We start from the raw sequence: 55,843 nt of genomic DNA on the forward strand, positions 1-55,843 counted from the left end.
ACACGCTGTACGCCGGGCTGGCGGCGCACCCTGGCACGCAGGGCGTGGACTTCTCCAACCTGCGGCTGGCGGGCGGCGGCGGCGCTGCCATCCTGCCCTCGGTCTCTGCCCGCTGGCAGGCCATCACCGGCCAGTTCATCCGCGAAGGCTACGGCCTGAGCGAGACCAGTCCCGTTGTGGCCTTCAACCCCGCATCGGTCACGGCTTTCAGCGGCAGCACCGGCCTGCCCCTGCCTTCCACCGACGTGCTGCTGCTGGACGAGCAGGACCACCCCGTGCCTCTGGGCCAGCCTGGTGAGGTCTGCGTGAAAGGCCCCCAGGTCATGGGCGGCTACTGGCAGCAGCCCGAGGCCAACGCCGCAGCATTTACCCGCGACGGATACTTCCGCACCGGCGACATCGGCCAACTGGACGAGCGCGGCTTCCTCAAGATCGTGGACCGCAAGAAGGACATGGTCATCGTCTCAGGCTTCAACGTCTTTCCCAACGAAGTCGAAGCCGTGGCCACCGCCTGCCCCGGCGTGCTGGAATGCGCCTGCATCGGCGTGCCGGACGAGAAGACGGGCGAGGCGCTGCGGCTGTATGTGGTGCGCGCGGCGGGCACTGCGCCACCGGTGGATGCAGACCAGATCGCAGCACATTGCCGCGCCGCACTCACCCCCTACAAGGTGCCCCGGCAGATCGTGTTTGTAGAGGCCCTGCCCAAGTCCAGCGTTGGCAAGATCCTGCGCCGCGAGCTGCGCGACATGGTGTGAGCGCGGGCAGCGGTGGTTTCAGACGGTGGCGGGCTTGCGCAGATGAGAGATGCGAGCCACCTCAGTGCGTGTCTGTCATCAGCCACGCCGCTGCAGATCTCGAGCCCCATAGGCGCAGTAACCCGGCTTGGGGCTCTTCTTCTGCGGGTGCAGGCGGCAGGTCTCGGGTCGCTTGTCATACACCGTGCACAGCCGGGTCTTGGGGTCGAGAAAGTTGCAGTCCCCACTCGCCCGCCGCGCCATCGTGAAGACCGCGTTCTTGTGGTTGAAGTGGTCAATCAGCCGCGCCTTCTGCAGCCGCTTGGCAATGTGGCGAATCTCTTCATGCTCGGCCTCGAACGGGTCCACCAGTTCAAGCCGTACCAGGTCCGACAGCTGTACCTCCAGCGGCATCGTGCAGCAGTTGGCCGCGCAGCTGTCGCACAGGCCTGCGCGGTAGCGGGTCCAGGTGTCCAGGCGGTCTACGTCAACGATGGCGATGGGGGATCTCATGGCGTGGGCTTGGACAGTTGCAAGTCCAGCGGCTGCGCCTGCGCCGCCAGCGCATGCAACTCGTCGCCTGTGAGGCGGTAACGGATCCACTCGCTCTGCGGGCGGGCACCCAGGCTGTCATACAGCGCGATGGAAGGTGTATTCCAGTCCAGCACACTCCACTCGAAGCGCCCGCAGTCGTTGTCCACGGCGATGCGTGCGAGTTGCCTGAGCAGCGCCATGCCCGCGCCTTTGCCGCGGTGCTCTGGCGACACGTACAGGTCTTCCAGATACAGACCGTGGCGGCCCTGCCAGGTCGAATAGTTGAAGAAGTACACCGCGAAGCCCACGGGGGTATCGCCGTCCTCGCAGATCAGACCATGCACCTTGGGATTGGCGCAGAACAGCGTGCGGTGTACATGCGCGGGGGTGGCCAGCGCCTCCTGCTCAGCCTTCTCATAGATCGCCAGTTCCCGCACGAAGTGCAGGATCAGGTCGGTGTCGTCAATGGTGGCAGGGCGGATGGCGAGTTGGGTCATGCGAAGAAGCTCAGGCAAAGGGCACAAAGGCCACCCGAGGGTGGCCTTCCGAATACGCTGGCGGCGGCAGAGGGCAGCCGTGACGATCAAGTGATCGATCAGACGTCGATATTGCCCGCCCGCAAAGCGTTGGTTTCGATGAAATCCCGGCGTGGCTCGACTTCATCGCCCATCAGCATTGTGAACACGCGGTCGGCCTCGATCGCATCATCGATCTGCACGCGCAGCAGGCGGCGCACGTTGGGGTCCATCGTCGTTTCCCACAGCTGCTCGGGGTTCATCTCGCCCAGGCCCTTGTAGCGCTGGCGGCTGGTGGTGCGTTCGGCTTCGGCAATCAGCCACTTCATGGCCTGGCGGAAGTCGCTGACCTTTTCTTCCTTCTGCTTGTCGCCTTCGCCGCGCATCGCCTTGGCGCCTTCGGCCAGCAGGCCGCGAAAGGTTTCGGCGGCTTCGGCCAGGGCGGCGTAGTCGGCGCCGTGCACAAAGTCTTGCGTGATGACGCTGCTCTTGATATTGCCGTGGTGGCGGCGGCTGATGCGCAGCAGGGGCTTGTCGGTGCGGGCGTCGAATTCACCGGCCACTTCGGCGGGCGCGCCGGTGGTGTTCAACTCGCGCAGCTTGGCTTGCAGAGCCACGGCGCTGGCCTCGGCATCGGCCACGGTGTCGAGCTTCAGGCTCACGCCGTCGGCAATGGCGCGCAGGGCTTCAGCGTCCATGAAGTTGCCCAGGCGGGCGATGACGCTTTCAGCGATCTGGTGCTTGCGCGCCAGTTCGGCCAGGGTGTCGCCGGTCAGGGTTTGTGGGTTGGCGCCGCCGGTGGTCACGCTGGCGTGGTTCAGCGCAATGCGCAGCAAGAAGCCGTCGAGCGCGGGGGCGTCCTTCAGGTACAGCTCTTCCTTGCCCGCCTTGACCTTGTACAGCGGCGGCTGGGCGATGTAGATGTGGCCGCGCTCGACCAGCTCGGGCATCTGGCGGTAGAAGAAGGTCAGCAGCAGGGTGCGGATGTGGGCGCCGTCCACGTCGGCGTCGGTCATGATGATGATGCGGTGGTAGCGCAGCTTGGCCACATCAAAGTCGTCGCCGCCGGTGGTGCCGCCCGCCTTGCCGATGCCGGTGCCCAGGGCGGTGATCAGCGTGAGGATTTCGTTGCTGGTCAGCAGCTTTTCGTAGCGGGCTTTTTCCACGTTCAGGATCTTGCCGCGCAGGGGCAGGATGGCCTGGAACTTGCGGTCGCGGCCCTGCTTGGCAGAGCCGCCGGCGGAGTCGCCCTCGACGATGTAGATCTCGCACAGAGCGGGGTCTTTTTCCTGGCAGTCGGCCAGCTTGCCGGGCAGGCCCATGCCGTCGAGCACGCCCTTGCGGCGGGTCATTTCGCGGGCCTTGCGGGCGGCTTCCCGGGCCTTGGCGGCCTCGACGATCTTGCCACAGATGATCTTGGCGTCGTTGGGCTTTTCTTGCAGGTAGTCCGTCAGCAGCTTGCCCACGATGTCTTCCACCGGGGCGCGCACTTCGCTCGACACCAGCTTGTCCTTGGTCTGGCTGCTGAACTTGGGCTCGGGCACCTTCACGCTGAGCACGCAGCACAGGCCTTCGCGCATGTCATCGCCAGTGACTTCGACCTTGGCCTTCTTGGCCAGCTCGTTTTCTTCGATGTACTTGTTGATGACGCGGGTCATCGCGGCGCGCAGGCCGGTGAGGTGGGTGCCGCCGTCACGCTGGGGGATGTTGTTGGTGAAGCACAGCACTTGCTCGGTGTACGCGCTGTTCCACTGCATGGCCACTTCCACGCCGATGTGCGTGCCGGGGATGCCACCGTAGCTCTCGGCCGGGCGCTCGCCTGCGGCGTAGAACGAGGTGGGGTGCAGAACAGTCTTGCCCTTGTTGATGAATTCGACAAAGCCGCGCACGCCACCGGCGCCCGAGAAGTCGTCTTCCTTGCCGCTGCGCTCGTCCTTGAGACGAATGCGCACGCCGTTGTTCAGGAACGAAAGTTCGCGCAGGCGCTTGGCCAGGATCTCGTAGTGGAAGTCGTTGTTCTCTTTGAAGATCTCGGTGTCGGGCAAAAAGTGCACTTCAGTGCCGCGCTTTTCGGTCTCGCCGGTCACCTTCATGGGGCTGACTTCAAAGCCGTCCACGGTGGCCAGCAAGCGGTCTTGCACAAAGCCGCGCGCGAATTCGATCTGGTGCACTTTGCCTTCGCGGCGCACGGTCAGGCGCAGCCATTTGGACAGTGCGTTCACGCAGCTCACGCCCACGCCGTGCAGGCCGCCCGACACCTTGTAGCTGTTCTGGTTGAACTTGCCGCCCGCGTGCAGTTCGGTCAGGGCAATTTCTGCCGCCGAGCGTTTGGGCTCGTGCTTGTCGTCCATCTTCACGCCGGTGGGGATGCCACGGCCGTTGTCGGTCACGCTGATGGAGTTGTCGGTGTGGATGGTGACGACGATGTCATCGCAGTGGCCGGCCAGGGCTTCGTCGATGGAGTTGTCGACCACTTCGAACACCAGGTGGTGCAGGCCGGTGCCGTCACTGGTGTCGCCGATGTACATGCCAGGGCGCTTGCGCACGGCCTCCAGGCCTTCGAGGATGGTGATGGCGCCTTCGCCGTAGCTTTCGCTGGCGCCGGCCTGGTTGGTGTCGATCTTGTTGACGGTGGGCTCCACATGGCCGGAGACGCCGGAGGATTCGGGCTCGGAGGGAATGTTGTTGTCAACGGTCATGGTGGGCCTTGGGATCCGTGGAAACCGGGGTTTCCAATATGTTCAATGGTCAAATTGGGCGCAAGCGCATATTGAATATGCGCTTGCAGCTATCAATACAGTAGCGGTTGCGGTGTGGCGATGCAACTGTGAAGCAGGGCGGGTGTCACGCCGCCTCAGATGCGCATGGGCATCACGACGTACTTGAAGCTGTCGTTGTCGGGGATGGTCAGAAGCGCAGAGCTGTTGCCGTCCGAAAGCTCCACCTTCACCATGTCCTGGCCCATGTTGGCCAGGGCGTCGATGAGGTAGGTCACGTTGAAGCCGATCTCGATGGTGTCGCCACCGTAGTCGATGTCGAGCTCGTCCACGGCCTCTTCCTGCTCGGCGTTGTTGGACGCCACGCGCAGGGTGCCGGGCTCCAGGTTCAGGCGCACGCCCTTGAACTTGTCGCTGGTCATGATGGCCGTGCGCTGCAGGCTGGCCAGCAGCGGGGCGCGGCCCAGGGTGACGCTGTTCTTGTGGTTCTTGGGGATCACGCGGTTGTAGTCGGGGAACTTGCCCTCGACCAGCTTGGTGACGAACTCCATGCCGCCAAACGTGAACTTCGCCTGGTTGTTGGCGAACTGCATCTCGATGTGTGGCTGGTTCTCGCCGCCCGCGTCACTCAGCAGGCGCTGCAGTTCGATCACGGTCTTGCGCGGCAGGATGACTTCCTGCTTGGGCACTTCCACATCCAGCGTGGCGCTGGCAAAGGCCAGGCGGTGGCCGTCGGTGGCGACGAGGCTCAGTGTCTTGCCCTCGGCCACGAACAGGATGCCGTTGAGGTAGTAGCGGATGTCCTGCACCGCCATCGCAAACGACACTTGGCCGAGCAAGTCCTTGAGGGTCTTTTGCGGCACGGCGAACACGGGGCCAAAGGCGGCGGATTCCTGCACCAGCGGGAAGTCTTCAGCCGGCAGGCTTTGCAGCGTGAAGCGGCTCTTGCCGCCCTTGAGGATGAGCTTGGACTGGGCCGATTCGAGGCTCACGGTCTGGTCACCGGGCATGGTGCGCAGAATGTCGATGAGCTTGCGCGCGCCCACGGTGGTGGTGAAGTCGCCGGTGTCGCCGCCCAGTTCGGCGGTGGTGCGGATCTGGATTTCGAGGTCGCTGGTCGTCAGCTGCAGGGCATTGCCCGTCTTGCGGATCAGCACATTGGCCAGAATGGGCAGCGTGTGGCGGCGCTCGACGATGCCAGCCACGGACTGCAGAACCGCGAGAACCTTGTCTTGTGTTGCCTTCAGGACGATCATGTCATCAACCTCTTGTGGATTTTCTAAACCGGTGCGTCGGCAGCGGCACGGGTGGTGCCCCCCCTGCTGCCCAATCCGTCATTTTGCCCTGTAAGCGGCTGTTCACCTTCTTGGGGGCGCAATGAACAAGTTCTTACAGACACCAGCCTCAGGGAGCGCATGGGGCATCAGCCTTTCAGCGTCTGCTCCAGCACGTGCAGCTGCTGGTTCAGCTCGGTCAGCTGCTGGCGCTCGCCCGCAATCTTGCGCACGGCATGCAAAACGGTGGTGTGGTCGCGCCCGCCAAACAATTCTCCGATCTCGGGAAGGCTCTTTTGCGTCAGCTCCTTGGCCAGGTACATCGCAATCTGGCGCGGGCGGGCAATGCTGGCCGGGCGCTTCTTGCTGTACATGTCGGCGACCTTGATCTTGTAGTAGTCGGCCACCGTCTTCTGGATGTTTTCCACAGAAATCTGCCGGTTCTGGATGGACAGCAGATCACGCAGCGCCTCGCGGGCGAGCTGGATCGAAATCTCTTTCTGGTTGAAGCGCGAGTACGCCAGGATCTTGCGCAGCGCGCCTTCGAGCTCGCGCACGTTGGAGCGCACGTTCTTGGCCACGAAGAAGGCGACTTCTTCCGGCATCTCGGTGCCTTCGACGCGCGCCTTGTTGATCAGGATGGCCACGCGCATTTCGAGCTCGGGCGGCTCGATGGCGACCGTGAGGCCCGAGTCGAAGCGCGAGACCAGCCGCTCATGGATGTTGGCCAAGCCCTTGGGATAGGTGTCTGACGTCATCACGATGTGCGACTTCTTGGCCAGCAGGGCTTCGAACGCGTTGAAGAATTCTTCCTGCGTGCGGTCCTTGTTGGCGAAGAACTGCACATCGTCGATCAGCAGCAGGTCGAGCGAGTGGTAGCGCTCTTTGAATTCGTCAAAGGTGCGGCGCTGGTACGCCTTAACCACATCCGACACGAACTGCTCGGCGTGGATGTAGAGAACTTTGGCGTCGGGCTTGTCCTGCAGCAGGCGGTTGCCCACAGCGTGCACCAGGTGGGTCTTGCCCAGGCCCACGCCGCCATAGATGAACAGCGGGTTGTACAGGTGGCCGGGCATGCCCGCCACGTGCATGGCGGCCGAGCGCGCCATGCGGTTGGCCGTGCCTTCCACCAGCGTCTCGAACGTGAGGGCGGCGTTCAGCCGGTTGCGGAACGCGCCCGCCGTGGCGTCGTCACTGCTGCTGGAGGGCGCTTCGGCCGGTGCTGCGGGGCTGGCTGGTTCTTGCGCGGTGGGCCGCACGTAAGTACGGGCAACGGATTCGCGCTGAGCGAGCGCTAACTCCAGTGTGACTGGCTGGCCGTACAGGCCTTCAAGCAGCGCGGCAATGCGGCCTGCGTACTGGGCGCGGATCCAGTCGAGCTTGAAGCGGTTGCCCACGAGCAGCGTGACTTTGGAGAAGTCCTCGGCCACTTGGGCCACCAGGGGCTTGATCCAGGTGTTGAATTGTTGTTCTGGCAGGTCTTGTGCCAGTTGCTCAACGCAGGCTTGCCACAGGCCCTGACCGGCATCTGAGCCGGGCGAATTGATAGGGCTGCGGGTGGGTTCCTCGGTCATTTCTGGGGAATTCTTATTGTGGATAGGAGGAACGGGGTAAGGCGGTGGATTGTAGCTTGTCAAGGAGTTATCCACAATTTGAAGGCGGCTGTCATCCGGGGGAATCCGGGGTTGCCATGCGGGGAAGACGTGGCCTGAAAGGGGCGGGCGCTGCAGCCTCCGCGACCCGCTGGTAAAGGCCTGCCCATCGAAAGGCATTGCCAGTCGGCCACAAGCCTGCGATAATTTTGGGTTTCCCTGAATGTGTTCAGGGTGATTTGACCCGGCGCGCCGTTATTTCTGCCCCGTGGGTCTGCCTCCAGGCGATGTTTCATACATAGTGTGGGTGTGCAGATTGCAGGGGGTTCAAGAGCAGCAGTCCGGAACTGAACCTCAAGGAATAGCACCATGAAACGTACTTACCAGCCCTCCAAGACGCGCCGCGCGCGCACCCACGGTTTCCTCGTCCGCATGAAGACCCGCGGCGGCCGTGCCGTTATCAACGCACGCCGCGCCAAGGGCCGCAAGCGCCTGGCCGTCTAAGGCCGTTACGGTCTACGGCCTGCTCCCCGCCTGTTCCCGGTTTGTACCGCCAGGTTCCAAACGGGGCGCTTGCATGCACAGGCTAAAAACCCGGCCGCAGTTCCAGGCTGCCATGGCGGGAGGCACTGTCTCCCGCACGGCACATTTTGCGTTGCACCGTTTGGCACTGGATGCCAGCAGCACCGCAATGGCCAGCCAAGCAGCTACTGTTGCACCCACAGGGCCCGGCTCCTTGCCGCACACGCAAGGGCCGCAGGCCCTGTTTGTCGTTCCTGGCGTCTGGCTGGGTGCCATGGTGCCCAAGCGCTGGGCGCGCCGTGCCGTGACGCGCAACGCCATCAAGCGGCAGATCTACACCGTGGGCGCCACGTTCGAGGCGCGTTTGCCGCAGGCCGCCCATGTGGTGCGCCTGCGCTCGGCGTTTGATCGCAAGCAGTTCGTGAGCGCCACGTCCGACCAGCTCAAGCAGGCGGTACGCGCGGAGCTGCTGCAGCTGTTCGGATACGCCACCCGGCATTCGGGCGCAGCGGTTGCTGCGCCTGTGCCGCCGGTGGCAGGGCCGGTGACTGCCCCATGATGCAGCGCCTGCTGATCGGCGTGGTCAAAGGCTATCGGCTGTTTCTCAGCCCCTGGCTGGGTTCGGCCTGCCGCTTTGAGCCGACCTGCTCGGTCTATTCGCTGCAGGCGCTGGAGCAGCACGGCGCTGCAGCAGGCAGTTATCTGACGGTGCGCAGGCTGGTACGCTGCCACCCCTGGTGTGACGGGGGCCATGATCCGGTCCCGCAAGATCTGCCGCGCAGCCTGCGGCTTTTCTCCAGGCTCACCCCTTCCACCACTCCCCCATCCTCACCAAAGAAGTCTTCATGAACGACATTCGCCGCACCATCCTGTGGGTGATTTTTGGCTTTTCCATGGTTCTGCTGTGGGACAAGTGGCAGCTGCACAACGGCAACAAGGCCACCTTTTTCCCGACCACGCCCGCTGTGACAGCGCCTGCTGCTGCCGCAGGCGCGGCCTCCGGTGCGACCGGGGCCGCCAGCGTGCCAGCCACCAGCGTGCCCGCTGCTACAACGGTCGCGCAGGGCGCAGCAGCCGTGCCCGGTCAGCCCGCAGCAGCGGCTGCGCCTGCCAAACGCGAACGCATTGAGGTCAAGACCGACCTGTATCGCCTGGTGTTCGACAGCGAAGGCGGCTCGCTCACCCAGGCCGAGCTGCTCAAGCACGCCGACATGACCGACAAGGCCCGCAACTTCCTGTTGCTGGACGAGAGCGCCCAGCGTGTCTACGTGGCGCAGACGGGTCTGGTGGGCGGCACCTTCCCCACGCACAAGACCGCGATGACGGCCGTGCCCGGCCCGCGCGAACTCAAGGACGGTGAAGATTCCATCAGCATCCGCTTCGAGTCGCCGGACCAGGGTGGCGTGAAGCTGGTCAAGACCTGGACCATCAAGCGCGGCGCTTACGACATTGCCGTCAAGCACGACATCGTCAACACCGGCAGCGCCGCCGTGTCGCCCCAGCTGTACCTGCAACTGGTGCGTGACGGCAACAAACCTCCAGGCGAGTCGTCGTTCTACTCCACCTTCACCGGCCCAGCGGTCTACACCGAAGCCAAGAAGTACCAGAAGATCGAGTTCAAGGACATCGAAAGCGGCAAGATCGACATTCCCAAGGACTCTGCCAATGGCTATGCAGCCATGGTCCAGCATTACTTCGCCACTGCCTGGCTGCTGGCGGATGGTGTGCAGCGCGAGCCCTTCGTTCGCAAGGTGGACACCAACCTGTACTCGGTGGGCATGCTGACCTCCCTCGGCACCATCGAGCCCGGCGCCACCAAGACCGTCGACGCGCGCCTGTTCGCCGGTCCGCAGGTCGAGACCATGATGGAAAAGCTGTACCCCGGCCTGGAATTGGTCAAGGACTATGGCTGGCTGACTATCCTGTCCAAGCCGCTGTACTGGCTGCTCGACAACCTGCACAAGCTGCTGGGCAACTGGGGCTGGTCCATCGTGGCGCTGGTGCTGCTGCTGAAGATCGCTTTCTACTGGCTGAACGCCAAGGCCTATGCCAGCATGGCCAAGATGAAATCCATCAACCCCAAGATCATGGAGATGCGTGAGCGTCTGAAGGACAAGCCGCAGCAGATGCAGCAGGAGATGATGCGCATCTACCGCGAGGAAAAGGTCAACCCCATGGGTGGCTGCTTCCCCATCATGATCCAGATCCCCGTGTTCATTGCGCTGTACTGGGTGCTGCTGTCCAGCGTCGAGATGCGTAACGCGCCCTGGATCGGCTGGATCCACGACCTCTCCGCGCCGGACCCGTTCTTCATCCTGCCCCTGCTGATGACGGCCAGCTCGCTGCTGCAAACCGCGCTGAACCCCGCGCCGCCAGACCCGATGCAGGCCAAGATGATGTGGTTCATGCCGCTGATCTTCAGCGTGATGTTCTTCTTCTTCCCGGCTGGCCTGGTGCTGTACTGGCTGACGAACAACATTCTGTCGATTGCGCAGCAGTGGATCATCAACACCCGCATGGGCGTGCCACCGCAGTTCAATCTGCCCAAGTTCAAGTGATGCGGCAGCGGCAACGCTGACCTCCACGAACTGACCCCTCAAAGGCCGCGCAAGCGGCCTTTTTTCTGCCCACCTTGTAAAGTCCCTGCCCATGCTTGCCCGCCACCATGATCCCATCGTTGCCATCGCCACTGCCCCCGGGCGCGGGGCCGTCGGCATCGTGCGGGTGTCGGGCAAAGGGCTGGAGGCCCTGGTGCAGGCGCTGTGCGGTCGCACCCTCAAGCCCCGCGAGGCCACCTACCTGCCCTTTCGGGATGCGCAGGGCCAGGCCATCGACCAGGGGCTGGCGCTGTACTTCCCCGGACCGCACAGCTACACCGGCGAGGATGTGCTGGAGCTGCAGGCCCACGGCGGCCCCGTGGTGCTGCAGTTGTTGCTGGCGCGCTGCCTGGAGGCGGGCGCCGCCACGGACCCGGCCACGGGTCAGCCCTGCCTGCCAGACCTCCGCGTGGCCCAGCCCGGCGAGTTCACTGAACGCGCTTTCCTCAACGACAAGATCGACCTGGCCCAGGCCGAGGCGATTGCCGACCTGATTGACGCCAGTACGGAAGCCGCAGCCCGCAGCGCCAGCCGCTCGCTCACCGGCGCGTTCTCGGCAGAAATCCACAGCCTGCGCGACGCGCTCATCCACCTGCGGATGCTGGTGGAGGCCACGCTGGACTTCCCTGAAGAAGAAATCGACTTCTTGCGCAAGGCCGATGCGCATGGCCAGCTATCGAATTTGCAGCAAACCCTGGCCTCGGTGATGCAGCGCGCGCGCCAGGGCGCCCTGCTGCGCGAGGGCATCAAAGTGGTGATTGCCGGGCAGCCGAATGCAGGCAAAAGCTCGCTGCTCAATGCGCTGGCGGGGGCCGAGCTGGCCATCGTCACGCCCATTGCCGGCACCACGCGCGACAAGGTGCAGCAGACCATCCAGATCGAAGGCGTGCCCCTGCACATCATCGATACCGCTGGCCTGCGCGACAGCAGCGACGAGGTCGAGCGCATCGGCATCGCCCGTGCCTGGGACGAGATTGCCGGAGCGGACGCCGTGCTGTTCCTGCACGACCTGTCGCGGCAAGATGCTCCTGAATATGTAGCTGCCGACGCAGATATCGAAAGCGCCTTGGGGCAAAAACTGCCCAAAAACATTCCCGTGATCGATGTCTGGAACAAGCTGGACTGTGCGGCGGGTGAGGCCGCCCCAGCCCGCCCTGAGCGCCCGGCGGTGCGCCTGTCGGCCCGCACGGGGCAAGGTCTGGACGGGTTGCGGAAGCTGCTGCTGGATGTGGCGGGCTGGCAGTCGGCGCCCGAGGGCATCTACATTGCCCGGGCGCGCCATGTGCAGGCGCTGCAGGCGGTGTCTGCCCACCTGCAGGAGGCCGCCGACCAGCTGCAAGCCCAGGGCCCGGCGCTGGACTTGCTGGCCGAGGAGCTGCGGCTGGCGCAGAACGCGCTGAGCGCCATCACCGGCGAATTCACCTCCGATGACCTGCTGGGCGTGATCTTCTCCAGCTTCTGTATCGGTAAATAACGACCGTTGGTCGCCCTATCTTGTAAACGGACGTAAACAGCGCTTGTGTCCGATCTGTAACAGGGTTACTTTCGGCGGACCATGAATGTTCCCATGCCCGTTGCCTCTAAGGTGGACCTCAAAGGTCTGATCGACGCCATTGCCCAGACCACGGCGGAGGACAGCATGACCAACCCGCTGACGGCCGCCCAGTGGGAGGTGCTGTCGTCCTACCTGCTGCCGGTGGTGCTGCCCGCCGGCCAGGTGCTCTTCAGCCAGGGCGCCACGGACCGCACCCTGTATCTGGTCGAGAGCGGCAGCCTGAGCGTGCACTACCAGGACGAAAAAGAACGCCTGCGCCTGGCGATTGTGGGCGCAGGCTCGGTGGTCGGCGAAGGCGCTTTCTTCTCGCACCGCGCACGCAGCGCCACCGTGCAGGCCAGCGCGCCCTGCAAGCTGTGGAGCCTCACAGCCATCCGCTTCACCGAGCTGACCAACCGCCAGCCCGCCATTGCCCTGGGTCTGGCCATGGCCGCAGGGGCTGTGCTGGCCAAGCGCCTGGGCAACCGCCGCCGCCGCGTTGCGGCCACCTGACAGGCAGGCCCTGTCGGGGGTTTTCCTCGGGCTTCACCCGCCTTCTGCGGGGGGATGGCGCGTTACACTCGATTTGGATTTTGTCCAGGCACCATCCGAAGAAAGCAAGCCATGTCCCTGTTCAGTTGGTTCAGCCGCAAACCCGCTCCCGCCAAGCCCCGCGCAGCGGCCGAGCCCTCCGGCCTGTTCAACGCCGACGCCACCGTGCCCCTGCAACCGGGGCGCCAGGGCAAGCCACTCGTGGAGCCCCAGCCGCCCGAGCACGCCGCCAACCGCAAGAATGAGCGCATGGAGCGCCGCGAGCTGCTCTACACGGTGGTGCGCGATGCCATGGTGCGCGCGGGCGTGCTGTCGGCCAGCTACAAATTCAAGGTGCTGTCGCTCGACCAGCGCGGCCGCCAGTTCCTGGTGATGATGGACCTGGCCCGCGAATACGGCGGCGAGACGGTTCGCCTGAGCGAGATCGAGGCCCTCATCGCCCAGACCGCCAAAACACGCTACGATATTCTGGTGACAGCCGTGTACTGGCGCATCAACGACCATGTGGCGGTGGGCATTCCGCAAAAGGGCGTGGCGCCCCAAGGCGCTGCGTTGCCACTGCAAGCGGCTTCCTCAGCGGTGCGCCGCCCGCCCGTTGCGGCGACGGCCCCGGCACCCCTGACCCCATCGCCCGCTCCCCTGGCAGGTGCACGCCCCGCTGTGGCTGCACCCGCACCGGTTGCTCCAGCTCCTTTGGCGCCGGCAGCGGCCCCGCTGGCTGCGCGCCGCCCGCTCGGCGCGGTGTCGGCCCCCGCGCCCCTCGTGTCTGCACCCGCACCGCTGGCCGCAGCGCGGCAGCCCTCTTCTGCCCGCTTTGAACCCATCGAGGCCGACGAGGTGGCCGCGTTCAAGCGCGCGCTAGCCAACGCCGCAGGGTCGTCAGCGGCCACGGCCGCGGCCGCCAAGCCAGGTGTGCCCGTGCGTTCCGGCCCGCTGCTGCCCCCGTCCCAGCCCACGGGTTTTGAAGACACCGAAATGCCCGGTGCTGACAGCCCCGCTCCCGACCTCAGCAGCACGCAGTACGGCGAACTCAACTGAGCCCAAGGTCACCAAAGGTCATGTGGTGCACGCCCTGAGGGGGCCGTGCACCCATGCCAAGGCCCCGGGTCAGTGCCCTGCAAAGTCCACCAGGGTGTACAGCGGCAGGCCCGAATCGCGCAGGCGCTGTGATCCGCCCAGCTCGGGCAGATCGACAATCGCGGCGCCTTCGGTGACGGTGGCCCCCAGTTTTTCCAGCAGCTTTTTGCCGGCCATCATGGTGCCGCCGGTGGCGATGAGGTCGTCGATCAGCAGCACGCGGTCGCCGGCCTTCACGGCGTCGGTGTGCAGCTCCACCGTGGCGCTGCCGTACTCCAGTTCATAGGTCTCTTCCACCGTGGTGAAGGGCAGCTTGCCTTTCTTGCGGATGGGCACAAAACCCACATTCAGCTCATAGGCCACCACGGCCCCCAGGATGAAGCCCCGCGCGTCCAGGCCTGCCACCACATCGGGGCGCAGCGCCTTGTCCATGTAGCGGTGCACAAACGCGTCGATCAGCACGCGGAACACTTTCGGGTCTTGCAGCAGTGGCGTGATGTCGCGGAACTGCACGCCGGGCGCGGGCCAGTCGGGGACGGTGCGGATGTGCTGGCGAAGGTACTGGTTGACGCTGAGGGGCTGCATGGCGGGTGTGGGAGTGATGACGGTGAGGCGGCCCGGACGGGGGCCAATGCCTGTGCGCGCAAGGGGCTGGCCGGTGGCGCGGGGCTCGGAAAGTGCGAGAGTGTAAACAGCCCGGCCGTCCCCGCGCGCGCCTGCACCAGACGCCATAATGTGTTTCACTGGCGTTACAAACTGCGCGCCGCCTGTGGCGGGCGGTGCCCCAACCCCCACGACGATCGGCCCATGCCCATCTCCGTCCTGCTGATCGAGAGTGATCACCCCCACGCACAGGCCGTGGCGGGGGCGCTGGCCGACCCCTGGTCGGGCTGGAGCGTGGACGTGGTGGAGTCCATCACCGAGGCGCGCGAGCATCTGCTGCGCCACCGGCCCGACATTGTGCTGGCGGCCCAGCGCACCATGGACGGCTCGGCCTTTGACCTGCTGCAGCTGCTCGACGGCGTTCCGGCCATCATCATCGTGCGCATGGGGGCGGAGACCCACGCGGCGCAGGCCATGCGCCACGGCTTTGACGACTTCACCGTGCAGGACCCGGCGCTGGACTACCTGCTCACCCTGCCCGCGCAGATCGAGGCGGTGCTCGAGCGCAGCTCCAGCGCCCGCGCGCGCCGCGCGGCCGAGGCCATGCTGGCGCGCCAGCACCGGCTGCTGCAGGCCATCTCGCGGGCCCAGGGCATGTTCATTGCCAGCTCGGGCCCCCGGGCGGCGTTCGAGGCGCTGCTGGGCGAGTTGATGACGCTGACCCAGAGCGCGTTCGGCCTCGTGGGCCAGGTGCAGCGGGCCGATGACGGGCACCCCTACCTGCGTGTGCACGCGATGACCGACATCAGCTGGGACGAGGCCTCGCGCCAGCGCTATGCCCAGCATGCCGAGGACGGCATGGTGTTCGACAACCAGCATTCGCTGGTGGGCGCGGCCCTGGTGTCGGGTGAGCCCGTGATCAGCAACGATGCCAACCACGACCCGCGCAGCGCGGGCACGCCGCCCGGCCACCCCACGCTGCGCACCTACCTGGGCCTGCCCATCCACGCCGCAGGCGAACTGGTGGCCATGGTGGGCCTGGCCAACCGTAGCAGCGGGTACTCCAACGCCGACGTGCAATTTCTGCAGCCTTTGCTGAGCACGATCGGCCAGCTGGAGACTGCCCGCCGCGCCGAGCTGGCCCGCAGCCATGTCGAGGCCGAACTGGCCCGCACCAGCGCCCTGCTGGCCGAGAAGACCCGCGCCCTTGAAGGCACGCTGGACAACATCTCCCAGGGCATCACCAATGTGGACGCCGAGGGGCGCATCCGCGTCTACAACCAGCGCTACCTGGAGCTGCTGGACCTGCCCGAGAGCCTGCTGGCCCAGCAGCCGCTGGTGGAAGAGGTAGTGCGCTTTCAGACCGAGCGGGGCGACTTCGGTCCCAATTTCCAGCTCATCGAGCCCATGGCGCGCAACTATGTGGCCTCGGAGTACGCGGCCCATGGCAACCAGATGCCTTTGCCTGACAGCTATGTGCGGCGCACGCCCAAGGGCCGCTACATCGAGGTGCGCACCCGCGCCCTGGAGCCCGGCGGGCGCGTGCGCACGTTCACCGATGTCACCGACTACCTGAGCACACTGGAGGCGCTGCGCCAGAGCGAGGCGCGCTGGCGCAGCCTGACGGACCTGTCGTCCGACTGGTACTGGGAGCAGGACGACCAGTTTCGCTTTGTGCGGCTGGACGGCAACCCGTACCACTCGGAGGGTGTGCCCGACGAGATGCACTATGGCCTGACCCGCTGGGAGCTGCCCGACACTTTCGTCTCCGAGGGGCAATGGCGCGAACACCGCAAGCAGCTGGAGGCGCACCAGGTCTTTCATGACTTCGAGATGCAGCGCCTGTCCCAGGACGGCAAACCCGTGTGGGTGTCGATCAGCGGCGAGCCCATCTTTGACGAAGAGGGGCGCTTTACCGGCTACCGGGGCGTGGCGCGCGACATCACCGAGCGCAAGCTGGCCGAGGCCGAGATCCAGCGCCTGGCGTTCTACGACGAACTCACCGGCCTGCCCAACCGCCGGCTGCTGATGGACCGGCTAGAACGCGCTGTCGCCACCACCCAGCGCGACGGCAGCCATGGCGCGCTGCTGTTCCTGGACCTGGACAACTTCAAGGGCATCAACGACACCATGGGCCACGAGTGGGGCGACCGCCTGCTGGTGCAGGTGGCCGCGCGCATCGGGGCCAGCGTGCGGGCCACCGACACCGTGGCGCGGCTAGGGGGCGACGAGTTTGTGGTCGTGGTGCAAGGCCTGCACCACCAGGAGGCCGAGGCCGCCGCCGAGGCCGAGGCCGTGGGGCAGAAGGTGCTGGTGGCACTGAACCAGCCCTATGTGGTGGACGGCTGCGACATGCACAGCACGCCCAGCATTGGCATCGCGCTGTTCCAGGACGCGCAGCAGCCGGTGCAGGAGCTGCTCAAGCGCGCCGACCTGGCCATGTACCAGGCCAAAGCGCAGGGGCGCAACACCCTGTGCTTTTTTGACCCCGCCATGCAGGCCGCTGCGTCGGCCCGCTCGGCGCTGGAGGGGGACATTCGACAAGGTCTGGCGCGCAACGAGTTTCTGTTGCACTACCAGCCGGTGGTGGACGCCACCGGCCACCTGCTCGGTGCCGAGGCGCTGGTGCGCTGGCAACACCCGCAGCGCGGCATGGTCTCGCCCGCCGACTTCATCCCGCTGGCCGAGCAGACCGGGCTTATCCTGCCCCTGGGCCGCCAGGTGTTGGCCCTGGCCTGCCGCCAACTGGCCCAGTGGGCCAGCGCCTCGGCGACGGCTGCGTGGACGCTGGCTGTGAACGTGAGTGCGCAGGAGTTCCGCCAGCCCGATTTTGTGGAGCAGGTGCTGGCCGCGCTGCGTGATGCGGCTGCCAACCCGCGCCTGCTCAAGCTCGAACTCACCGAAAGCCTGCTGCTGCACGACGTGGAGGACAGCATCCTCAAGATGCAGGCGCTGCGCACACTGGGGGTGGGCTTTTCGCTCGACGACTTCGGCACCGGGTACTCTTCGCTCAGCTACCTCAAGCGCCTGCCGCTGGACCAGCTCAAGATCGACCAGAGCTTTGTGCGCGACGTGCTCACCGACCCCAACGACGCCACTATCGCCTGCACCATCATCGCGTTGGCCCGCAGCCTTGGCCTGGACGTGGTGGCTGAGGGCGTGGAAACCGAAGGGCAGCGCAGCTTCCTGCTGCGCAACGGCTGCCGCCAGTTCCAGGGCTACCTGTTCGGGCGGCCTGGGCCTGCAGAGCTGTTGTAGTTTGCTATCAAATGTGTAGCTGTCTGTGCATATTGCACTAGCGCTACAGGCCGATTTCATTCAAATGGGGTGCCCAGCCCCCCCGCTGAGCTGCCAGCGGCGTGCCCCAGGCTGGTCAGCTGGTCAGCCTTTCAGCAGCTTGTCTTCTGCGAGCGCCAGTGCAGCCGGGTGGCCCGACAGCACCAGCGTGTCACCTTCGGCCAGCAGGGCCTCGTCCACCGCCGCGCTCACATGGCCATTGCCGCGCCGCAGGTTGACCACGCGCACGCCCATGGCCGGCAGGGCCAGCTGGCCCAGGCTGCGGCCGAGGGCCGTGGAGCCGGGGGGCAGGTTGATGGTGGACAGGCGCTCCTGGTCGCGCTCGTTCACCGTGTCGTCGTCCGCGCCGTGGAAGTAGCCGCGCAGCAGGTTGTAGCGAGCGTCGCGCTGGTCCTGCACCAGCCGCAGCACGCGGCGCATGGGCACACCCACCAGGGCCAGGGCGTGGCTGGCGAGCATGAGCGAGCCCTCGATGGCTTCGGGCACCACCTCGGTCGCACCGGCCTCCTGCAGCTTGTCCAGGTACAGGTCGTCCTGCGTGCGCACCACCACCGGCACCTGCGGCGCGTGTGACCGGGCGTTGGCCAGCACCTTCAGCGCGGCGGGCACGTCGATATAGGTCACGGCCACGGCGCTGGCACGCACCAGGCCGGCGGCCATCAGCGCCTGCAGACGGGTCGCGTCGCCATACACCACCGAATCACCGGCCGCGGCCGCCTGGCGCACGCGGTCCGGGTCCAGGTCCAGCGCCATGTAGGGGATGCCCTCGTGCTCCAGCATGCGCGCCAGGTTCTGTCCGCAGCGGCCATAGCCGCAGATGATCACGTGCTTGCTGGTGTTGATGGATTTGCGCGCAATCGATGTCATCTGCAGCGACTGCTGCAGCCAGTCGCTGGCCACCAGCTTCATCACGATGCGGTTGCTGTACATGATGAGGAAGGGCGTAGCCAGCATGGACAGCACCATGGCCGCCAGGATGGGGTTCATCAGCGCCGGTTGCACCAGCCCGTTGCTTTGCGTGAGCGACAGCAGCACAAAGCCGAACTCGCCCGCCTGCGCCAGGTACAGCCCGGTGCGCAGCGCCACGCCGGTGGTCGCACCCATGCCCCGCGCCAGCACCAGGATGATCCCCAGCTTGAGCACCAGCGGCACGGTGAGCAGCATCAGCACCAGCGCCCAGCGGTCCACCAGGATGTGCCAGTCCAGCATCATCCCGATGGTGATGAAAAACAGGCCCAGTAGCACATCGTGAAAGGGCCGGATGTCCGTGCCCACCTGGTGGCGGTATTCGGTCTCGGACACCAGCACGCCCGCAATGAAGGCGCCCAGTGCCAGGCTCAGCCCCGCCAGCTCGGTCAGCCAGGCCAGGCCCAGCGTGATCAGCAGCAGATTCAGCATGAACAGCTCGTCGCTCTTGCGCCGCGCGACCAGCGTGAGCCACCAGCGCATCAGCCGCTGGCCGCCGGTGAGCAGCAGGCCCACCAGTACCGTGGCCTTGATCAGCGCCCAGCCCAGCGAGGTCAGCAACTGGTCGGGCGACGACCCGAGCGCGGGGATGAGCACCAGCAGCGGCACCACGGCCAGGTCCTGGAACAGCAGGATGCCCATCACGCGCCGGCCGTGTTCGCTCTCCAACTCGGCCCGCTCGGCCATGAGTTTGACCACAATCGCCGTGCTGCTCATCGCCATCACGCCCGACAGCGCCAGCGCCGTCTGCCAGCCCATGTCCCACACCCCGCCCGCCCAGCGCGACAGCACCAGCGCCAAGCCGGACACCACGGCCATCGTCAGCACCACCTGCATCAGCCCCAGGCCAAACACCTGCTTGCGCATGGCGCGCAGCTTGGGCAGGCTGAACTCCAGCCCAATGGCAAACATCAGGAACACCACCCCGAACTCGCCCAGGTGGCGTACGCCTTCAGAGTTCTGCGCCAGTGCCAGCGCATGCGGCCCGATGAGCACCCCGGCCGCCAGGTAGCCCAGCATGGGCGGCAGCTTGAGGCTGCGACAGGTCACCACGCCCAGCACCGCGGCCAGCAGGTAAAGCAGTGTGAGGGCAAGAGAAGACATGGGTTCGATGCTATCCGAGGCTTGAGTTGTGTAACACAGGATTCAAGCAAGCCATTGGCCGGGGCTGCAGGCCGCCGCTGCGTGGCCGTGCGCGCAGGTCTCGCAGCCTTGGGGGCGGGGCGAAGGCTTTGTGGGCTGGATGCACGGACCGTGCCAGTGGACTTGGGAGGTTGCACGGCCCGACCAGCATGCCCGGTCGATAGAATCCATGCATGACTCCCGCCCCCGCCGCGCTGCCCCCTTTTGACGCTGATCAGGCCCTGCGCCTGGCCCGCGAGACCTTCGACATCGAGGCGGCGGCATTAACCGCCCTGTCAAACCGCGTGGACAAGGTGTTTGCCCAGGCGGTGCAGATGGTGCTGCAGACCCGGGGCCGTGTGGTGGTGATGGGCATGGGAAAAAGTGGCCATGTGGGCCGCAAGATTGCGGCCACGCTCGCGTCGACTGGTACCCCCGCGTTTTTTGTGCACCCCGGCGAAGCCAGCCATGGTGACCTGGGCATGGTCACGCCGAGTGACGTGGTGCTGGCACTGTCCAACAGCGGCGAAGTGGGTGAAGTGACCGCCATCCTGCCCGTGATCAAGCGGCTGGGCGTGCCTTTGATTGCGATGACCGGCGGGCTGCAGTCCACGTTGGCGCGCCATGCGGACATCGTGCTCGACTGCGGTGTGGAGCGCGAAGCCTGCCCGCACAACCTTGCGCCCACAACGAGCACCACGGCCCAGATCGCCATGGGCGACGCGCTGGCCGTAGCCCTGCTGGACGCCCGGGGCTTCCGCCCCGAAGACTTTGCCCGCTCGCACCCCGGCGGTGCGCTGGGCCGCAAGCTGCTCACCCATGTGAGCGATGTGATGCGCTCGGGCACCGAGGTGCCGCGCGTGGCGCCTGACGCTTCGTTCAGCGACCTCATGCGCGAGATGAGCGCCAAGGGCCTGGGCGCTTCGGCCATCGTCGATGCCACCGGGCAGGTGCTGGGCATCTTCACCGACGGCGACCTGCGCCGCCGCATCGAGGCCGGCGCAGACCTGCGGTCTACAACCGCCGCCCAGGTCATGCACGCCAACCCGCGCCGCATTGCGCCCGACGCGCTGGCCGTGGACGCCGCCGAAATGATAGAGGCCCACGCCATCACCAGCGTGCTGGTGGTGGACGCAGCGGGCGTGCTGGTGGGCGTGGTGCACATCGGCGACCTGATGCGGGCGAAGGTGATCTGACGATGGCGCTGGTTCCGCAGACCTCTCCCTCTCCTGCCCTGCAGATCGACCCTGAACTGCTGCTGCGCGCTCAGGGCGTGCGCGTGGCCTTTTTCGACGTGGACGGTGTGCTCACTGACGGTGGCCTGTACTTCAGCGAAACGGGCGAGACGATCAAGCGCTTCAACACCCTGGACGGCCACGGCCTCAAGTTGCTGCAAAAGGCCGGCATCACCCCCGCCGTGATCACCGGCCGCGACTCTGCCCCGCTGCGCCTGCGTCTGAAGGCCCTGGGCGTGGAGCACGCCGTGTTCGGCACCGAAGACAAGCGCCCCGCCGCCGAGCAGATGCTGGTCACCCTGGGCCTGACCTGGGCGCAGGCCGCAGCCATGGGCGACGACTGGCCCGACCTGCCCGTCATGTGCCGCTGCGCCTTTGCCTGCGCGCCCGCCAATGCCCAGACCGAGGTGCGCCACGCGGCCCACTTCGTCACCCAGGCGCGCGGGGGCGACGGTGCGGCGCGCGAGCTGTGCGATCTGCTGCTGGTGGCCACGGGCCGCTATGCGGCACTGCTGGCGGACTACACCGCATGATCCGCGTGATCCGCCAGGGCTGGGACCAGCTCTCGATCTACCTGCCCGTCGTGCTGATGGGCCTGCTGGCGCTGGGCACCTGGTGGCTGGTGCGCAACGCGCCTATGCCCCAGTTGCCCGCCATCGACCGGCCCGTGAAGCACCAGCCGGACTATTTCATGAAGTCCTTTTCGGTGAAGACCTTCGACGCCACAGGCCGCCTGCAAAGCGAGGTGCAGGGCGACGAGGCGCGCCACTACCCCGACACCGACACGCTGGAAATCGACCAGGTCCGCATGCGCTCGGTCAGCCTCGATGGCCGGGTCACCGTGGCCACCGCCAACCGGGCCCTGAGCAATGCCGATGGCTCTGAAGTGCAGTTGTTCGGCAATGCCATCGTCACGCGTGAACCGCTGCCCGCCAAGCCCGGGGCGGCGGCGCAGCCCCGCATGGAGTTCCGGGGCGAGTTTCTGCACGCCTTCACCAACACCGAGCGGGTGCGCTCGGACCAGCCGGTCACGCTCACCCGCGGCAACGACCGCTTCACCGCCGACAGCATGGACTACGACAACCTCGACCAGGTGCTGCAACTGCGCGGGCGCGTGCGCGGCATGATCCTGCCGGGCACCACGCGATAGCCCCACGCCACCCCGTTTGCCGCCACAGCCGGAACGCACATGACCCAACCCCTTGTCTTCATCACCGGCGCCTCCAGCGGCATCGGCCAGGCCTTGGCCCACCGCTACCACCAGGCGGGATTCCGCCTGGCGCTGGTGGCTCGGCGTACCTCAGAGGTCAAAACATGGGCAAGCGCACAAGGAATAAGCCCTGATGGCTATGAAATTTATAGTGCCGATGTGTCGGTGACTGACAGCATCGTCGCTGCGGGGCGTGACTGCATCGCACGCCAGGGGGTGCCGGATGTGGTGATTGCCAACGCGGGCATCAGCGTGGGCATGGACACGGCCGTGCTGAGCGACATCGACGTCATGGCCCGCACCTTTGCCACCAACAACATCGGCATGGCGGCCACCTTCCAGCCGTTTGTGGATGCCATGGTGCAGCGCGGCAGCGGCACCCTGGTGGGCATTGGCAGCGTGGCCGGCATCCGCGGCCTGCCGGGCCATGGCGCGTATTGCGCCAGCAAGGCGGCGGTCATCAGCTATTGCGAAAGCCTGCGCGGTGAATTGCGCCCCCATGGCGTGCGCGTGGTGACGGTGTCGCCGGGCTACATCGACACCCCCCTCACGCAGCAGAATCGCTACAGCATGCCGTTTTTGATGCAGCCTGCCGATTTTGCCGACCGGGCGTTTCGCACCATTCAGGCGGGCGTGAGCTACCGGGTCATCCCCTGGCAGATGGGCGTGGTTGCCAAGCTGCTGCGCATGCTGCCCAACCCCTTGTTTGACAAGGTGCTGACGGGCCGCCCGCGCAAGCGCCGCCAAAGCGAAATGCAGTGAGGGACAGGGCTTGCACGAGGAGCCTCAAGGCGCCAGCAGGGGCGATGGATGGCTACCTCGACGTGCAGCCGCCATGAAAAAGGGCCCCTGAGGGCCCTTTTGACAGAAAAAACGGAGGTGTGACTTAGTAGCCGCCGTTGTTGCCACCGCCACCGTAGCCGCCACCACCGCCACTGCGGCCACCGCCTCCGCCGTTGCGCGAGCCTGAACCGTACGGGCTGCGGAAGCCCCCTTCGCTGCGGCCACCGCCGCCGTAGCCGCCGCCACCGTCACGGCCACCGCCGTAACCACCGCCACCGCCCTCGCGGCCACCACCATAGCCACCGCCGCCTTCACGGCCGCCGCCGTAGCCGCCACCACCACTGCGGCCACCACCGCCGTAGCCGCCGCCACCGCCGCCAAAACCACCACTGCGGGGTGGGCGTGGCTCCATGGGTCGGGCTTCGTTGACCACAATGCTGCGGCCGCCGAGGGGCTGGCCGTTCATGCCGTTGATGGCAGCCTGGGCTTCTGCGTCGCTGCCCATCTCCACAAAGCCGAAGCCTTTGGAGCGACCCGTGTCGCGCTCCATCATGACCTTGGCGCTGGTCACGGCACCGAACTGGCCGAAGGCCTGTTCCAGATCACCGTCGCGCACCGAGTAAGGCAGGTTGCCGACGTACAGTTTGTTGCCCATCGAGGGACTCCTCAAAAACACATGGATAAAGCGATGGAGTCCCCAAAACGCAGCCAGCTAATCTCAATGACGCTCTCAGCGCGAAACTGACGGATCACCGCAAACTTGAAACGCAGGCAAAGCCCGCAAAGCCATTATGCGCCACACTTTTGCGGAAAAAGCAAGGGGCTTTGCGTGCTGTGGCGCCCATGCTGCGCCAGAACGCAAAAAGGAGCCCGAAGGCTCCTTTTTATGCCGTCAGCAGACCCTGGGGGAATGCTGCTGAGGACTTATTAGTAGCTGTTGCGGCCACCGCCGTAACCACCACCGCCGCCACCACCGTAGCCGCCGCCGCTACGGCCACCGCCGTAACCGCCGCCGCCATTGCCACCGCCGCCATTGCCACCGCCGAAGCCACCGCTACGGGGAGCACGGGGTTCCATCGGACGGGCTTCGTTGACCACCAGGTCACGGCCGCCGTAGTTTTGGCCATGCACGCCTTGGATGGCGGCTTGGGCTTCAGCATCGCTACCCATTTCGACGAAGCCGAAACCCTTGGAGCGGCCGGTGTCACGTTCCATCATGACCTTGGCGCTGCCAACCGAGCCGTACTGGCTGAAGGTCTGCTGCAGATCTTCGTCGCGGAAAGAGTAGGGCAGGTTGCCCACGTAAAGTTTGTTGCCCATGAAGGACTCCTGAAAAAACACAAAAACGCGATGGAGCCCGACGCAATCAACAAACCTGTGACGACTTCAAAGACGCGAAACTGACCATTCACCGCTAAGCTAACTGCCATTCTGCGAACAGAAAAGCGAAACCATTATTAATCACTTTATGGTGCCCGTGGGGGTTTATTTCTGGGTAAATGGGCCCAAAACACCGGGCAAGCGTGGTTTTTCGGTGAATTTCAGGGCAAACCATAGGGTAAAATCCGCCAGTCTTTGGGGAGTAGCCCGCCCGGCCGCGCAATGCGCCGGGGGCATGCGTCAACACACTTGGGTTCTTGGAAACCTATGGCGTATGCGGCTTTTGAGCTGGGCGAGACCATTGACTGCAAACCGATCCACATGGCCGGAGTCGGGGTGCAGTCAATGCGTTTTCCACCCATCCGGCCGGATAGGACCCCCTCCCCCATGGAAGCCTTCTTCATTTCCACCGCCATCGTCGCGCTTGCCGAGATGGGCGACAAGACCCAGCTGCTCGCGCTCGTACTGGCAGCCCGTTTTCGCAAACCCTGGCCCATCGTGCTGGGCATCCTGGTTGCCACACTGGTCAACCACGGCCTGGCCGGCGCTGTCGGCGCGTGGGTGACCACCTTCCTCGGCCCGCAGGTACTGCGCTGGATTCTGGGCGCCTCGTTCATCGCTATGGCAATCTGGATGCTGATCCCTGACAAGCTGGACGAAGGCGAAGCTGACGGCTCCCCGCGCTGGGGCGTGTTCGGCACCACGGTGGTCGCGTTCTTCCTGGCCGAGATGGGCGACAAGACCCAGATCGCCACCGTCATGCTGGCCGCCAAATACAACGCCTATCTGTGGGTGGTGGCGGGCACCACGCTGGGCATGATGCTGGCCAATGCGCCGGTGGTCTGGCTGGGCGAGCGCATCACGCGCAAAGTGCCCATTCGCGCGGTGCACCTGGTGTCTGCCGCGATCTTTCTGGTGCTCGGCCTGCTGGCCATTTTTTCGTCGGCAGCCTGATCTGAACCGATCAACGGGCTGGGCGACGCGGCGCTGCTTTGGTATATTTGCCAGATGCGCCGATTTGCCACAGCTTGCGGGCGCTTTATAAATTCTGCTAAAGACCCGTCCGACACACCTGCCCGGCCTCGTTTTTAGCGACGCCGGGTATTTTTTTGCCGAGGTTTGTCCTCGGCGACAGCAGCTCCCCAGGGGGCTGCGGCGGTTGCAAGCGGTGGAACGTGAGGGCTTACCCGTTCCAACTATGTCGTTCATCGCCACACCCCAGTCCATGCATTTCCCGGAGGTGCTCCCGCTGCAAAGCGGCGCGTCCATCCGCGACTACCACCTGGCCTACGAGACCTACGGCACGCTCAATGCCGACCGCTCCAACGCCGTGCTCGTGTGCCATGCCCTCAACGCCTCGCACCACGTGGCGGGCGTGTACGCCGGGCAGGACAAGAGCGAAGGCTGGTGGGACAACATGATCGGCCCCGGCAAGCCCGTGGACACCGACCGCTTCTTTGTCATTGGCGTCAACAACCTGGGCTCCTGCTTCGGCTCCACCGGCCCCATGCACCCGCACCCGGACACGGGCGAGGTCTACGGCGCGGACTTTCCGGTGGTCACGGTGGAAGACTGGGTCAACGCCCAGGCCCGCCTGCTCGATCGTCTGGGCATCACGCAACTCGCTGCTGTGCTGGGCGGCAGCCTGGGCGGCATGCAGGCGCTCAGCTGGACGCTGCAGTACCCCGAGCGCATGCGCCACGCCGTGGTGGTGGCCAGCGCGCCCAACCTCACGGCCGAGAACATCGCCTTCAACGAAGTCGCCCGCCGCGCCATCGTGACCGACCCGGACTTTCACGGCGGTCACTTCTACCGCCACGGCGTGATCCCCAAGCGGGGCCTGCGCATCGCCCGCATGATCGGCCACATCACGTACCTCAGCGACGACGTGATGAACGAAAAATTCGGCCGGCAGTTGCGCGAAGGCATCGACCTGAAATACAGCACCCAGGACATCGAGTTCCAGATCGAAAGCTACCTGCGCTACCAGGGCGACAAGTTCAGCGACTACTTCGACGCCAACACCTACTTGCTGATCACCCGCGCGCTCGACTACTTCGACCCCGCCCGCGCGCATGCCGGCAACCTCACACGCGCCCTGGCCCGGGCGCAGGCCAAGTTCCTGCTCGTGAGCTTCACCACCGACTGGCGCTTTTCGCCCCAGCGCAGCCGCGAGATCGTCAAGGCCCTGCTCGACAACCGCCGCAGCGTGAGCTACGCCGAGATCGACGCACCGCACGGGCATGATGCCTTTTTGCTGGATGACGCCCGCTACATGGGCGTGATGCGCTCTTACTTCGATAGCATTGCCAAGGAGTTGCAAGCATGACGGACAAAGCGGCAATGCAAGCCCTGGCGCGCTTGGTGCCCCCCGGCTCGCGCGTGCTCGACCTGGGCTGTGGCAACGGCGCCATGCTCGACTACCTGCAGCGCGAGCGCGGCTGCAGCGGCTACGGCGTGGAGATCGACGACGCCAATGTGCTGGCCTGCGTGCAGCGCGGGGTGGATGTGATCCAGCTCAACCTCGACGAGGGGCTGGCCATGTTTGGCGACAACAGCTTTGACGTGGTGCTGCAGATCGACACGCTTCAGCACCTGCGCAATGCCGAAACCATGCTGCGCGAGACGGCGCGTGTGGGCCGCACCGGCGTGGTGGCCTTCCCCAACTTTGCGCACTGGCCCAACCGCCTGTCCATCCTGCGCGGGCGCATGCCCGTGACGCGGCGCCTGCCCTACCAGTGGTACGACACGCCCAACATCCGCGTGGGCACGTACAAGGACTTCGAGGTGCTGGCCACCAAGAACAGCCTGCGCATCCTGGACTCCTTTGGGCTGCAGGATGGGCAAGAGGTGCGCTGGCTCCCCAACGCGCGCGCGGGAACGGCCGTCTTTCACTTCGAACACGCATAGCCCTTGTGGGTGTGTGCGCCCTGGCGACACGCCGCTGTCAACGGCATCGGCTAAGGTGCGGGCTCCGTTTGTAGGAGACCCGCATGAAACGCATTGCACTGCGCGCCGTGACCGCTGCCGCGCTGCTCACCACCTGGGCGCTGGGCGCCGTGGCCCAGGCATGGCCACCCACCCCCACCGTGATTGCCCACCGGGGCGCTTCGGCCCTGCGGCCCGAGCACACGCTGGCCGCGTACCAGAAGGCCATTGACGACGGCGCCGACATCATCGAGCCCGACCTGGTGATCACCAAGGACGGCGTGCTGGTGGCCCGGCACGAGAACGCCATCGCCATCCTGAACGCCGACGGCTCGGTGAAGGAAGCCACCACCGACGTGGTGGACCGCCCCGAGTTCGCAGGCCGTAAAACCACCAAGACCATCGACGGCCAGGCCATCACCGGCTGGTTTACCGAAGACTTCACGCTGGCCGAGCTGAAAACCCTGCGTGCCCGCGAGCGCATCCCCGCGCAGCGCCCGGCCAACGTGGCCTACAACGGCCAGTTCGAGGTGCCCACCTTGCAGGAAGTGATTGACCTGGCCAAGGCCCAGAGCGCGAAGACGGGCAGGACCATCGGCATCTACCCCGAGACCAAACACCCCACCTACTTCCAGTCCATCGGCCTGCCGCTGGAGGCACCGCTGCTGGCCGCGCTGGAGAAAAACGGCTGGAACCACAAAGACGCGCCCGTGTTCGTGCAGTCGTTCGAGGTCAGCAACCTGCAGGCGATCCGCAAGCTCAGCAGCGTGCGCCTGGTGCAGCTGGTCGCGCCATCCGGCCGGCCTTATGACTTTGTGGCCCAGGGCGCGGCCAACACGCGCGGCTATGCCGACCTGATCACGCCCGAGGGCCTGAAGCAAGTGGCCACCTACGCCAACGCCATCGGTCCGTTCAAGACCCTGGTGGTGCCGGTGAAGGATGGCGTGCCGGGTGAGCCCACGCCCCTGGTCGCTCAGGCCCACGCCGCCGGGTTGGCGGTGCACATCTGGACGCTGCGGCCCGAAAACGCCTTCCTGCCCGCCGGGCTGAAGAAGGCGCCCGCCACCGATGGCACCGTTCGTGGCGACAGCGTGGCCGAGATCACGGCCTACCTGCGTGCGGGCATCGACGGCTTCTTCACCGACGACTCGGCGGTAGGTCGTGCGGCCGTGTTGGCGGCGGGAAGCCGGGCCAAGTAGACAGAGGTGGGGGCGCCGCGCGGGGCGCTCAAGCCCGCGCTGGCTCCCTCCCAGCTGTGCCGCGCATCTCATTGCACCATCTTTACTATTGTTTTGATAGCTGCTCGGGCATGATCGACTAGCGCTACCGGCCTGTAGCGCATTGAATCTGCCCCCGACAGGCCTCGAGCGGGGGCCTGCGGGCTGCGGCGCGATAAGCTGGCAGGGTTTCGACTGTCGTCTCGTTGACCCATGCCCCAGTTCGCCGCCCACCTGAGCCTGATGTACCCCGAGCTGCCCTTGCTCGACCGTTTTGCGGCGGCAGCGCGCGACGGCTTTCGGGCGGTGGAGCTGCACTTTCCCTACGCTGTCGACCTCCGCGAGATCGCTGTCCGGCTGCAGGACAACGGCCTGCAGCTGGTGCTGTTCAATGCCCCCGCGGGCGGGTTCGCGCCCGCCGACATGGCCCACGCCTGGGACCAGGGCGCACGCGGCCTGGCCGCGCAGCCGGGGCGGGAGGCGGAGTTTCGCGCCGGCGTGCTGGAGGCCCTGCGGTATGCCGAACGGCTGGGCTGCCCCCGCATCAATGTGCTGTGCGGCACCGTTCCGCCCGGCGTGGAGCGTGAATCGCTCAAGGCCCTGTGCGTGGACAACCTGCGCTGGGCGGCAGACCAGGCGGGCCGCGCGGGGTGCGACATCCTCATCGAGCCCACCAACCTGCGTGATGTGCCGCGCTATTTCTTGAACCGGCAGGACCACGCGCACGAGCTGCTCGATGCGGCCCAGGTGCCCCACCTGAAGGTGCTGATGGACCTGTACCACTGCCAGCTGGTGGAGGGGGACCTTCACGGCAAGCTGCAGCGCTACCTGCCCACGGGCCGCGTGGCCCACATCCAGGCGGCGGGTGTGCCTGCGCGCAATGAGCCCGACCGGGGCGAGCTGCACTACCCGTTCCTGTTCGACGCTATCGATGCCCTGGGCTACACGGGCTGGGTGGGTTGCGAATACAGCCCGTCGGCAGGGACATCGCAGGGGCTTGGCTGGCGGGACCTTGCCCTGCGCAACGGCCCCCAGCACCCGGCTTAAATCGTTTCGCGGGCCGACTCCAGTACGCGCGAATGCGTAAGGGAATGCGTGAATAAATGTAACAAGGTGCTGGGCTTAGAGTGAAAGCAGACCGGCCCAGTCGGCTTTTGCATTCCTTGGCGCATTGCTTTGCGCATCCCAATTCAGGAGACACCCCGCATGCCCGCATCCCTTGCCAACAACCGATCCGTCGCGCGCCAGGTCACGTTGACCGCCATTGCGCTGGTGGCCCTGGTGCTGGTGCTGGTGGGGCTGGCGATTGCCGTGCTGACCGAGCGCAGCACCCGCGCGCAGGTGGTGGCGAGCGTGGGGGATACGGCGCAGAGCGTGGCGCAGTCGCTGGACGCGGCCGACAACACCAACCGCGAGCTGGTGCAGCTGACCATGAAGGGCTTCCAGCGCTACTTCGAGGCCACCATGCAGCTCGACGAAGCCTCGGGCGAGCTGCGCAGCTACGGCGCGCTGGTGAACGAGGACTACGGCTCGGTCGACAAATTCGCCAGCGAGACCGGCGGCATTGCCACGGTGTTCGCCAAGAAGGGCGATGACTTTGTGCGCATCACCACCTCGGTCAAGAACGACAAGGGCGAGCGCCAGATGGGCACACCGCTCGGCAGCACCGACCCGGCCTACGCTACGGTGTCCAAGGGCGAGCCCTACACCGGCGTCACGGTGGTGAACGGCAAGCCCTTCATGGGCCACTACCTGCCCGCCAAGGACGCCTCGGGCAAGGTCATTGCACTGCTGTTCATCGGCAACGACATCAGCGTTTTCCACACCATGCTGCAAAAGCAAGTGGCGCAGACCAAGTTCTTCGAACACGGCGGCACATATGTGATCAACCCCGGCACCTCGCTGGACCAGGCCGTGTTTGTGTACCACCCCACAGCGCGCGGCAAGCGCGTGCTGGAGGCCTATCCGCAGGCGCGCCCGTTTTTTGAAGCGCTGGCCGCATCGCAAGACGGCTTTGTGCGCGAGGCCGCAGACGTGCTGGGTACCGGCGCCGAGAACCCCTGGGCGCTGGTGCGCAAGACCGGTGGCGGCTGGTGGGTGGTGGCGGAGGTGGCCGATGGCGAGGCCATGGCCAGCCAGCGGCGCGTCACGCTGGCCGTGTGGGGCCTGATGGCCGTGGCCGTGGTGCTGCTGGCCATCGGCCTGTTCGTCATGCTGCGCCGGGGGGTGAGCCGCCCGCTGCAGGACCTGACCCAGGCCATCACGCTGGTCGCGCAGGGCGACCTCACCGAGGCCTTCCACACCACGCGGCGCGACGAGATCGGTGCGCTGGTGCAGGAGGTGGAGGGCATGCGCCAGCGCTACACACAGATGCTGCAGCAGGTGCGCAATGCGGTGGACAGCATCACCACCGCCAGTGCCGAGATCGCCAGTGGCAACCAGGACCTGTCGGCCCGCACCGAGGCCACGGCCAGCAGCCTGGCGCAGACCGCACAGAGCATGGAGCACCTGACCTCCACCGTGCGCCAGTCGGCCGACGCTGCCCGCCAGGCCAACCAGCTGGCCAGCACCGCTGCCGAGGTCGCCGCGCGCGGCGGCCAGGTGGTGGGCGAGGTGGTCACCACCATGGGCGACATCAACCAGAGCTCGCGCAAGATCGCCGACATCATCGGCGTGATCGATTCGATTGCGTTCCAGACCAACATCCTCGCGCTCAACGCGGCCGTGGAAGCCGCCCGCGCGGGTGAACAGGGCCGGGGTTTTGCCGTGGTGGCCAGCGAGGTGCGCAACCTCGCCGGGCGCAGCGCCGAGGCGGCGCGCGAGATCAAGGCGCTCATCGGCGCCTCGGTGGAGCGGGTGGAATCGGGCGCGCGCCTGGTGCAGAACGCGGGCAGCACCATGGACGAGATCGTGGGCTCGGTCAAACGGGTGGGCGACATCATTGGCGAGATCACCGCCGCATCGACCGAGCAGTCCGACGGCATCGGCCAGGTCAACACCGCCGTCAACCAACTGGACCAGATGACCCAGCAGAACGCTGCGCTCGTGGAGCAGTCGGCCGCCGCCGCCCAGAGCCTGCGCGAGCAGGCCACCCGCCTGGCGGGCGCGGTGCAGGTGTTCAAGCTCTCGCGCGGCGATGGCGCAGCCACCCAGGGCGGCCTGGGCTACGCCCCCCGCACGGCCCTGGCTGCGCCCATGGCGCAAACCGGAGACGGCGAAGGGCAGCACGCGCCCGGCAGCGGCGCCCGGGCGCCCGCCCAGCTGCAATAGGGCGCACCACCGGAGCGGGTGGTCATCCGGTGGTTTGCGGCCTGCAGTCCTTGGTTTATGCTGGCCTGATTCCTGTCACTCCCCCGCCCACCTGCATCCATGGCCGCCCACGTCCCCACCATGCTGGCAATGATCATTGCCAGCTCTCTCATGATGGCGGCCTCCATGGCCGTGGTGGGCTGGGGCCGGCGGCGCGACGGCCTGGGCCGCTGGGCGGCGGCCCTGCTGGTCAATGCCATCGGCCACCTGCTGATCATGCTGCGCGGCCTGATCCCTGATGTGTTGTCCATCGTGGTCGGCAACCTGATGCTGTCCAGCGTTTTCGTGGGCCTGATTGCGGCGGTCTACCAGTTCCAGGGGCGGCCCGTGCGCTGGGCCCTGCTGCTGGCACCGCCGCTGCTGGTGCTGGTCTTTGTCTCGGTGTTCATCGACAACTTTCCGGCGCGGGTGAGTTTTGTGGGCCTGGTCATCGGGCTGCAGGCCGTGTGGGCGCTGCTGGCGGCGCTGTCGCACCGGCACGCCACCGTGGGGCGTGGGCAGTGGCTGCTGGTGGCGGGTCTGTCGCTGGAGGCCGTGGTGCTGGGGGGGCGTGCGCTGGTGGCCATCAGCACCCATTCCGAGGCCACCAACATCCTGCAAAGCAGTGCGCTGCAGACGCTGACTTTTCTGGCCACCTTCTCGGTGGTACTCGTCAGCTCGGTGGGTTTTGTGTTCATGTCGCGCGACCGGGCCGACGAAAACAACCGCGTGCTGGCCGCGCTGGACCCGCTCACCGGCGTGGCCAACCGCCGCTCGCTGATCGCCGCGCTGGACCGCGACGTGGCCCGCGCCCAGCGCATGCGCGAGCCCATGGCCCTGATGATGGTGGACATCGACCACTTCAAGGACGTGAACGACCAGTACGGCCACCCGGCGGGGGACCGCGTGCTGTGCAGCGTGGTCAACGTGCTGCGCCAGCGCGTGCGTGCGCAGGACCTGGTGGGCCGCTACGGGGGCGAAGAGTTCATGGTGCTGCTGCCCGACACCGGCCTCACGGGCGCCGAGCAGCTGGCGCGCGAGCTGTGCAAGGCGGTCGAGGAGTCCCGCTGCCCAGCCGATGGCGTGCCCGGCCCCGGCATTGCCGTCACGGTGAGCATTGGCGTGTTTGGCGGGCGGCTGGAGTCGGGCGACAGCTGGGACATGCTGATCGCCGCTGCCGACCGCGCGCTGTACCAGGCCAAGAACAACGGCCGCAACCGCGTCGAGGTGGCCACGGGCCTGCGCCGCCCCAGCGCCCAGCTGGCGGCCCAGGCCAATCCCGAGACCCTGCCCGAGTCTCTGTATTGATCGATGGCGCCCGGCGGGGGGTTGTGTTGGAATGGCGGATTGATCACCTTCTGCCTTCAGGAGCCCCACCATGAACGCCCGAGTGCCCTCCCAAGTCCTTCAGCCTGAGCTTGCCCTGCAGCGTGTCAGCCAGGCCTGGGACAGTGACATTGTTCGCCAGCTCACCGACTACATCGCCATCCCTGCCAAGTCCCCCACGTTCGCTGCCGACTGGGCCGAGCTGGGCCTGCTCGACACCGTGGTGCGCAACGCCGCCGCCTGGGTGGAGTCGCAAAAGGTCGAGGGCCTGACGCTCGAAATCGTGCGCCTGGAAGGCCGCACCCCGGTGCTGTTCTTCGAGATCGCCGCCACCCAGCCCAATGCCACCGACACCGTGCTCATGTACGGCCACCTGGACAAGCAACCCGAGTTCTCTGGCTGGCGCAGCGACCTGGGCCCCTGGACGCCCAAGTACGAAGACGGCAAGCTCTATGGCCGGGGCGGCGCCGATGACGGCTACGCGGTCTACGCCAGCATCGCTGCCGTGCAAGAGTTGAAGCGCCAGAACGTGCCGCACCCGCGCATCGTGGGCCTGATTGAAACCTGCGAAGAAAGCGGCTCGCGCGACCTGCTGCCTTACATCGATGCGCTGAAGCCCCGCATGGGCAACGTGGCGCTGGTCGTGTGCCTGGACTCTGGCGCCGGCAACTACGACCAGCTGTGGCTCACCACCAGCCTGCGCGGCATGGCCAGCGGCACGCTCAAGGTCGAGATCCTCACCGAAGGCATCCACTCCGGCGATGCCTCGGGCCTGGTGCCCTCGTCGTTCCGCATCATGCGGCAGGTGCTGGACCGGCTGGAAGACAGCGCCACCGGCCGCCTGCTGCCCGCCAGTTTCCACTGCGAAGTGCCCGCCGACCGGCTGGCCCAGGCGCGCGCCACGGCGGCCATCCTGGGCGAAGAGGTGTACAAGCGCTTCCCCTGGGCGCACTACGACTGCGGCGGCTCCACCGTGTTCGCCCTGCCCACCACCACCGACCCGGTGCAGGCCCTGCTCAAGCGCACCTGGGAGCCCACGCTCAGCGTCACCGGTGCCGAGGGCTTCCCGGCGCTGCAGGACGCGGGCAATGTGCTGCGCCCCTACACCGCCTTCAAGCTCAGCCTGCGCCTGCCCCCGCTGGTGGACGCCGCCCAGGCCGTGCAGGACCTGAAGGCGCTGCTGGAAGACAACGCGCCCTACCAGGCCAAGGTCACCTTCCAGAGCGGCGGCGGCGCCACGGGCTGGAACGCACCGGCCACCACGCCCTGGTTTGAGCAGGCGCTCAACGAAGCCTCGCAGGCGCATTTTGGCGCGCCCTGCGGCTACATCGGCCAGGGCGGCACCATCCCGCTCATGAACATGCTGAGCGAAGGCTTTCCCACCGCGCAGATGATGGTCTGTGGCGTGTTGGGCCCCAAGAGCAACGCGCACGGTCCCAACGAGTTTCTGCACGTGCCTTATGCCAAGCGCCTCACTGCCTCCGTGGCACATGTGATGGCGGCCATGGCCCAAAGCTCGGGTACAACCCCCTGAGTCGCTGCGCGCCTTCCCCCTTCTCTCGAAATCGCTGCGCGACTTCGGGAAGGGGGACGATGCCCTCACTGCGGGGCGGCCCTTGCTCGGCATCCCCGGTATTGCGCCCCGCCTGATCCGCGTTCTGTTCCCTAGTCCGTGCCAGCCCTTTCACCATGACCCTCAACGACGAAGAACTTGCGCCCTCCACCCTGACCACCTTCACCGCCAGCGATGGCGAGAACCTGGCCGTGCAGGACTGGCCCTTGCCGCAGGGCGAGCCCTGCCGGGGGACGGTGTTGCTGGTGCACGGCCTGGGCGAGCATGTGGGCCGCTATGACGCGCTGGCCCGCCGCCTCAACGACTGGGGGTTTGCGGTGCGGGGCTATGACCAATACGGCCATGGCGAATCGGCCGGGCCGCGCGGCGGGCTCACGTCGGACATGCGCCTGCTGGACGATCTGGCGGACCTGGTGGACGCCACCCGCGCCCGCATGCCTGCGGGCCAGCCCCTGGTGCTACTGGGCCACAGCATGGGCGGCTTGGTGGCCTCGCGGTTTGTGTCCCTGCACCTGCGGCCGGTGGATGCGCTGGTGCTGTCCTCCCCCGCACTCGATGCCGGCCTGGGCGCCGTGCAAAAGCTGCTGCTGGCCACGCTGCCGCGCATCGCGCCCAACCTGCGCGTGGGCAATGGGCTGGACGCGCAGTACCTTTCGCATGACAGCGCCGTGGTGGCGGCCTACCTGGCCGATCCGCTGTGCCACGACCGCATCAGCGCGCGCCTGGCCCGCTTCATTGCCGACGGCGGCCCCGCCACCGTGGCCCGCGCTGCGCACTGGAGTGTGCCCACGCTGCTGATGTGGGCGGGCAGCGACAAGCTGGTCAACCCCGCAGGCAGCCGTGCGTTTGCGGCCGCCGCACCCAAGGCCGTAGTGCATTCGCACTGCTTCGAGCCCCTGTTCCACGAGCTGTTCAACGAAACCCCCGAGCTGGCGAAGCCGGTGTTCGACCTGCTGCGGCAGTGGCTGGTGCGGCGCTGTCCCGTGGCGGCCTAGGGGCGTACGGGCCGTTTTTTGGATAAAAGGCCTTCAAGCGCTAGTGCATCATGCGTCAGTAGCTATCATTTTTGAACTGGCGGAAATAGCGCCGGTGGTGCAGACCGGCGCTACCGCCTGTGGTGGGCCACCGTGCCGTAGACGCCCAGTGCGTACACCACCACCAGCACCGCGGCCATCAGCAGGCTGCCGCTGGTACAGGTGTCCAGGCTGTCCAGAAAATCACTCCAGCCGGGTTCGTCACGCATCTCCAGGTCATTCCACACCCACAGCACCTTGGCGGCGGTGAAGTACACGAACATGAGCACGGCGGCGATGCGGCTGCGGCGGTAGATGCCCCACGCCAGCACCCCGCAGATACCTACGTCCAGCCACATCCACGGGGTGAACGTCACCCCGTTGGAACCCAGTGCGGCACCGGTCGTGTTGGCTGCGGTGAGTGCAAACGTCACCAGGGCAGCCCCCCAGGCCCAGCGAATGCAGTGTTGTGCGGCGCGGCTGGGGGTTGAGGGTTGGGGGCCGGGTGTCACAGCCAGCCGTTGTCGCCCAGCATGACCTTCTTGTAGTAGTCGCGGTTCGCCATCATGGCAAACAGGGCGACCCATGCGCCGGTGTAGTGCATCCGGCTCAGCAGGTGCCCAAAGCCCGCCACCGTCACCAGCGTTTCCAGCACCAGGATGCCCGCAATGCCCAGCCCCCAGTACGCCAGCCCCTTTTTCCACATGCCCTTGGCGATGTAATAGAACGGGCCGAACAGGCCCGCCAGCAGGTTGAAGGTGCATGCCATGCGCTCAAAGAAGCTCAGTTCCTTGAGCTTGGTGAGCTTGAGTCCCCCCGCCCGCTCTATCAGCGCAAATCGTTTTTGCCAGACTTTGGGCAAGTCGGTGGGCACCGCCGTGGGGGTGCCACTGGCTGCGGCGGATGCCGCTTGGGGCGTTGCAAATGGAGTGCCTTCGTTCATGCTCAAGATTCCCTCGGTCGTGTGCTGTTGTGTGCGCCGCAGTGCTTGCCGATGGGCCCGCCTTGCACGGCGCCCGCGATGCTAGGGGCACACCCGTGGGAATCTTTGTGAGCAGTCCTCTGAGTTTTTTGCAGCGGTAACGCACTGGCCCCACCGAGAGCGCAGGGTGGTGATGAAAATGGCCGATGGCGCTCTCAAATCAAGCGCTGGCAGCTATCATTTTTGAAGCAATCCACCCAGCATCCCCAGCAGGTCGCTGGCATTGCCAAAGCCGCCATGGGGCGCCTGGCCCTGGGGGCTCAGGTGGTCGACCAGGCCCGGCAACACCTGGGCCAGCTGCCCGGCGGCTGCACCGGGGGCCACACCCAGTTGAGCAGCCACCTGCGACAGGGGGCCGCTGCCCAGCACCTGCGACAGCTGCTCGCCCGAGATCGCCTGATTAGGCCCGGCGCTCAGCCACGACGCAATCACGTTGCCCAGCCCGGCTTGCTGGAACTTGGCCATCAGCCCCGGCAGGCCGCCCACCGGGCCGTCGTTGCTGAGGAGGGACATGACGGCCTGCACCAGCTGCGGGTTTTGTGCAGCCAGGCTGATCAGCCCTCCCAGGCCGCCACCGGCCCCACCCGCCGCAGCGGCGCCACTGCCGCCTTGCGACGCATTGTTGATGACGGCACCCAGAACGGAATCGAGCAAACCCATGGTGTTCTCCTGCAGAGGAATGAAGGGTGGCAGTGCGCCAGCCCGGACGGAACCACCCATGGTACGCACCTCGGCGGCGCCTTCGTGTCAACAATCGTGAACGGGGGGCGCCGCTGTGGTGCCGTGCGACTACTTGGTGCGGGGTGGGCGCTTTTCCAGCAGCGGCGCACTCACGCCCTGCACGCCCACCAGCCCCAGCACCGTGACCAGCGAGGTCTGCGCGCCCTTCCATGCCTCCGTCAGGTCGATCCATTCAGACAGCGCGTGGAACCCTCCTGTCTTGCCGCCGCCCCCGATCACGATGGCGGGGATGCCCAGCGCCATGGGCACGTTGGCATCGGTGCTGGCACCGGCCAGCACCGTCTTGCGACCAAAGGCCGTGTTGGCGCGCACGGCGGCCTCGACGATCAGTGTGTCGGCGGCGGTGCGGCCACCGGGCCGGTCGCCGATGAGCTTGGTCGATGCGCTCAGCGTGTTCACGCCCCAGCGTGCGTTCTCTTCGGTCACGGCGCTGTCCACGGCGGCCAGCACCTGCTTTTCGGTGGCCAGCAGCGGGGCCATTTCGTCGGAGCGGATGTCCACCGCCATGCGCGCATCGGGTGCGATGGTGTTGACGGACGTGCCGCCGCCCACAGTGCCCACGGTGAAGGTGGTCTTGGGGCTCTTGGGCGTGCGGATCTCCGCGATCTTGGCAATGGCGCGGCCCATGCCGTGGATGGCGCTGGGCACCTCGCCAAACGCGGCGTAGCTGTGACCGCCCGGGCCCTTGAAGGTCACCTCGTGGCGGTGGCTGCCTGTGCCCAGCACCAGCACCGTGCCATCAGGCGCGGGCTCCAGCGCCACCATGCCGTCAATGTCCAGGTGTTCCTTGAACAGGTGCTTCATGCCGCGCAGGTTGCCCAGCTCTTCCTCGCCCACATTGCCCACGAACACCAAGTCGCCCACGGTGGCGATCTTCTGGTCGTTCAGCACCTTGAGCCACGACAGCAGCACGGCCAGGCCGCGCGTGTTGTCGGAGATGCCGGGCGCATACAGCTTGCCGTCGCGCTCCTTCACCTTCACGTCGGTGCCGGAGGGGAACACGGTGTCCAGGTGGGCCGAGATGACCAGCTTGGGCCCGTTGCCCGTGCCCTTGCGCACCCCCACCACATTGCCTTCGGCGTCAATGGCGGCATTGGTCAGGCCCAGGGCCTGGAGCCGGGCCAGGAAGGCTTCGGCACGCTTTTGTTCCTTGAACGGCGGCGCCTCGATCTCGGTGAGCATGCGCAGGTCTTCGGTGGCGCGGTCGTGGTCGGCCTTCACGGCGTCGAGCAGCTGCAGGATCTGGGGTGCGGCCATCAGCTGGCCATAGGCCTTGTCGACGGCGGGGCGCAGCACCGTGGGCGTGGGCGCCACGGCGCCGAACTGCGCGTGGGCGGCGCCGGGCAGCCAGGCGGCGGTGGCAAGGGCCATGGCACCCGCAAGGGCCGTGGCACGGAAGGTGCGAAGAGGAAGGGTCATGGTGATCAGCGAAACACAAACAGAATGAAAAGCGGGAGCGCGGCCCGTCCAGCGCTGCAGCAGGCACCCCGGAAGGGCTGGATGGCCATGCAATTGTTGGACCGAACCCCGCCCCTGGGCTCTGCTTTAATCTGCCCAGCCGACAGTTTTTCTTACATGCGCAAACACATCCCCAGCACCCGCGCCCTGCTTGTTTTTGACGCCGTGGCTCGCCACCACGGCGTGAGCAAGGCGGCCGAAGAACTCTGCCTCACCCACAGCGCCGTGAGCCAGCAGCTGCGCCTGCTGGAGGGCCAGCTGGGCCTGCAGCTGGTGCAGCGCGGCGCGCGGGGCTCCACCCTCACCGACGTGGGCCGCCGCTACCACGCGCAGATCGTGGGCGACCTGTTGCGCCTGCAGAACCACACCCTCGAAGCCATGGCCCAGCGGCCCGATGGCGCGCGCCTGCTGGTGGGCTGCGTGCCCGTGTTTGCCGAGCGCTGGCTGCTGCCCCGGCTGCCCGCCTTTTTGGCCGCGCACAAGGGCTGCAGCCTGCACTTGCAGGTGTACCCCACGCAGATCTACATGGCGGAGATTCCGTTCGACGTGGCCGTGCAGTACGACGACGCGGCCTGGCCCGGCGTGGTGCCCGCGCCCCTGATGCCCGAAGTCTGCGTAGCGGTGTGTGCGCCGCAGTCGCGCCACCGGCGCGCCACAGAGCGCGGCGACTTCCGCGCCGTGCCGCTGCTGCAGCTCAGCTCCCGCCTGGGTGCGTGGGACGACTGGCTGGGCCGTGCAGGCATCACGCGCGTGCCGGCCCACACCCTGGGTGGCCACCGTTTTGATCTGTTCTCCATGCTGGTGGAGGCGGTGCGCGTTGACCTGGGTGTGGGCCTGGTGCCGCGTTATTTTGTGGAGCGCGAACTGCAATCGGGCGAGCTGGTGTTGGCCCACCCGCACCACGACAGCGGTGCGCGCGGCTACAGCCTGTTTGTGGCGCCGGGGCGTCTGGAAGACCCTGCGGTGGCGGCCTTTGCACAGTGGCTGCGCACCACGGCGCAGGCCGATGGCGCTGCTGCCGAACGCGCTTCAGGCACCGCTTGAAACACGCTGGCGTTGCAGGCCCAGCCAGGCCAGCGCCAGCCCCGTCACGACAATCGGCACCAGCGAGCCGGCGTTCAGCAGCGTCCAGCCCTGTGTGGTGACCAGCACGCCCGACGAGAACGCGCTCAGCGCCAGCGTGGCGTACACGCAGAAGTTGATGGCCGCCTGGGCACGGTCCTTCTCCTCCGGCCGGTAGGCCGTCATGGCCAGCGTGGTGGAGCCGGTGAACAGGAAGTTCCAGCCCACACCCAGGAAGAACAGCGCAATGCCGAAGTGGTGCAGCTCCACGCCCATCAGCGCCACCGCCACACACGCCAGGTTGAGCAGCACACCCGTGCCCATGATGGGCAGCACGCCAAAGCGCTTGATGAGGTGGCCGGTGACAAAGCCGGGCGCGAACATGCCGATCACATGCCACTCCAGCACCAGTGCCGAGGCATCAAAGTCAAAGCCGCACACCTGCATGGCCAGCGGCGTGGCGGCCATCAGCAGGTTCATCACGCCATAGCCCAGCGCGGCGCCCACAATGGCCACAATGAACGCAGGCTGGCGCATCAGCACCTTGAGCGGGCGGCCCTGCTCGCGCTGCCCCGCCGCATTGAGCACCACGGGCTGCGCCTCGAACCGGATCGCCGCCATGCACAGCATGGACAACAGCGCCACGCCGATCAGCGCGATGTAGGCGCCAGCAAACGGCACCGGAAATAGCGTGCGCGTGGCGCTGGCCAGGTTGGGGCCCGCCACCGCACCCAGCAGGCCACCGGCCAGCACCAGCGACACGGCCTTCTCGCGGTAGTCCGGCTTGGCCAGTTCGGCCGCCGCAAAGCGGTACAGCCCGCCATTGGCGCTGTAGTAGCCCGCCACCACCGTGGCCGTGCACAGCAGCCAGAAGCTGGCGCTGAACGCCGCCCAGGCACACAGCGCGGCCGATGCCACGGCCACGGCCAGCCCGATCTGGAACGACACCTTGCGCCCCCAGCGCGCCTGGCTCTGCGCCACCAGCGGCGTGGACAGCGCGCCGCCCACCACATAGCCCATCACCGGCAAGGTGGCCATCCAGCCAAAGGGCGCTAGCTGCAGGCCCACCAGGCCGTTGATGGCGATGAAGACAACGTTGTTGGTGAGGAAAAGGCCTTGGCACAGGGCCAGGAGCCACAGGTTCTTGTTCACGGCAGGAGCGCTAGGGGCGGGCAGAGGTGCGTTGGGTGGGGGCTGGATGCAAGTCAAGGCCGGTGGGCAGTGTGGTGCGCCAGGAAGGCCACGACACATCAAAGCCCGACTGCTTTGCTCCAGCATTGTGCACTGCCGTTGATGAAGATCAGCGGATGCGCAGGGTGCGCCCCGTATGGTGGCGCCCTGTGCTGTGGCTCCCCACCGGGGCCAGCGTTTGAATGCTTGTGATGGACTCCTTGAAATCGACGGCCGCTGCCTTGCCCGAGGCAGCAGGCCCTGCCATGGAACTGGTTTGCCCCGCAGGCAGCCTGCCTGCCCTCAAGGCCGCCGTGGACCATGGCGCCAACTGCGTCTACCTGGGCTTGCGCGACGCCACCAATGCGCGCAATTTTGCGGGCCTCAACTTTGACGAGGCGGCCATTGCCCAAGGCATTGACCATGCCCATGCGCGCGGCTGCAAGGTCTTCATGGCACTCAACACCTATCCGCAGGCCGCCAACCCCGGGCCCTGGCGCAGCGCGCTGGACAAGGCGGTGGACCTGGGCGTGGACGCGGTCATCCTGGCCGACCCCGGCCTCATGCAATACGCGGTGCAGCACCACCCCCGGCTGCGGCTGCACCTGTCGGTGCAGGGCTCGGCCACCAACTACGAGGCCATCAACTTCTACCGCGAGCAGTTCGGCATCGTGCGTGCCGTGCTGCCACGCGTGCTGTCGATGGAGCAGGTGCGCCAGGTCATCGACCGCACGCCGGTCGAGATCGAGGTGTTTGGCTTTGGCAGTCTGTGCGTGATGGTCGAGGGGCGCTGCGCGCTGTCGTCGTACGTGACCGGCGAATCGCCCAACACGCACGGCGTGTGTTCACCCCCGAAGGCCGTGCGCTGGGTGGAGACGCCGCAGGGCCGCGAGTCGCGCCTGAACGGCGTGCTCATCGACCGCTATGCGCCCGGCGAGAACGCGGGCTACCCCACGCTGTGTAAGGGCCGCTTTGACGTGGGAGACGACGAGAACTACTACGCCATCGAAGAGCCCACCAGCCTCAACACGCTGGAGCTGCTGCCCCAGCTGCTGAAGATGGGCGTGCGCGCCATCAAGATCGAAGGCCGCCAGCGCAGCCCGGCCTATGTGGCGCAGGTCACCCAGGTCTGGCGCGAGGCCCTGGACCAGTGCCTGGCCTATCCCCACCGCTACGCGCCCAAGACACGCTGGATGGCCAGCCTGGACCAGGTGGCAGAAGGCCAGCAGCACACGCTGGGTGCCTACCACCGCCCGTGGAAGTAGTGCTTCTCCACAACGACAACCTCCCAGAAATCGCCCCATGAAACTTGCTCTCGGCCCGCTGCTGTACTACTGGCCCCGCGACACCGTGTTCGCGTTCTACGAGGCCATGGCCGCCACGCCCGTGGACGTGGTGTACCTGGGCGAGACGGTGTGCTCGCGCCGCCACGAGCTGCGCCTGGCCGACTGGCTGGCGCTGGCGCGGATGCTGCGGGACGCGGGCAAGCAGGCGGTGTTGTCCAGCCAGGTGCTCATCGAGTCCAGCGCCGACGTGGGGGTGATGCGCAAGATCACGGGCAACGGCGAGTTCCTGGTCGAGGCCAATGACATGGGGGCCGTGGGCTGCCTCTCGCGTGCGCCCGCCGGGCCGCAGGGCTTTGTGGCCGGGCCGCACCTGAACCTGTACAACGCGCACTCGCTGCAATGGATGGCGCAGCTCGGCGCCACGCGCTGGGTGATGCCGCTGGAGATGTCGCAGGACGCGCTCTCTGCCGTGCTGGCGCAGCGGCCCGCCGGCATCGAGACCGAGGTGTTTGCCTACGGCCGCATGCCGCTGGCCTATTCGGCGCGCTGCTTCACGGCCCGCCACCGCAACCTGCCAAAGGACGACTGCCAGTTCAGCTGCCTGCAGCATGCCGACGGCCTGTCGCTGCGTACGCGCGAGAGCGAGGGCTTTCTGGTGCTCAACGGCACACAAACGCAATCGGCCCGCGTCTACAACCTGGCCAACGAACTGGCGGCGATGCAGGCCCAGGGCGTGGACGTGGTGCGCCTGAGCCCGCAGGCGCAGCACATGCCGCAGGTGGTGGCCGCGTTTGATGAAGCCCGCCGCGCCGCAGTGGCCGAGGCCACCGCAGAAAACGCCCCCGACTTTGTGGAGCGCATGCAGCCCTTCATGCCCGATCTGCCCTGCAACGGCTACTGGTTCGGGCGCCCAGGGCTGGAGCAAGGGATGCAAGGCGCGGCGGGCGGTACAGCCGCTCAGCCCTCCATGCACCCGTAACCATCAGGCAGATACACCATGTACCCCGGAGAACGTTTCAACAGCATCAGCCACCTGGTGGGCGCCCTGCTCGCCACAGCAGGCACGGCTGTGCTCATCACGCTGGCTGCGCGCCTGGGTGACCCGTGGAAGGTGGTGGCGTTCAGCATCTACGGCGCCATGCTGGTGGCGCTGTACGCCGCCTCTACCGCGTACCACAGCGTGCGCCGGCGCACCATCAAGGCCGTGCTGCAAAAGCTGGACCACTGCAGCATCTACCTGCTGATCGCGGGCAGCTACACGCCGTTTGCGCTGGTGTCGCTGCGCGGTGCCTGGGGCTGGTCGCTGCTGGGCGTGGTGTGGGGGCTCGCCCTGCTGGGCATTGCGCAGGAGATCTGGTGGGCGCGCGGCGCGCGTGTGCTGTCGCTGGTCATCTACGTGCTCATGGGCTGGCTGGCGCTGGTGGCCGTGGTGCCGCTGTGGCAAGCGCTCACGCCGGCCGGGTTTGCCTGGCTGCTGGCGGGCGGAGCCTGCTACACGCTGGGCATCGTCTTCTATGCGCTGGACCACCGCGTGCGCCACGGCCACGGGCTGTGGCACCTGTTTGTGCTGGGTGGCAGCGTCTGCCACTTCTTCACCGTGTTTTTCTACGTGGCCTGAGGGCCCTTTTCACCTTTCTGTTCCATGGCGGCTTCTCCTCTCTCCTTTCCCCTGGTCGTTCCCGCCCCCGTGGGTGCCGTGCTGGCGCGCCTGCCCGCCTACCCCGGCTCGCTGCTGCTGGTGACGGCGCTCAACCTCGCGCTTGCGCGGCACCTGCCTGCGGACGTGGGCCAGGTGCTGCTGCACAAGAAGATGCGGGTGCAGGTGCGCGATGCGCGCGTGGCCTTTGACTTTGCCTGGACGGGCCAGCGCTTCGCCCCCCATGCTCCGCTGGTGCCGCCGCAGGTGGCCGATGTCACGCTGAGCGCCACGGTCCATGACTTTTTGCTGCTCGCCCAGCGCCAGCAAGACCCCGACACGCTGTTCTTCAGCCGCCGCCTGTCGATGGAGGGCGACACCGAGCTAGGCCTGGTGGTGAAGAACGCGCTCGATGCCATCGAGCTGCCCGTGCTGGACCCGCGCCAGTGGGTGCAGAGGTTGGCCCCGCTCGAGGTGCTGGGCCACCTGCGGCGCCGCCTGGACCCCACACCACGCCACAGAGGATGAGCATGGACACCGACACCGACCCCCAGAACCACCCCTTGGTTTATTCCTGCTCGGGCTGCTCCAGCGCCGCGCAGCTGGCCAACCACGTGGCACTGCAGCTCGACCGGCGCGGCGTGGCCGAGATGTCGTGCATCGCCGGTGTGGGCGGCGATGTGCCGCACCTGATGAAGACCGTGCGCTCGGGCCGGCCCATCATCGCGCTCGACGGCTGTCCGCTGGTTTGCGTCAAAAGCACCCTCGCGCGCCACGGCATTGCGGCCGACCGGCATTACCAGCTGCAGCAATACGGTGTGAAAAAGCGCGTGCACGAAGACTTCGACCCCGTGCAGGCCGCGCTGGTGCTGGAGCAGGTGGAGGCCGACCAGCGCGCGCAGCCCCTGGCCCGGCCCGTCGCCGTGGAGCCTTCGCATGGCTGATGCTGCCCACCCCCGCCGCGTCATCGTGGCCATCTCGGGCGCCAGCGGGGCCGTGTATGGCGCGCGCCTGCTGCAGGTGTTGCAGGGCCAGAGCGGCATCGAGACCCACCTGGTCGTCTCTGACGCAGGCTGGCGCAACCTGCAGCATGAGCTCGACATGGACCGCCCCACCGTCGAGGCCCTGGCGCACCGCGTACACGACGTGGCCAACGTGGGCGCGGCCATTGCCAGCGGCTCTTTCCAGTGCCACGCCATGGTGGTCGCGCCCTGCTCCATGCGCACGCTGGCCGCCATTGCACATGGGCTGGCCGACAACCTGCTCACGCGCGCGGCCGACGTCGCCCTCAAGGAGCGCCGCCGCCTGGTGCTGATGGTGCGCGAGTCGCCCCTGCACCTCACGCACCTGCGCAACATGGTGGCCGTGACCGAGATGGGCGGCATCATCTGCCCGCCGCTGCCCGCCTTCTACCTGCGCCCGCAGACTGTGGGCGAAGTGGTGGACTACAGCGTGGCGCGCGCGCTCGACCTCATCGACATGCCGCACGACCTGGCGCCGCGCTGGCAGGGACTGGAGTTGGATGCTCCTTGATTCATAGCTGCTCGCGCTTATTGGATAAGCGCCAGAGGCCAATTTCATTCAAATTCTGGACCCGACATGGCCTACCGCGACCTGCGCGACTTCATGGCCCAGCTCGAAGCCACGGGCGACCTGCGCCGCGTGGGCGAAAGCGTCTCGCCCAACCTGGAGATGACCGCGCTCAGCGACCGCGTGCTGCGCGCAGGTGGCCCGGCGCTGCTGTTCGAGCAGCCCACGGGCCATCGCATGCCGGTGCTCACCAACCTGTTCGGCACCCCTGCCCGCGTAGCCCGCGCCATGGGCGTGGCCGACTTGCACGGAGTGCGCGCTCTGGGCGAGCTGCTCGCCACGCTGAAAGAGCCCGAGGCGCCCAAAGGCTTCAAGGACATGCTGGGCATGGGCCAGTTGCTCAAAACGCTGTGGAACATGGCGCCCCACACCGTGGCGCGGGGTGCGCCCTGTCAGCAGGAGGTGTGGGAAGGGCCGGACGTGGATCTGGCCCGCCTGCCTGTGCAGCACTGCTGGCCTGGCGACGTGGCCCCGCTCATCACCTGGGGCCTCACCATCACGCGCGGCCCGCGCAAGGCGCGGCAGAACCTGGGCATCTACCGCCAGCAGGTGCTCTCGCGCAACCAGGTCATCGTGCGCTGGCTGGCGCACCGCGGCGGCGCGCTGGACTTTGCGGACCACTGCGCCCAGCACCCCGGCCAGCCCTACCCGGTGGCCGTGGCCCTGGGCGCCGACCCCGCCACGCTGCTGGGCGCCGTCACGCCCGTGCCCGATTCTTTGAGCGAATACCAGTTCGCCGGCCTGCTGCGCGGAGCCCGCACCGAAGTCACGCCCGCGCTGGGCGTGCCCCTGCAAGTGCCCGCCACCGCCGAGATCGTGCTCGAAGGCCACATCCAGCCCGATGCCCACCACGCGAGCGGCTGGCAGCACGCGCTGGAAGGCCCCTACGGCGACCACACGGGCTACTACAACGAATGCGCCGAGTTCCCCGTGCTCACCGTGGACCGCATGACCCTGCGCAAGGACGCGATCTACCACAGCACCTACACCGGCAAGCCACCCGACGAGCCCGCCGTGCTGGGCCTGGCGATGAACGAGCTGGTCATCCCCCTGCTGCAAAAGCAGTTCCCCGAGATCGTGGACTTCTACCTGCCACCCGAAGGCTGCAGTTACCGCATGGCCGTGGTCAGCATCCGCAAGGCCTACGCAGGCCACGCGCGCCGCGTGATGATGGGCGTGTGGAGCCACCTGCGCCAGTTCATGTACACCAAGTTCATCGTGGTGGTGGACGACGATGTGGACGTGCGCGACTGGAAGGACGTGATCTGGGCCATCACCACCCGCATGGACCCGGCGCGCGACACCCTGCTGGTGGAGCACACCCCCATCGACTATCTGGACTTCGCCTCGCCCGTCAGCGGCCTGGGCAGCAAGATGGGGATGGACGCCACGAACAAATGGCCGGGGGAGACGCAGCGGGAGTGGGGGCGGCCGATGCGGATGGAGGAGGGGGTGGTGAAGCGGGTGGAGGAGCTGTTTGCGGGGTTGGGGTTGTGAGGTCCCTTGTGACGCCCTCATTGGTACAAGGGGGCGCTCAACTTCCAAGGCCGCTGGCTGTTGGAAGGCGCAGTGTGAAGGCAGTTCAGTTCGCTGCAGTGTTAGGGCTGAATAGCGACATCGGTAAAGCCCGCAGTCTGCAAGACATGTTGGACCTTTCTCACAAGCGGATCTGAAACGGAAATCTGATTCTTGCCCAGGAATTTTTGGAAGAGCGTGCGCCGACGTTCAAGCATGACCCGCCATTCACCGAAGTTAGGGCGATCTGCGTCGCCTTCAGTGGCGCCAGCCACGCAGATGAGATACGAAGTGCCTTCAAAGCTAGCGATGTTCGCCCACCCAAAATCCTCCATGCACAGGACGTCAGCGTCTACACCCTCGTTCAAAAGCGCAGAGATCAGCCAGTCAGAAAAATCCTCGCCAAAGCAGCAGTCATTGATGAAGTTGGCTCCAACGACGGACAGATTGAAGCGATCAGTTTTACAGGTGACATCAATGATCACGGAATGCTCCTTTGGCCCTAACGTGGCGCATCCAGTAGAACCTGCGAAATGAACGGGATCGTGCGGGTTCTGGCTACTGATTTCTCCTGAAGGTGGCTTGCAGCCTGAGTTTGCGGGTGCTTGGCTGTCGGAGTATTCAGAAAAATTCAGCGATGCCGAGCAAGCGCCAGCTACGCAAACTATACCGATCACGCCTGTGCGCAATTCCAGCGGCATGTCAGCGGATACGGGCAAGCCCGGGTCGCGATGGATTGTTTTGGGGATCTATTGTCACAGTGGGCTTCGGGTCGATAGGTGACCGCCAATTTGGCTAGCCGGGCACGAGGCTCACTCCCCACGACCAGCCCTCGCTCCTGGATGGCGGGCATGTTCTTTTCGCTGTCCGGCGGGCCGTAGTGGCGCAGCAGCGCGTGGGGTTCACGTTCGCCATGAGCAAACAGCAGCGCACGACCACTTCGCCGTTCGTGCCGCCCTGCCAGCGGGGCATGCCCCTCACGCGTCGGCCGGGCGAGTCACCCAGAAGACAAGCCCGCCCCACGTTGTTTGCGACGATGTGCCCGCCCCAATAAAGAGGGCTCTGCACCGGCACCGACGGATGCCGCGATGCAGCAAGGCGCACATCCCAAGGAGACAACGGAAATGCAGCAGCCCGGCAGCATGATGGACCGGCCTTTACTGGTCTCGGCCATCCTCGAACATGGCGAGAAACAGTACGGCGATCAGACAGTCGTCTCGCGCGATACCGACGGCAGCCTGCACCGCTACCGCTTTGCCGACATGGCCCAGCGCGCCCGGCAGCTGGCCAACGCGCTGCAGACGCTGGGCCTGCGCCCTGGCAGCGTGGTGGGTTCGCTGGCCTGGAACAACCACCGCCACCTGGAGGTGTACTACGCCGTGTCGGGCAGCGGCATGGTCATGCACACCTGCAACCCGCGCCTGCACCCCGAGCAGCTGGCCTACATCGTCAACCACGCCGATGACGAGGTGGTGCTGTTCGACACCACGTTTGCACCCCTGGTGCGCGCCATCGCGCCGTCGTGCCCCCGCGTGCGGCACTGGGTGGCGCTGTGTGATGCCGACACGCTGGGCGCCATCGACCTGCAAGGCGTCAGCGGGGTCGAGGCGTACGAGACGCTGGTGGCCCGCCAGAATGACCGCTTCACCTGGCCCCAGTGCGATGAAAAGTCCGGCGCGGCGCTGTGCTACACGTCGGGTACCACCGGCAACCCCAAGGGGGTGCTGTATTCGCACCGGGCGCTGGTGCTCAGCGCCCTGTCGGCCTGCATGCCGGGCGTGCTCAGCATCAGCGCGCGGGAGACCATCCTGCCCGTGGTGCCCATGTTCCATATCAACGCCTGGTGCCTGCCCTATGCGGCGCTGATCGGCGGCGCCAAGCTGGTGCTGCCTGGCCCGCGCCTGGATGCCGCCAGCCTGTACGAGCTGATGGAGACCGAGCGCGTCACCGTCAGCGCGGGCGTGCCTACGATCTGGATGGGCCTGATCCAGCATGTGGAGCAGCACGGGCTGCGCTTTACCACCATGCGGCGCACGGGCGTGGGCGGTTCGGCCATGCCCAAGGCGCTGATCGCCAAGTTCAACGATGTGTACGACGTGGAGGTGCGCCACGGCTGGGGCATGACCGAGACCACGGCCATCGCCACCATGAGCGTGTTGGGCGCGGCCGATGCCGAGCTGCCGCCCGAGGACCGCCACGCGTTGGTCGCCAAGCAGGGCAAGTCGGTGTTCGGCATCGAGCTCAAGCTGGTGGATGAAAACGGCGCCAGCCTGCCGCGCGACGGCGTGGCGCAGGGCGAGCTGATGGTGCGCGGCCAGTGGATCGTGGACCGTTACCACAAGGCCGAGCGTTCGGCGCTGGTGGATGGCTGGTTCCCTACCGGTGACATTGCCACCATCAACCCGCAGGGCGTGGTGCAGATCCGCGACCGCACCAAGGACGTGATCAAGTCGGGCGGCGAGTGGATCAGCTCCATCGACCTGGAGAACGCTGCGGTGGCGCACCCGGCGGTGGCCATGGCGGCGGTCATCGGCGTCAAGCACCCCAAGTGGGACGAGCGTCCGCTGCTCTTCATTGTGCGCAAGCCCGGGCAGGCGCTGGACAAGGCGCAGATCCTGGACTTTCTGGCGCAGCGCGTGGCCAAGTGGTGGCTGCCTGATGACGTGCTGTTTGTTGACAGCCTGCCCCTGGGCGGCACCGGCAAGGTCCAGAAGAACGAGCTGCGGCAGCGCCATGGCGCGGTGTTCGGCGGCGAATGACGCCATCACGCGCTGACGGTTTTCGGTTTTGGCTTTCCTTTCGTTCCCACTCACCCACCCCACGGAGACACACATGAACATGGTTCCCAGGAAATGGCCCCGCCATTGGTTGAAGGTCGGCGCATGCGCCGCGGCGCTGGTGATGGCGACGCACGCCGGGGCGGCCGAGACGGTGAAGATCGGCTTCATCGACCTGCTGTCTGGCCCGTTTGCGCTCACCGGCCAAAGCTCGCTGAACCAGCTGCGTGAGGTGGTGGCCCAGGTCAACGCCAAGGCCGGGCCCAACGAGCCCAAGTTCGAGGTGATGGACTTTGACAACAAGGGCACGCCGCAGGAGAGCCTGAACGCGCTCAAGGCCGCCACCGACCGGGGCGTGCGCTACATCACCCAGGGCGGCGGCTCGGGCGTGGCGCTGGCGCTGGTCGATGCACTCAACAAGCTCGCCGAGCGAGACCCCGAGCGCGCGACCGTGTACCTGAACTACGCCGCCATGGACCCGCAGCTCACCAACGACCGCTGCAGCTTCTGGCACTTCCGCTTCTATCCGTCGAGCGAGATGAAGATGGAGGCGCTGACCACCTATCTGCAGGGCCGCAAGGACGTAAAGCGCGTGTACCTGATCAACCAGGACTACACCCACGGCCGCCAGGTCTCCAAGGCCGCCAAGGAATACCTGGCCCGCAAGCGGCCCGACATCGAGATCGTGGGCGATGACTTCATCCCCATCGCGCAGACGCGCGACTTTGCCTCATACGTGGCCAAGATTGCTGCCACCAAGGCCGACACCGTCATCACCTCCAACTGGGGCAGCGACCTCACGCTGCTGTTCAAGTCTTCGCGCGACTACGGCTTGAACATCAACTACTTCACGCTGAACGCCAACAACCCCGGCACACCCGCGCAGATCGGGCCCTGGGGCGAAGGCAAGGTCGGGGTGATCTGGAACTGGGTGCACAACGCGCCCACGCCCGACCTGGAAAAGATCTACGTGGACTACAAGAAGAAGACGGGCGACGACTTTGTGTTTGCCGCGCACTGGAACAGCGTGCACATGCTGCGTGAGGCCATGCGCAAGGCCCAGTCCACCGATGCGAAGAAGGTGGCCTTTGCGCTGGAAAACATGACCTACAAGAGCCCCATGGGCGAGGTGCGCATGCGCAAGACCGACCACCAGCTTGAAGCGCCGCTGTACCTGGGCATCTGGGCCAAGCAGGGCAGCAAGGGCGTGAAGTACGACGCCGAGAAGACCGGCTACGGCTTCCGCTCTGAAGTGGCGTGGGACAACTACATCAGCGCCCAGCCCACGTCGTGCCAGATGAAGCGGCCGTCCTGAGCACCCCCGCCGCGCCGCTCCGGCGGTGCGGGCTTCAACCCAGCCAGCCCTTGGGCACCTTGTCGGCCCTTTTCTCCACGGGATTGGCGGTGAGTTTTTCTGCCGCGTACTGGCGCATGAACTCCTTGGCCTTGTCGGGCCGGGCCGTGAGCCAGGCGTCGTAAGCGCCTTCGTTCAGGATGGCGGGCATGCTTTTCTCGCTGCCGGGCTGGCCGTAGCGGTGCAGCAGCGCGTGGTTGTTGGCGTTCACCGTGAGCAGGCAGTAGCTGATGATCACCTCGCCGTCAGCGCCCTGCCAGCGCGCCCACAGGCCCGCCACGCCCAAGGGTTTGCCGTCCACGCGCGCCACACGGGTGGGCACGGCCTTGCCGCTGCGCAGGTCGTCTTCATAAAACGCCACCATCGGAACGATGCAGCGCTGGCCGTTCAGCCACGCGTCGCGAAACGCGGTGCCAGTGGAGGCCAGGTCGGACTTGGCGTTGACCAGCTTGGGCGCGCGCAGCTTGGCGTCGGATGCCGACTTGACCCAGTGCGGCACCAGGCCCCATTGCGCGGGCACCAGCACCCGGGTGGAAGCGGCGTCGCTCGGGGTGTCTGAAGCCGTTGGGGGGGCAGCTTCTTCCACCACACCGGCCGTGCTGGCCGGCCCTTGGGCCACCGCGGTGGCCGTCGATGCATGCACAATGAAAAAGCCCGGCTTGCGGGGCCACAGGTGGCGTTCACCCAGCGCCGCAGGGGGCTCGACCGCAAACGCCTCGCGGTAGGTGTCGGCGTGCTGCAGGGTTTCGTGGTGGGTACTCATGGAGCCATGGTACCTGCGTGGTGATGGGTGTCAGGCCGTGTTTGAAGCAAAACGGGTGGGTAGCGCCAGTGCAATATGCCTGAATAGCTATCAATAGCGTAGCAAATGGGATGCGGTCACCGAAGGCTCCCGGGCAGGCCGTGATGTGCGTCAAGTCCGTTGTCGCCTGCGTTGTGACGTGTGCTGGCGCGGTTTTCACAATGGTCGCATGGACTTCGCACTCTCCCCCTTGGCCCTTGAGCTGCGTGATCGCCTGCTGGCTTTCATGGACCGCTATCTGCTGCCCTACAACGCCGCCTGGCACGCGGCCGTGGCGGCGGGCGACTACCCGCCGCCGTTTGTCGAAGACCTCAAGGCGCTGGCGCGGGAAGAGGGCCTGTGGAACCTGTTCCTGCCCACGCTGCGCGACGACGAGCCGGGCACGCGCCTGTCCAACCTGGACTACGCGCCGCTGGCCGAGGCCATGGGCCGCCTGCCCTGGGCGGCCGAGGTGTTCAACTGCCAGGCGCCAGACACCGGCAACATCGAGCTGCTGCACCGCTTTGCCACGCCCGCGCAGCGCACGCGCTGGCTGGTGCCGCTGCTGCACGGCCAGATGCGATCGGCCTTTGCGATGAGCGAGCCCGATGTGGCCTCGTCCGACCCCACCAACCTGCAGACCACGGTGCGGCGCGAGGGCGATGATCTGGTGCTCAGCGGCCGCAAGTGGTTCATCACCGGTGCGGCGCACCCGCAGTGCCAGTTGCTCATCGTGCTGTGCCGCAACGCGGATGCCGATAGTGAAGACGGCCACCACCGCCACAGCATGGTGCTGGTGCCGGTGAACACACCGGGTGTGCAGATCGTGCGCAACATCTCCGTGCTGCACCACCACGCGCCGGAGGGGCATTGCGAGATTTTGCTGCGCAGCGTGCGCGTGCCTGCCGACCACCTGCTGGGCGACTGGGGCGCGGGTTTTGCGATGGCGCAGGCGCGCCTGGGGCCCGGCCGTGTGCACCACTGCATGCGCACCATCGGCCAGTGCGAACTGGCGCTGCAACTGGCCACCGAACGCGCGCTGGAGCGCACCGCCTTTGGCAAGCCGCTGGCCGAGCAGGCCAATGTGCAGGAGTGGCTGGCTGAGTCGCGCATCGAGATCGACCAGGCGCGCCTACTGGTGCTGCACGCTGCGTGGCTGCTGGACCAAGGTGACGCTGCCAATGCGCGGCAGGTGCGCGCCCAGGTCGCCGCCATCAAGGTGGTGGCCGCGCGCCTGCAGCAGCGCGTGGTGGACCGGGCCATGCAGATCTTTGGTGCCATGGGCCTGTCGCCCGACACGCCGCTGGCCGCCCTCTGGACCTGGGGCCGCGCGCTGCGGCTGATGGACGGACCCGACGAGGTGCACCTGCGCACCGTGGCGCGGCACGAGCTGGCGCAGGCGCGCGCGGGCCTGGGGGCATCGGCAGCCTACTTCACCACCCCCGAGCAGCTGCGCGCGCCGCCGCACCTGAGCGCCTGAGGACGGAGACCCACGGAGACCGCATGCCCGTGCGCGCGGGCCACAGCCGCTGCTTCCCACCTTCCACCGTGCACTTGGTGGTTGGTACTTGGCAGCAAAGGCCGGTGTGTCGATACTGTCGGCTCCGCCGCTGGCACCGAGGCCCCACCACCATGCACACCCCCATCCCCCTCGCTCTCGCCGTTGTCCTCTCCGCCACCGTGCTCGGGCCCGGGCTCTGGGCCACGGCCCATGCCCAGACGCAGAAGCTGCGGCCCGGCCTGTGGGAGAACAGCGTGACCATGAAAAGCCAGAGTGGCCAGCTGGAGGCCGCGATGGCGCAGATGCAGAAGTCCATGGCCAGCCTGACGCCTGCGCAGCGCAAGCAGATGGAACAGGCCATGGCCCAGCAGGGTGTGAGCATGGGCCCCAGCGGCAATACCGTGAAGGTCTGCATCAGCCCCGAGCAGGCCGACCTGGACCGCATTCCGGCGCAGGAAGGCTGCACGCAGAACGTGCAACGCACGGGCCCCAATGCGGTGGCCATGACGTTCAGTTGCAAGGGCACCCAAGGCCAGCCGCCCACCACGGGCGAGGGCACGATGACCTTCCAGGGGCCCACGGCCTACACGGGCAATTTCAAGGTCAAGACCACGTCCAACGGCAAGCCCGAGCAGATCGACATGGTGCAGAACGGCAAGTGGCTGGCCGCGGACTGCGGCGCGATCAAGCCCGTGCGCTAGTCCCTGCCGCCACGGGGCGGTGGGTGGCCGGCGCCACCACCACGCGGTTGCGGCCCAGGGCCTTGGCGTGGTACAGCGCCTGGTCGGCGCGTTCGAGCGTGTGCTCCACGGTGTCGCCCGGCAGGTGCTGGGCCAGACCGATGGACACGGTGAGCTGCAGCGAGCCTGCGCTGTGGGCAATCTCCAGCGCCTGCACGGCCTGGCGGATGCGTTCGAGCAGCTCGCGCGCATGGTCTGCCGAGGTGTCGGTGAGCATCAGCACAAACTCTTCGCCACCCCAGCGGGCCAGCACGTCGGTGTCGCGCACGCTGGCGCGCACCGTGCCCGCAAAGGCCTGCAGCGCGCGGTCGCCGGCAGCGTGGCCGTGCTGGTCGTTGATGGGCTTGAAGTGGTCGATGTCCAGCTGCGCCAGCAGCAGCGGGCGGCCGCTGCGCAGGCTGCGGCGGTGCTCCAGCGCCATCAGGTCGAGCATGGCGCGGCGGTTGATGAGGCCTGTCAGTTCGTCGCGGGTGGCCAGTTCGCGGTTGACTTCGAGCGCCTGGGCCAGTGCCTCGCGCTGCTGCTGCAGCTTGGCGCGGATGCGCTGGATGCGCAGGTTCAGCGCAATGCAGCCGCTGAGCACGATGAGCACCATCAGCGCATAGGCGGTGTCCAGGTAGCCCGAGGCATTGGCATTGAAGCGGGAGCTGACGCCGATGGCGCTGGCAAAGGCCAGCAGCGCATACACGCCAATGCCGATCACCTCAGCCACCGTGAGGCCGAAGGTGCCGAAGAACAGGATCATCGCCAGCACGCTGGGCACCAGCCCGCGCGCATCGCCCGCCAGCACATAGGCCACTGCACCGCTGGTGATGGTCCAGACCATTTGCGGAATGGTGAGCGAAGGGTCGCGCAGGCGGGCGGTTTCGCCCGAGCGGATGAAGGCCGTCATGACCACCAGGCCGCCCACTGACAGGGCGGCCCACCATTGCACGGCGGTCTGGTCCACGGAGGTGCTGGAATGCGCCACCAGCAGCATCACCCCGGCGCTGCCCGCCATCAGCGTGAGCGCCAGCAAGGCCATGCCCACCAGCGTGCGCCGCCGGGGGTCGGTGGAGAGGATCACATCCTTGAGGCGCTGCCAGCGGGCGGGTGGGCGCAAGGTGGGGGGCTCCGGCCAGGAGGGAGGGCCGCGCGGTGCGCGGGCGGGGTGGCCAGGACCCGTGGGATTGAGTGTTACCGGCCAGTCGGCGATTTTACGGTGAGGTAATGCCGGGCGTACAGGCCCTAGGGCTCCTCTGCACGAATCGAGCGGTAAGTGGGCACTGCGGATCGGGATGGGCTGCAAGGCGCAAAACGCAGCAATAGCCGTAGCTATTGCGAGTATCTGCAACGCCGCAGACCGCCCGAGGCCGCAGATGCACACGGCGCGGTGATTCGTGCAGAGGAGCCCTATGCCTTCGCCATGCCTTGACCGGGCTTCGTCCGGGTGTGCAGCCCGCGTGGCGAGTCCGGTCTGCGGCGCGGGTGCCGCGCTACAGCGTGAGCGCTGCCAGGGCGGCCAGCGGGGCTGTCTCGGCACGCAGCACGCGGGGGCCCAGCGTGACCGGAGCAAAGCCGTGTTGCACCGCCAGGTCTTCTTCCGCAGGGCTCAGGCCACCCTCGGGGCCGGAGAGGAACAGCACGGGGCGTTGCCCAGCCTCGCTGCCCGTGGCTTCGCG

At 66.7% G+C, this 55,843-nt stretch carries 52 protein-coding genes and 1 riboswitch (2 of these 53 cut by a window edge); of the genes, 34 read left to right on the plus strand and 18 right to left on the minus strand.

The annotated features are described in order from the left end of the window. Positions 1-755: the final stretch of an AMP-binding protein gene (locus ACODSM_RS01065; RefSeq protein WP_488804046.1), read on the plus strand. 886 nt of this gene lie to the left of the window's left edge; the window shows 755 of its 1,641 coding nt (coding positions 887-1,641); its start codon lies off the left edge, out of view; the stop codon is at positions 753-755. Positions 756-833: 78 nt separating this feature from the next. Here ACODSM_RS01065 and ACODSM_RS01070 read toward each other — a convergent pair whose 3' ends face one another. From ACODSM_RS01070 to dnaA, 5 genes are all read right to left on the minus strand, one after another. Then, the gene (locus tag ACODSM_RS01070) at positions 834-1,247 is read right to left on the minus strand and encodes a YkgJ family cysteine cluster protein (protein ID WP_488804047.1); all 414 of its coding nucleotides are present in this window, start codon (positions 1,245-1,247) and stop codon (positions 834-836) included. Then, on the minus strand, positions 1,244-1,765 hold the full coding sequence (locus tag ACODSM_RS01075) for a GNAT family N-acetyltransferase (protein WP_488804048.1): 522 nt from the start codon (positions 1,763-1,765) through the stop codon (positions 1,244-1,246). The genes ACODSM_RS01070 and ACODSM_RS01075 overlap by 4 nt, the downstream gene beginning before the upstream one ends. Before the next feature lie 98 nt (positions 1,766-1,863). Beyond that, entirely contained in the window at positions 1,864-4,482 is a 2,619-nt protein-coding gene (gyrB, locus tag ACODSM_RS01080) for a DNA topoisomerase (ATP-hydrolyzing) subunit B (RefSeq protein WP_108498571.1), read from the minus strand. Positions 4,483-4,637: 155 nt separating this feature from the next. After that, positions 4,638-5,756 carry a DNA polymerase III subunit beta gene (dnaN, locus tag ACODSM_RS01085; protein ID WP_015011829.1) on the minus strand — a complete coding sequence of 373 codons (1,119 nt, stop codon included), beginning with the start codon at positions 5,754-5,756 and terminating at the stop codon, positions 4,638-4,640. A 167-nt stretch (positions 5,757-5,923) separates the two neighbouring features. Then, a complete protein-coding gene (dnaA, locus tag ACODSM_RS01090; protein WP_116748426.1) occupies positions 5,924-7,348 on the minus strand; it encodes a chromosomal replication initiator protein DnaA in 1,425 nt (474 codons plus the stop codon). Between the two features lie 387 nt (positions 7,349-7,735). On the opposite strand from dnaA, the gene rpmH reads away from it, so the two are divergent. The 7 genes from rpmH to ACODSM_RS01125 all read left to right on the plus strand — a co-directional run bounded on the left by rpmH (position 7,736) and on the right by ACODSM_RS01125 (position 13,609). Then, positions 7,736-7,870, plus strand: coding sequence for a 50S ribosomal protein L34 (gene rpmH / locus ACODSM_RS01095; protein ID WP_005798102.1), 135 nt, complete (start codon positions 7,736-7,738; stop codon positions 7,868-7,870). Between the two features lie 73 nt (positions 7,871-7,943). Next, positions 7,944-8,447: a ribonuclease P protein component gene (locus tag ACODSM_RS01100; RefSeq protein ID WP_488804049.1), complete on the plus strand. Its 504-nt coding sequence runs from the start codon at positions 7,944-7,946 to the stop codon at positions 8,445-8,447. Continuing rightward, entirely contained in the window at positions 8,444-8,737 is a 294-nt protein-coding gene (yidD, locus tag ACODSM_RS01105; RefSeq protein WP_082522278.1) for a membrane protein insertion efficiency factor YidD, read from the plus strand. Before ACODSM_RS01100 ends, yidD begins: the two co-directional genes overlap by 4 nt. After that, positions 8,734-10,446 (plus strand): membrane protein insertase YidC, encoded by a 1,713-nt coding sequence (gene yidC / locus ACODSM_RS01110; RefSeq protein ID WP_488804050.1) that lies wholly within the window; start codon positions 8,734-8,736, stop codon positions 10,444-10,446. Before yidD ends, yidC begins: the two co-directional genes overlap by 4 nt. Before the next feature lie 91 nt (positions 10,447-10,537). Next, positions 10,538-11,959 (plus strand): tRNA uridine-5-carboxymethylaminomethyl(34) synthesis GTPase MnmE, encoded by a 1,422-nt coding sequence (mnmE, locus tag ACODSM_RS01115; protein WP_488804051.1) that lies wholly within the window; start codon positions 10,538-10,540, stop codon positions 11,957-11,959. An 81-nt stretch (positions 11,960-12,040) separates the two neighbouring features. After that, entirely contained in the window at positions 12,041-12,532 is a 492-nt protein-coding gene (locus tag ACODSM_RS01120; protein ID WP_043565827.1) for a Crp/Fnr family transcriptional regulator, read from the plus strand. A 111-nt stretch (positions 12,533-12,643) separates the two neighbouring features. Continuing rightward, positions 12,644-13,609, plus strand: coding sequence for a hypothetical protein (locus ACODSM_RS01125; protein WP_488804052.1), 966 nt, complete (start codon positions 12,644-12,646; stop codon positions 13,607-13,609). A gap of 69 nt (positions 13,610-13,678) precedes the next feature. On the opposite strand, the gene ACODSM_RS01130 is transcribed toward ACODSM_RS01125, so the two are convergent. Then, positions 13,679-14,233: an adenine phosphoribosyltransferase gene (locus ACODSM_RS01130; RefSeq protein ID WP_295936371.1), complete on the minus strand. Its 555-nt coding sequence runs from the start codon at positions 14,231-14,233 to the stop codon at positions 13,679-13,681. Between the two features lie 222 nt (positions 14,234-14,455). Here ACODSM_RS01130 and ACODSM_RS01135 point away from each other — a divergent pair, with 222 nt between their 5' ends. Beyond that, positions 14,456-17,509: a bifunctional diguanylate cyclase/phosphodiesterase gene (locus tag ACODSM_RS01135; protein ID WP_488804053.1), complete on the plus strand. Its 3,054-nt coding sequence runs from the start codon at positions 14,456-14,458 to the stop codon at positions 17,507-17,509. A gap of 123 nt (positions 17,510-17,632) precedes the next feature. Here the strand turns inward: ACODSM_RS01135 and ACODSM_RS01140 are convergent, their stop codons facing one another. Beyond that, positions 17,633-19,618, minus strand: coding sequence for a monovalent cation:proton antiporter family protein (locus ACODSM_RS01140; RefSeq protein ID WP_110960669.1), 1,986 nt, complete (start codon positions 19,616-19,618; stop codon positions 17,633-17,635). A 212-nt stretch (positions 19,619-19,830) separates the two neighbouring features. Between ACODSM_RS01140 and ACODSM_RS01145 the strand changes: the two genes are divergently transcribed. Genes ACODSM_RS01145 through ACODSM_RS01160 form a run of 4 tightly spaced genes read left to right on the plus strand, consistent with a single transcriptional unit; the run spans position 19,831 to position 22,843 of the window. After that, entirely contained in the window at positions 19,831-20,832 is a 1,002-nt protein-coding gene (locus tag ACODSM_RS01145) for a KpsF/GutQ family sugar-phosphate isomerase (RefSeq protein ID WP_488804054.1), read from the plus strand. A gap of 2 nt (positions 20,833-20,834) precedes the next feature. Continuing rightward, on the plus strand, positions 20,835-21,404 hold the full coding sequence (locus tag ACODSM_RS01150) for a KdsC family phosphatase (protein WP_488804055.1): 570 nt from the start codon (positions 20,835-20,837) through the stop codon (positions 21,402-21,404). Continuing rightward, positions 21,401-22,021 (plus strand): LPS export ABC transporter periplasmic protein LptC, encoded by a 621-nt coding sequence (gene lptC, locus ACODSM_RS01155; protein WP_015016402.1) that lies wholly within the window; start codon positions 21,401-21,403, stop codon positions 22,019-22,021. The genes ACODSM_RS01150 and lptC overlap by 4 nt, the downstream gene beginning before the upstream one ends. Positions 22,022-22,060: 39 nt before the next feature. After that, complete coding sequence (locus ACODSM_RS01160) at positions 22,061-22,843, plus strand: SDR family oxidoreductase (protein WP_488804056.1); 783 nt, start codon at positions 22,061-22,063, stop codon at positions 22,841-22,843. A 124-nt stretch (positions 22,844-22,967) separates the two neighbouring features. Here ACODSM_RS01160 and rbp (ACODSM_RS01165) read toward each other — a convergent pair whose 3' ends face one another. Both rbp (ACODSM_RS01165) and rbp (ACODSM_RS01170) read right to left on the minus strand, forming a co-directional pair. Then, entirely contained in the window at positions 22,968-23,519 is a 552-nt protein-coding gene (gene rbp, locus ACODSM_RS01165; protein ID WP_488804057.1) for an RNA-binding regulator, read from the minus strand. Positions 23,520-23,791: 272 nt separating this feature from the next. Continuing rightward, positions 23,792-24,184 carry an RNA-binding regulator gene (gene rbp / locus ACODSM_RS01170; RefSeq protein WP_488804058.1) on the minus strand — a complete coding sequence of 131 codons (393 nt, stop codon included), beginning with the start codon at positions 24,182-24,184 and terminating at the stop codon, positions 23,792-23,794. A 245-nt stretch (positions 24,185-24,429) separates the two neighbouring features. Beyond that, a riboswitch (yybP-ykoY riboswitch) is annotated at positions 24,430-24,622 on the plus strand. A gap of 9 nt (positions 24,623-24,631) precedes the next feature. On the opposite strand from rbp (ACODSM_RS01170), the gene ACODSM_RS01175 reads away from it, so the two are divergent. From ACODSM_RS01175 to ACODSM_RS01215, 9 genes are all read left to right on the plus strand, one after another. Further along, positions 24,632-25,198 carry a TMEM165/GDT1 family protein gene (locus ACODSM_RS01175; RefSeq protein WP_060986052.1) on the plus strand — a complete coding sequence of 189 codons (567 nt, stop codon included), beginning with the start codon at positions 24,632-24,634 and terminating at the stop codon, positions 25,196-25,198. 244 nt (positions 25,199-25,442) lie between these two features. Continuing rightward, positions 25,443-26,573, plus strand: coding sequence for a homoserine O-succinyltransferase MetX (gene metX, locus ACODSM_RS01180; protein ID WP_488804059.1), 1,131 nt, complete (start codon positions 25,443-25,445; stop codon positions 26,571-26,573). Then, the gene (gene metW, locus ACODSM_RS01185; RefSeq protein WP_488804060.1) at positions 26,570-27,154 is read left to right on the plus strand and encodes a methionine biosynthesis protein MetW; all 585 of its coding nucleotides are present in this window, start codon (positions 26,570-26,572) and stop codon (positions 27,152-27,154) included. The genes metX and metW overlap by 4 nt, the downstream gene beginning before the upstream one ends. An 83-nt stretch (positions 27,155-27,237) precedes the next feature. Further along, positions 27,238-28,371 carry a glycerophosphodiester phosphodiesterase gene (locus ACODSM_RS01190; RefSeq protein WP_488804061.1) on the plus strand — a complete coding sequence of 378 codons (1,134 nt, stop codon included), beginning with the start codon at positions 27,238-27,240 and terminating at the stop codon, positions 28,369-28,371. 231 nt (positions 28,372-28,602) lie between these two features. Then, entirely contained in the window at positions 28,603-29,436 is an 834-nt protein-coding gene (locus ACODSM_RS01195) for a hydroxypyruvate isomerase family protein (protein ID WP_488804062.1), read from the plus strand. A 159-nt stretch (positions 29,437-29,595) separates the two neighbouring features. Next, positions 29,596-31,659 (plus strand): methyl-accepting chemotaxis protein, encoded by a 2,064-nt coding sequence (locus ACODSM_RS01200; protein WP_488804063.1) that lies wholly within the window; start codon positions 29,596-29,598, stop codon positions 31,657-31,659. A gap of 99 nt (positions 31,660-31,758) precedes the next feature. Then, a complete protein-coding gene (locus ACODSM_RS01205) occupies positions 31,759-32,985 on the plus strand; it encodes a GGDEF domain-containing protein (RefSeq protein WP_488804064.1) in 1,227 nt (408 codons plus the stop codon). A gap of 70 nt (positions 32,986-33,055) precedes the next feature. Continuing rightward, positions 33,056-34,537, plus strand: a complete 1,482-nt coding sequence (locus ACODSM_RS01210) for a M20 family metallopeptidase (protein WP_488804065.1) — start codon at positions 33,056-33,058, stop codon at positions 34,535-34,537. Positions 34,538-34,692: 155 nt separating this feature from the next. Further along, entirely contained in the window at positions 34,693-35,571 is an 879-nt protein-coding gene (locus tag ACODSM_RS01215) for an alpha/beta hydrolase (RefSeq protein WP_488804066.1), read from the plus strand. Between the two features lie 110 nt (positions 35,572-35,681). Here the strand turns inward: ACODSM_RS01215 and ACODSM_RS01220 are convergent, their stop codons facing one another. From ACODSM_RS01220 to ACODSM_RS01235, 4 genes are all read right to left on the minus strand, one after another. Next, entirely contained in the window at positions 35,682-36,023 is a 342-nt protein-coding gene (locus ACODSM_RS01220) for a hypothetical protein (protein ID WP_488804067.1), read from the minus strand. Between the two features lie 74 nt (positions 36,024-36,097). Continuing rightward, a complete protein-coding gene (locus ACODSM_RS01225; protein ID WP_422848217.1) occupies positions 36,098-36,532 on the minus strand; it encodes a DUF2628 domain-containing protein in 435 nt (144 codons plus the stop codon). A 216-nt stretch (positions 36,533-36,748) separates the two neighbouring features. Further along, the gene (locus ACODSM_RS01230) at positions 36,749-37,231 is read right to left on the minus strand and encodes a YidB family protein (protein WP_488804068.1); all 483 of its coding nucleotides are present in this window, start codon (positions 37,229-37,231) and stop codon (positions 36,749-36,751) included. A 129-nt stretch (positions 37,232-37,360) separates the two neighbouring features. Beyond that, positions 37,361-38,731, minus strand: coding sequence for a M20/M25/M40 family metallo-hydrolase (locus tag ACODSM_RS01235; RefSeq protein ID WP_488804069.1), 1,371 nt, complete (start codon positions 38,729-38,731; stop codon positions 37,361-37,363). Positions 38,732-38,887: 156 nt separating this feature from the next. Between ACODSM_RS01235 and ACODSM_RS01240 the strand changes: the two genes are divergently transcribed. Next, complete coding sequence (locus ACODSM_RS01240) at positions 38,888-39,814, plus strand: LysR family transcriptional regulator (RefSeq protein WP_488804070.1); 927 nt, start codon at positions 38,888-38,890, stop codon at positions 39,812-39,814. Here the strand turns inward: ACODSM_RS01240 and ACODSM_RS01245 are convergent. Continuing rightward, positions 39,800-40,984, minus strand: a complete 1,185-nt coding sequence (locus ACODSM_RS01245; protein WP_488804071.1) for an MFS transporter — start codon at positions 40,982-40,984, stop codon at positions 39,800-39,802. The two genes, ACODSM_RS01240 and ACODSM_RS01245, sit on opposite strands and share 15 nt — an antisense overlap. 230 nt (positions 40,985-41,214) lie before the next feature. On the opposite strand from ACODSM_RS01245, the gene ubiU reads away from it, so the two are divergent. The 7 genes from ubiU (at position 41,215) to ubiD (ending at position 47,011) form a co-directional block, all read left to right on the plus strand. Continuing rightward, positions 41,215-42,267, plus strand: a complete 1,053-nt coding sequence (ubiU, locus tag ACODSM_RS01250; RefSeq protein WP_488804072.1) for a ubiquinone anaerobic biosynthesis protein UbiU — start codon at positions 41,215-41,217, stop codon at positions 42,265-42,267. 37 nt (positions 42,268-42,304) lie between these two features. Continuing rightward, entirely contained in the window at positions 42,305-43,267 is a 963-nt protein-coding gene (locus tag ACODSM_RS01255; protein ID WP_488804073.1) for a U32 family peptidase, read from the plus strand. A gap of 18 nt (positions 43,268-43,285) precedes the next feature. After that, positions 43,286-43,906: a PAQR family membrane homeostasis protein TrhA gene (gene trhA, locus ACODSM_RS01260; RefSeq protein ID WP_056056758.1), complete on the plus strand. Its 621-nt coding sequence runs from the start codon at positions 43,286-43,288 to the stop codon at positions 43,904-43,906. A gap of 24 nt (positions 43,907-43,930) precedes the next feature. Beyond that, positions 43,931-44,452, plus strand: coding sequence for a ubiquinone anaerobic biosynthesis accessory factor UbiT (gene ubiT, locus ACODSM_RS01265; protein WP_488804074.1), 522 nt, complete (start codon positions 43,931-43,933; stop codon positions 44,450-44,452). Positions 44,453-44,454: 2 nt separating this feature from the next. After that, entirely contained in the window at positions 44,455-44,868 is a 414-nt protein-coding gene (locus tag ACODSM_RS01270) for a putative zinc-binding protein (protein WP_488804075.1), read from the plus strand. Further along, positions 44,861-45,457, plus strand: coding sequence for a UbiX family flavin prenyltransferase (locus ACODSM_RS01275; protein WP_488804076.1), 597 nt, complete (start codon positions 44,861-44,863; stop codon positions 45,455-45,457). Before ACODSM_RS01270 ends, ACODSM_RS01275 begins: the two co-directional genes overlap by 8 nt. Positions 45,458-45,523: 66 nt before the next feature. Then, positions 45,524-47,011, plus strand: coding sequence for a 4-hydroxy-3-polyprenylbenzoate decarboxylase (ubiD, locus tag ACODSM_RS01280; RefSeq protein ID WP_488804077.1), 1,488 nt, complete (start codon positions 45,524-45,526; stop codon positions 47,009-47,011). Between the two features lie 101 nt (positions 47,012-47,112). On the opposite strand, the gene ACODSM_RS01285 is transcribed toward ubiD, so the two are convergent. Further along, the gene (locus ACODSM_RS01285) at positions 47,113-47,514 is read right to left on the minus strand and encodes a hypothetical protein (protein WP_488804078.1); all 402 of its coding nucleotides are present in this window, start codon (positions 47,512-47,514) and stop codon (positions 47,113-47,115) included. Between the two features lie 639 nt (positions 47,515-48,153). Between ACODSM_RS01285 and ACODSM_RS01290 the strand changes: the two genes are divergently transcribed. Next, positions 48,154-49,788: a long-chain-fatty-acid--CoA ligase gene (locus ACODSM_RS01290; protein WP_488804079.1), complete on the plus strand. Its 1,635-nt coding sequence runs from the start codon at positions 48,154-48,156 to the stop codon at positions 49,786-49,788. Between the two features lie 73 nt (positions 49,789-49,861). Next, positions 49,862-51,121 (plus strand): branched-chain amino acid ABC transporter substrate-binding protein, encoded by a 1,260-nt coding sequence (locus ACODSM_RS01295; RefSeq protein WP_488804080.1) that lies wholly within the window; start codon positions 49,862-49,864, stop codon positions 51,119-51,121. Between the two features lie 34 nt (positions 51,122-51,155). On the opposite strand, the gene ACODSM_RS01300 is transcribed toward ACODSM_RS01295, so the two are convergent. Continuing rightward, positions 51,156-51,923, minus strand: a complete 768-nt coding sequence (locus tag ACODSM_RS01300; protein WP_488804081.1) for an SOS response-associated peptidase — start codon at positions 51,921-51,923, stop codon at positions 51,156-51,158. Between the two features lie 208 nt (positions 51,924-52,131). Between ACODSM_RS01300 and ACODSM_RS01305 the strand changes: the two genes are divergently transcribed. Together ACODSM_RS01305 and ACODSM_RS01310 are read left to right on the plus strand one after the other, a co-directional pair. Beyond that, entirely contained in the window at positions 52,132-53,421 is a 1,290-nt protein-coding gene (locus tag ACODSM_RS01305; RefSeq protein ID WP_488804082.1) for an acyl-CoA dehydrogenase family protein, read from the plus strand. Between the two features lie 152 nt (positions 53,422-53,573). Further along, positions 53,574-54,143 carry a DUF3617 domain-containing protein gene (locus tag ACODSM_RS01310; RefSeq protein ID WP_488804083.1) on the plus strand — a complete coding sequence of 190 codons (570 nt, stop codon included), beginning with the start codon at positions 53,574-53,576 and terminating at the stop codon, positions 54,141-54,143. On the opposite strand, the gene ACODSM_RS01315 is transcribed toward ACODSM_RS01310, so the two are convergent. Both ACODSM_RS01315 and ACODSM_RS01320 read right to left on the minus strand, forming a co-directional pair. Further along, complete coding sequence (locus ACODSM_RS01315; RefSeq protein WP_488804084.1) at positions 54,127-55,284, minus strand: GGDEF domain-containing protein; 1,158 nt, start codon at positions 55,282-55,284, stop codon at positions 54,127-54,129. The genes ACODSM_RS01310 and ACODSM_RS01315 overlap by 17 nt on opposite strands. Before the next feature lie 373 nt (positions 55,285-55,657). Further along, positions 55,658-55,843: the 3' portion of a 16S rRNA (uracil(1498)-N(3))-methyltransferase gene (locus ACODSM_RS01320; RefSeq protein ID WP_488804085.1), read on the minus strand. 588 nt of this gene lie beyond the right edge of the window; 186 of the gene's 774 nt are visible here — the last part of the coding sequence; its start codon lies off the right edge, out of view — the gene reads right to left on this strand; it ends in the stop codon at positions 55,658-55,660.

The sequence above is a fragment of the Acidovorax sp. FG42 genome (assembly GCF_057809195.1).

What these genes read in the sequence shown, in the direction of transcription:
- ACODSM_RS01070 (WP_488804047.1), bottom strand. Translation starts at nt 1,247, where the DNA reads ATGAGATCCCCCATCGCCATCGTTGACGTAGACCGCCTGGACACCTGG.
- ACODSM_RS01075 (WP_488804048.1), bottom strand. Translation starts at nt 1,765, where the DNA reads ATGACCCAACTCGCCATCCGCCCTGCCACCATTGACGACACCGACCTG.
- gyrB (WP_108498571.1), bottom strand. Translation starts at nt 4,482, where the DNA reads ATGACCGTTGACAACAACATTCCCTCCGAGCCCGAATCCTCCGGCGTC.
- dnaN (WP_015011829.1), bottom strand. Translation starts at nt 5,756, where the DNA reads ATGATCGTCCTGAAGGCAACACAAGACAAGGTTCTCGCGGTTCTGCAG.
- dnaA (WP_116748426.1), bottom strand. Translation starts at nt 7,348, where the DNA reads ATGACCGAGGAACCCACCCGCAGCCCTATCAATTCGCCCGGCTCAGAT.
- rpmH (WP_005798102.1), top strand. Translation starts at nt 7,736, where the DNA reads ATGAAACGTACTTACCAGCCCTCCAAGACGCGCCGCGCGCGCACCCAC.
- ACODSM_RS01100 (WP_488804049.1), top strand. Translation starts at nt 7,944, where the DNA reads ATGCACAGGCTAAAAACCCGGCCGCAGTTCCAGGCTGCCATGGCGGGA.
- yidD (WP_082522278.1), top strand. Translation starts at nt 8,444, where the DNA reads ATGATGCAGCGCCTGCTGATCGGCGTGGTCAAAGGCTATCGGCTGTTT.
- yidC (WP_488804050.1), top strand. Translation starts at nt 8,734, where the DNA reads ATGAACGACATTCGCCGCACCATCCTGTGGGTGATTTTTGGCTTTTCC.
- mnmE (WP_488804051.1), top strand. Translation starts at nt 10,538, where the DNA reads ATGCTTGCCCGCCACCATGATCCCATCGTTGCCATCGCCACTGCCCCC.
- ACODSM_RS01120 (WP_043565827.1), top strand. Translation starts at nt 12,041, where the DNA reads ATGAATGTTCCCATGCCCGTTGCCTCTAAGGTGGACCTCAAAGGTCTG.
- ACODSM_RS01125 (WP_488804052.1), top strand. Translation starts at nt 12,644, where the DNA reads ATGTCCCTGTTCAGTTGGTTCAGCCGCAAACCCGCTCCCGCCAAGCCC.
- ACODSM_RS01130 (WP_295936371.1), bottom strand. Translation starts at nt 14,233, where the DNA reads ATGCAGCCCCTCAGCGTCAACCAGTACCTTCGCCAGCACATCCGCACC.
- ACODSM_RS01135 (WP_488804053.1), top strand. Translation starts at nt 14,456, where the DNA reads ATGCCCATCTCCGTCCTGCTGATCGAGAGTGATCACCCCCACGCACAG.
- ACODSM_RS01140 (WP_110960669.1), bottom strand. Translation starts at nt 19,618, where the DNA reads ATGTCTTCTCTTGCCCTCACACTGCTTTACCTGCTGGCCGCGGTGCTG.
- ACODSM_RS01145 (WP_488804054.1), top strand. Translation starts at nt 19,831, where the DNA reads ATGACTCCCGCCCCCGCCGCGCTGCCCCCTTTTGACGCTGATCAGGCC.
- ACODSM_RS01150 (WP_488804055.1), top strand. Translation starts at nt 20,835, where the DNA reads ATGGCGCTGGTTCCGCAGACCTCTCCCTCTCCTGCCCTGCAGATCGAC.
- lptC (WP_015016402.1), top strand. Translation starts at nt 21,401, where the DNA reads ATGATCCGCGTGATCCGCCAGGGCTGGGACCAGCTCTCGATCTACCTG.
- ACODSM_RS01160 (WP_488804056.1), top strand. Translation starts at nt 22,061, where the DNA reads ATGACCCAACCCCTTGTCTTCATCACCGGCGCCTCCAGCGGCATCGGC.
- rbp (WP_488804057.1), bottom strand. Translation starts at nt 23,519, where the DNA reads ATGGGCAACAAACTGTACGTCGGCAACCTGCCTTACTCGGTGCGCGAC.
- rbp (WP_488804058.1), bottom strand. Translation starts at nt 24,184, where the DNA reads ATGGGCAACAAACTTTACGTGGGCAACCTGCCCTACTCTTTCCGCGAC.
- ACODSM_RS01175 (WP_060986052.1), top strand. Translation starts at nt 24,632, where the DNA reads ATGGAAGCCTTCTTCATTTCCACCGCCATCGTCGCGCTTGCCGAGATG.
- metX (WP_488804059.1), top strand. Translation starts at nt 25,443, where the DNA reads ATGTCGTTCATCGCCACACCCCAGTCCATGCATTTCCCGGAGGTGCTC.
- metW (WP_488804060.1), top strand. Translation starts at nt 26,570, where the DNA reads ATGACGGACAAAGCGGCAATGCAAGCCCTGGCGCGCTTGGTGCCCCCC.
- ACODSM_RS01190 (WP_488804061.1), top strand. Translation starts at nt 27,238, where the DNA reads ATGAAACGCATTGCACTGCGCGCCGTGACCGCTGCCGCGCTGCTCACC.
- ACODSM_RS01195 (WP_488804062.1), top strand. Translation starts at nt 28,603, where the DNA reads ATGCCCCAGTTCGCCGCCCACCTGAGCCTGATGTACCCCGAGCTGCCC.
- ACODSM_RS01200 (WP_488804063.1), top strand. Translation starts at nt 29,596, where the DNA reads ATGCCCGCATCCCTTGCCAACAACCGATCCGTCGCGCGCCAGGTCACG.
- ACODSM_RS01205 (WP_488804064.1), top strand. Translation starts at nt 31,759, where the DNA reads ATGGCCGCCCACGTCCCCACCATGCTGGCAATGATCATTGCCAGCTCT.
- ACODSM_RS01210 (WP_488804065.1), top strand. Translation starts at nt 33,056, where the DNA reads ATGAACGCCCGAGTGCCCTCCCAAGTCCTTCAGCCTGAGCTTGCCCTG.
- ACODSM_RS01215 (WP_488804066.1), top strand. Translation starts at nt 34,693, where the DNA reads ATGACCCTCAACGACGAAGAACTTGCGCCCTCCACCCTGACCACCTTC.
- ACODSM_RS01225 (WP_422848217.1), bottom strand. Translation starts at nt 36,532, where the DNA reads ATGAACGAAGGCACTCCATTTGCAACGCCCCAAGCGGCATCCGCCGCA.
- ACODSM_RS01230 (WP_488804068.1), bottom strand. Translation starts at nt 37,231, where the DNA reads ATGGGTTTGCTCGATTCCGTTCTGGGTGCCGTCATCAACAATGCGTCG.
- ACODSM_RS01235 (WP_488804069.1), bottom strand. Translation starts at nt 38,731, where the DNA reads ATGACCCTTCCTCTTCGCACCTTCCGTGCCACGGCCCTTGCGGGTGCC.
- ACODSM_RS01240 (WP_488804070.1), top strand. Translation starts at nt 38,888, where the DNA reads ATGCGCAAACACATCCCCAGCACCCGCGCCCTGCTTGTTTTTGACGCC.
- ubiU (WP_488804072.1), top strand. Translation starts at nt 41,215, where the DNA reads ATGGACTCCTTGAAATCGACGGCCGCTGCCTTGCCCGAGGCAGCAGGC.
- ACODSM_RS01255 (WP_488804073.1), top strand. Translation starts at nt 42,305, where the DNA reads ATGAAACTTGCTCTCGGCCCGCTGCTGTACTACTGGCCCCGCGACACC.
- trhA (WP_056056758.1), top strand. Translation starts at nt 43,286, where the DNA reads ATGTACCCCGGAGAACGTTTCAACAGCATCAGCCACCTGGTGGGCGCC.
- ubiT (WP_488804074.1), top strand. Translation starts at nt 43,931, where the DNA reads ATGGCGGCTTCTCCTCTCTCCTTTCCCCTGGTCGTTCCCGCCCCCGTG.
- ACODSM_RS01270 (WP_488804075.1), top strand. Translation starts at nt 44,455, where the DNA reads ATGGACACCGACACCGACCCCCAGAACCACCCCTTGGTTTATTCCTGC.
- ACODSM_RS01275 (WP_488804076.1), top strand. Translation starts at nt 44,861, where the DNA reads ATGGCTGATGCTGCCCACCCCCGCCGCGTCATCGTGGCCATCTCGGGC.
- ubiD (WP_488804077.1), top strand. Translation starts at nt 45,524, where the DNA reads ATGGCCTACCGCGACCTGCGCGACTTCATGGCCCAGCTCGAAGCCACG.
- ACODSM_RS01290 (WP_488804079.1), top strand. Translation starts at nt 48,154, where the DNA reads ATGCAGCAGCCCGGCAGCATGATGGACCGGCCTTTACTGGTCTCGGCC.
- ACODSM_RS01295 (WP_488804080.1), top strand. Translation starts at nt 49,862, where the DNA reads ATGAACATGGTTCCCAGGAAATGGCCCCGCCATTGGTTGAAGGTCGGC.
- ACODSM_RS01300 (WP_488804081.1), bottom strand. Translation starts at nt 51,923, where the DNA reads ATGAGTACCCACCACGAAACCCTGCAGCACGCCGACACCTACCGCGAG.
- ACODSM_RS01305 (WP_488804082.1), top strand. Translation starts at nt 52,132, where the DNA reads ATGGACTTCGCACTCTCCCCCTTGGCCCTTGAGCTGCGTGATCGCCTG.
- ACODSM_RS01310 (WP_488804083.1), top strand. Translation starts at nt 53,574, where the DNA reads ATGCACACCCCCATCCCCCTCGCTCTCGCCGTTGTCCTCTCCGCCACC.